The following is a 57,671-nucleotide window of genomic DNA, read 5'->3' as shown; positions in this document are numbered from 1 at the left end:
GTTCTTTGATTTTAGAAGTCTTTAAAAATTATACTCATAGTATAATCTTATGACTATCTTATATTCAAAGGTTGATTTTTTCAAGCGTTTTCGATGCCCCCTTTCTTTAATGTAATTATACTTTATAAAATGATAACGATTAATGCCGTCTTTTTCCTCTATAGAGAAAATGTTTGCACAATTGTATTCAATTAGTATTAAAAGTAACTTTTTTAATTAACTCTTATCTAATATGGACTATTTAAATTATCACTATAACCATATTTATATTAAATAAAAAAGGTGTTTAACAATGATTTTTCAATCATTTATAAACACCTTTTTTATATAACTACTTATTATATAATTTAGTTCTGCTTAACAGCATCTACAACATCTATTTCTTCTAATATAATCTAAGACCTCTTGTTTTGCTTTTTCATACCCAGCGCAATATCCTTGCTTGTATCCAGCTGTCTCTCCTGCTGTTTCTCCTGCTGTATTTCCATCCTCATACCCATCACGATATCCATCTTTATAGCCATCATTATATGCATCTTCCAACGCATCAGCTAAACAGTCATTATTTACGTTAGCTCCAAGAGTTCCATTGCCACAAGGATTACAATTTCTACTATCCATCTCTCCACGTTCTTCTTCACAATTACAACGTCTGCAATTTCTATTATTTCTGTTTTCCATTATTTCCTCTCCTTCGTAATCAGCATTAATTTTCGTTTAATCATTGCTAAAGCGCTTAGTTAAAGTATTACTAGTATCAAATTATTATTTATTTGACTATAAAATTTAATACCTATCTAATAATATATTATGCTGTTATGTTTTATTTGCTATCAGTTAGAGAAAATATGTATTTACTGCTTTAAAAAGATTATTCAGGAAATCTAACGTTAGTAGTATTGTCATTGTAAATTTCTTTCCTACCGTTTTTTACTCCTTTTCTCATTTATCACATCTTCAAAAAATCAACAAAAAAGTAGCTTAAATGTTACCTTTTTTAGATAATATCTAAGCCACTAAATTTTTTATTATATTTTCTTTAAGTGTCTATCCACCTTATTTAATAAGCCTCAATCCTATTCCCACTCAATTATTATGGCTTAAAACGTAAATTTTTAATGTGCTTTTAAGCCATTTAAACACATATAAATAAGTTTAAATAATATATTTTCTAGAAAAGTGGAGTCAAAGTGGAGTCAGTCATTCCTATCCAGTCTTGCACTTCCTATACTCTCGTAAATTAATTTAACTTTTGCAGACCGGATAGTACTTCCATTCTCATTGTATAGTATATGTATTCTCTTCGCTCTTTTCGTATATCCTTTTTCCCAAAAATAATTAATGCCGCAATCAAGCCTAACAGTACTATTGCAAATCCTATTTCTTTATATTCCTTTATTGCATCATTTACCATACTCGTTACATATACCGTCACGATTATGAAAAATACTTTCTCCCAATAATTAAATGTTTCACTGTAATTTTTATTTATTTTAGACTGCAAAAATGCTTTTTCATATTCAAAATTCAACTCATTCTTATTTAATTTTTCTTTATACACCTCCAGCATATTATCGTACGCCTGCTTAATATCATCCGCCTCTAGTTCTAATTGCTTCTCAAAACTATCATGTATATTTCTATAATTCCCAATTTTAAAAATATGTTTGTTCCTCAATAGTACACCTCCTCATTATATAACTAATTATACAAAAAATGAGAAAATCCTTTTAGATGGTGTAAAACACACCTGCTTATATAAGCATTTAATCTTTATTTTTTATAGGAACAATTTAATTTCCTTATCAGATTATTTCTGAATCTTGACATTAAAGTCATTTATATAAGTATTATTCTCCTTTAGTTTTTAAGTATAAAAAGGGCATCCAATTTCTTAGATACCTTATCTATTATTAATTTTATTTCAATTATTATAGCCTGAAATAAGTTTTTGCATAATTCTATTAGCAACATTTTGCTTTTCTAAACATGGACTCTTCCTCTTTGAGTATGTATTAGTTATTTATTGCAAAAGTATTCCATTAACTTTAATATTTCTTCTAGAGTTGCTTATTCATTTTTATATCTATCATTTTCATTATTCATTTTATAATTTTGATTCTTAACCGCATCCAAAATTTGTCTCCTCTTTTTTATATCAGTTATTAAGTCAACAACTGTATCATTCCAGCTTTTTACTTCTAGATCTGGATATAAATCTTTTCCTCTTCCTCCATCTTTAAACAGATGATCATCAGATTTCATTAATGGTATTCCATAATAATTTGCTATAATTGCCGACATATACTCACCCATATCTTTTCTTTTCCCAGCGGGTAAAATTCTACTTGTTCTATGATGTTTAGCAATATATCATCATATCTTACAAATCGTTTATAAATCAGCATTAATATACTTTTTAATATTTTATAATCATTTATTGTTTTTCACTTTTGAAAATAAAATAGTACAACGGTAGTACAACATTTAAGTTTTAATTCTTTAATTATCAATGCATTCTACTTCTTTTACTCCCAGCGGGAGCAATTATTTATATTTTAGCAAGTCTTATAATTTTCTATAATGTTATGTAAAGTATTGATTTAACTAAGTTATGCTTAATAGATATAGTTCATGAAATTATGTAAATTTAACTTTTAAATTGGAGAATGGTCATCTTATGGTCATCTCACACAGTACCTAATCATATATTATTTATTGATCCTTTTGGAATATCATTATTATCAAGCATTTCTTTATTTTTTTCCTCTAATTCAATTAACATCCTAACTCTATTTAATAATTTCTCTTTGAGTTTCTTACCTTCATTTTCAGTACATAACCACAAGTCACCATATTCCTTACAAAATGCTTTATATATTATATTTTCATCTTCTGTATATTGTATATCTAAGATCTTGCACATAATGTTATTACTAATGCATTCACTTAACTTAAAATATATCTTATTCATGCTTTTATTATATAACTCACCCATTTTGTTTATTGTATATTCCCTATTAGGTACTGTCATTGTTACCCTTATTCTTCGTTTATTTTTTCCCCTTCCCATATAAAACGGTTCTGATTTATCTTCTTTAATCACTATTTTAACATTATTATCTTTTAAATTATTTCCTTCAATTAAAGACTTGTAACACTCTATTCCATAATCTTTTAAAATACCTCTACATTGTTCTAATTGCATGCTTATCGCTTCATCTTTTTTATTTTGATTCTTAAATTTTATTTTAATATTATTATATATAGAATTATCAAAATTAAATTTATCCTCATACTTATCTAATACTACTTTAGCATTATAAATTATATTTAATTCATAACTCTTACCCGTGCTCAATTTATCTTTTTGTAATTTAATAAATTCTCTAAACTCAGTTTGTATCTTACGATCAAAAATGTGAGTATTTTTAATAGTTAACTGCATGAAATTTCTCAACTCCTAACAAATTTGACTTTATAATTTTCTTATTAATCATAATTTCCAAATTTGTTTATCTTTAACCCTAAAAATATTTCAAATTTATATCAACATTTCTTTTATAAATAAAAAAATAAGTCAGCATTAATACTGACTTTAATTTAATTCTATTTATTTTTCATTTCTAAATACATATCATAATAATGTTTAGAAACTTTACCGTCTAAATTTAATTCTGAAACATATTCAAATTCTATCTCCGTACTATCTTTATCTATTGTGAACCTCAATATTCTAACTACACCAATACAACCTATCTCTTTTACAATAAGCGGTATTTCGGAGTTTATCGGATAAATCCTATTTTCAGATTTTAATGTGCCATACCTGTTTTTACCAATTTCTTTTATAGCATCGTTACTCGCAACAACTAAATACCAATTAAATTCATATGGTGCTCCCATTGTCATTCTCCTTTTTATTAACAAAATATTCTTCTAATTTGCTCAAATATACAACAAAAGCAAATGTTATTCCTAATATTAAGAGCATAACAATTAGCCAATTTGTAGCCTGGTAATTACTGCTTCCTCCCTTCAAAAAGGAAATCATATCTGTTATTTGGTTTACTAATAACCCTGTAATTAACCCTAAAAATATACCTTCAATAAGAATAAATTTTAGTTGAACCCTTTTCTTTTGTTCCTCAAATTCTTTAATTCTACGTTTTCCACTTTCAATTATGCGATTTTCTTCCAATCTATATATATCCTCTTTTATTTTTTCAAATACTTCATTTTCAAGTTTTTCTTTCGCAGCATCTCTAAGCTTCTTATCAATCTCTGTAGTTCCTTCACCATATTGAGCATTAACCCTTAATACTGCATATTCTTTAGCTAATGATCTTGTTACTTTACCAGCCTCATCCATAATATACCCCATCTTATTTTAAATTATTTAGTATGCTTGCTACATATTCGTCAACTAAACTTTTTTCTGATGATCCAAGTTCATCATAAATTTTACTACCAATAAACTCTTTTTCATTTTGATATTTTGAGTCTTTGTTACAGTAAAGATTGTCCTCATCTGGCATTAAATCTAATTTTTCAAAAACTATTTGACCTATTTTTAAATTAGGTTTGATTTCTAAAATAGACTTTGTAGCATTATATAATCCTAAATGTACCATTCCACAATAAGATGGATTAAAATGTTGATCACTTAAAATTAATCCTAGCCTAGTAAATGTAGTTCTTGGTCTTATATGAGCTATCAAATCATTGGGCATATTTATACATTCATTCATCTGAACTAATATATATTCATTAGGCTTTAGTTCATATCCTAATGAAATATCACGTCCAATTGATACACTATCAACTTCTATATCACTTGATAGATTTATTTTCCTGTAATCATCCCTAAATATTCTTATTTTATTGGTTATAGTTATATCGTATGAAGCTGATTGTAAATTTTTATCTTGAAAGTTTTCTATAAGTGCCTTTGCTCCATTACAATAAACTTTTTCATATTTTTTAAAGTCTTTAACTCTATCTCTTATTTGATTATCAACAAGCACCATATACTTCTCCTCTTTCCAAAATATTTATCAACGCAATTATCCATTTTATCATATTAGCATGTAAAAATATACTATTATTTTAATACTTTTTTTACTTTTTATCAAAAGAAATATTTATATTTAACAAAAGCGTAATCCTAAATTATCATTATATAACTATATTTTTCTTTATTTCAAAATTTGAAATTTTTAAAATAAAAACTATAACTTAAATATGATTATATGTTTTCTTTTACTTTTTCTTCCCTTCTTCATAAATTAATAGAATTTTTAATATTTCATGCAACTCCTTTAACTTCACTTTCTTACTATTAGGAATTGCAAAACTAATTATGTATGCTGTAAATATAAATATAATCATTACTATTATAAAAATAGCTATATTTTTATAATCTCCTTTTAACTTATCTAGCCAGTTTCCAACTCCAAATGCTGCACCCAATGTTCCAACTATTGATGAGAATACCTTTATATAATTACTAATTACCCCATCTTTTATATTATATAATACTCCAGATGTATCTTTAATTAATCTCTCTATTACAGAGACTGTATTTATATTCTCTTCTTCTAAAACCTCCATTAATACTCTTGCATGTCGCTTATAAATTTCTATTTCAAATCTATCAAAATAAACAAGTATCATTGGTGGAAAAACCATAAGTAATGTTCCCCATATAAACATCCATGGATTATTTAATACAATACCAGCACCATAGAGTGTCGCTCCAATAATTACAGATATAAAATAAAATATAAGTACTAACTTTTCTTTAACTTCTAATTCTTTAAATTTCCTCTTATTATATATATTTTTATACTTTTCGTTATACTTTATTTTATATTTATCATGAATTGCCATTATCCAACCTTTATAATTCATGTGAATACCATCACTCCATTCTAACAAATTATTTCTATAGGTGTGCACTTATTAAATTGTAAACTTCTCAAATCACCACCAATTAAATCATCTATTTTGACTTTTGCTGTAAGTTCAGCAATATCAGTTCTATTACTAAAGTTTTCGCTTCTAGCTTGTTCAATAGTCTTACAAAAGAACATACCAACTTCTGTATAGCACTGTATTTCTTGTCCTATTCTATATTCAATTCTGTCCTTATTCCAAAAACTAAAATATCTATTGTCAATTTTTTCAACTATCTTATATACTATTAAATCCGTATTGTCATATGAAAGACGCCCTTCAGAAATCCTGCCTATTTCTACTTCCCAAAATACATCCATTATTATATCTTCATAGACGATCAAATAATAAATTTGATATTTCCCACCTTTTTTAGAGCAAAGTTTTTTCTTGTATATTCTAAATTTCTTATCATCTATATATTCTAAAACATTCATCCTCTTCCGCATCCCCTTTATATGAATTAATAAAAATTTGATAATAAAGAAACTATTAAATTTAACCTTATATATCTAAGAATGATTTCATTATTATGCCCCCCTTAATTCCAATAATTAATTAATTTCTACATATCTTTCAAAATACCTGTAAAATGTAAAAAATAAGGCATTGAATTAATTCCAATACCTTAAAAATATATTATTACATATTCTTTTTTTATCTGATTCTCTATCCCGTATAAGAAATATTATTTTTATCCTTTTCAAAATTTGAAAACATCCTTAAAAAAACTATAATCTAAATATAATAATATAAGGAGATGATTTTTATGCCTACTTTAACACATCTTAAATGTAGGACTACCCCTGTTCGAATAGATATAGTTTCTAATTATAATTTACAATTAATTGCTCACGCAAAATTATTGCCAGGACAAACAAAAGAGAGTGATGCTGTTGACATTATAACAGACCTCTACTATGAATTTTTATGCACTTCAAAATTTAATTCAATGGAACAATATTTAATTACATGTGGAAGCGGCGCTGGTAAAGAACTGATTAAATTAGCTAATATAGCAAATGTTCCTCCGGCTTTTAATCCATTCATGAATGAAAACAATGGCAGAAATGGCGGAGGCGGTGCTAACGATGATGCAACGTCAAGAACATTATGGAACCCTATCGCAAAAGAATTGCATAATGCTATAATGTGGCTTATTTGCTTATATAATATTGATCCACCAAATGGACCATTATTAGAAATTAAGGCAGATCTAGAAACTTGGCCAAACTCCAAACCATTTCCATCTAAAGTAAAATCTATTAATACAATAATAAAAAAGTACACTATAGACTCAACGTTAACGAACAAAATAAATGAACACAACTTTGAAAATCTTAGACAATTTACATTTTCTCATTTAAATTCTATCTTAGAAGAAGATGACGTAGAGTCTTATTTTTAAACTATAATCCGACTAAAATACTTAGTCGGATTTTTATATCATTGCCTTATATATCAAGCCAGTACTATATAAGAAAGCGTTTCAGAAATTGCTCTTTTAATATCTAGTTTGATTCTGATTTTTTAACTTTTAAATTCCGATTTTAGAGCGATATTGACGATATTGTCTTATAATTTACTATTTTATAAGATAAAGTGCCCATTTACTGCAATTCATGTGAATAGAGGTGAGAAATGCTCGAGTATAACCAGAGGCCATACCTATAAGGAAAGCGTTTTTTGAATCGCTTTTTCTTCACATCTTAACAGAATTGCCAATTAAAAAGTCGTAAGTCTAGCCATTTAAATAATTCAAATTGAATCAAGTTTATATACTTCCTAATCCTTCCCCGACTTCTTCCAAATCTAACTTTAATCCGTACTTGCTGGAACTTAAAATTTATCCCCTATAGAATACTATCTCAATGTATATTTCACCATGTACTGGAAATAATTAAAATATTATTATAAATTACGAGGTGTATTATGGACTTTATTTCAACTAGATCTCATTTCTATATAACAGTTAGTGCTATAGTTGCAATTTTAACTCTATGCGGATATGTAAGCCCCTTAGTTTTGTATGGCATACTAAATAGATAGGATAATCATATACTCAACAAAAAAGCTAGGAATTTAATCCTAGCTTTTTAAGTAATTATTTATTTGAATATAATTCTTCTATTGTATTGGCACCTTAATTTTAGCTATTTTTTGAGATCCATTTCTAATAAATGTAACATTTAGATTTTCGCTATTAGTTGTCAATGCATACGCAATTGCCCCTGATGATTTTCCGCCTACTGGTGCTTTTTTAGCAACCCTATTTTCATCACTAACTGGATATGTATCTAATACATTTCCTTCATCATCTAATACTTGAAATGCTGAACCATCAACAAGTAAATCTGTTCCAGTTGTTTTTCCAAAGCTTTCATTTACATAAGAATAATTTAACATAATAACCTTACTAACATCCTTTTTTGAAAATTGATTTCTTTTATCGGTAGTTTTAGCTCCTTCTATAGTAAGAGAATAATTTCCTGATTCTGTTTCTACAGTAAATGGTTGATTCAATGTCATTTCTTTAATTTCTTGTGTATTGTTTGAGTCTCTAGATGCATTTTTATTAAAAATTGATGTATCTATTCCCAATAATAGTTTTTTCAAAGAATCATCTGCATCAATTTTCCATTCCCCATTTGATTTTTTTAATGAAATATCTCCAGTTCTATCAGCATATGTTATATTATCTAAACAATCAGACAATATACTATTATACAATTTATTCTGATCATCATTACTCATTTTATCTCCTGAAAATGATTTTGCTAAAGCTGTTGTAAATGCTTTTTGCATAAATTCAGCAAATACTTTAGACATATCTGGTCCATTAATTTTTACATTTACTGTTGCTGAATCTCCATCTACTTTTTCAGAGTTTATTGTATAAGTTACTTTTGTCATAGAGTCAATTATTTTTTTTGTTGACTCATCTGAAAATTTATTTTCTTTGGTATCTGCACTATTTGTTTTTTCTGCTGACTTTAAAGAATCATTAAGCATTGTAGAAAAATCTGCATTCTGACCTTTCTTAAGCTCCTCAAAGTAATTTTTTACAACATTAGATGGTGATTTGCTTCCACATCCATAAACACCAGTAATAAGTACTGCCAGAAGCATAATTGATATTATCTTTTTTAAATTTTGCATTATTAATATCCCCTTTAAATTTTATCTCTCCATACTTTATTTCTACATTTTCTCCTAAATTCCTTTTATATACAGATTGATATCATCAAGTAAATTATGGTATTTTATTAAAACTAATGAATACAAGTATTACTGATTGTAATATACAGGTTTGTTTCTATATAAAAATTAAAGATATCAATAAATACTGCTATCTTTAAGATTTTAATACTTAATTTTACTATTATTATGAATTAAAATTGTTATTAAATATTTTTTAATATGGTTTCTTTATTATGCGTTTCCAATTCCACGGTAACTCATAGCTTTTTATGTGCTCAAAACTTTTTATCTCAACCGGGCCATCTGCTGCAGTCTCAATTATCATTCTATCATCACCAACAGTAACATGAAGACCAACGGATGTGCAATCACCTCAAATTTGATTCTTCAATGGCCAGTTTATAAAATAACAAGAAAATAAGCAGTAGTTAGATTGCATCTGGCTACTGCTTATCAATTGATCTATCTATATCGTTTATTTTGCTTACTCGACTTACACAGTACGAAATTTGTATTAGTAACATTGCCACTAAAGCTACTACTGCATACCATGGTATTCCTAATTCATAGCTATTATTAAAACACCAAATTGCCTTATCTACCAATTCACTTGCCATTGCTGTAACTACAATAGCTGCGCATATCAATGTTCCTACAAGATTTATTCTTCCTGATTCTGTGCTAGTTTCCGTCTCGAAACATTTTTTGCAACTTTCCTTAATAATTCCCCAAATTGTTTGTGAATCAGACATTAAACCATTTACCTCCTATGTTTATAAATCGAAGTTGCCGCAGTTGCTAACCAGCCTAATCCCATAAAGAATCCTAAAATATAAATTGATGGATGTATAATATAAAACCCATTCATTGAGAATATGAGCAATCCTATTAATGAAAAAATGATAGTTATAAATGAAACTACTAAAAATTCAATATGAATTTTATTTAATTCTTTTGTCTTGCTAAGTTTCATATCTGCTTCCTCCTTACCTATATCATATCTCTCTTTAAAGTCGCTAGTATAATTATATCCTGTTTGTGGTTTAATTATATCACAAACAGATGTCATTGCTAACTCATTTTTGATAGTATTTGTTAATATTTTACTATCAATTTTATGTACGTTGGATGGTGAATATTGATATTCTGTGTCTGTGCTAATTTCATCTTTCTTCTCTAAAATAACTTTTGCACTATACCCCTTAGGTACATATATTATTATCTTTTCATTTTCATCATCAATAATATTCCTATTATCTGTTATATTATTAGGAAATTGTATGACGTTACTTATAGTTTCATCTTCTTTAGGTAAATTAATTCTTTCTATTAAATTATTTTCCATTTTATTGTATGCTCACATTTCTAATAAATTCATTGATTTTACTGTTATTTATTTTTATAACGTCATTGATAAAGTTGTTAATAGCAAACTCCACATCTACGATTCCATCTTGAAATATGTCTGAATCAATTAATATTTCATCTACTGTCTGAGTTTTAGTCATTGAACTTAAGTTTACTTCGCTAACTACTGTTGGATTTAAATTTATTTCAAATGTCTGCATAGACGCTGATTTTATATTAAGCATTGTCTTATAGTTACCATCCGTAAACATAAACGATATTCCTAAATTACTAATGTTGTTACCTACTATATTGAATAATCTGTCATCAAATTTAAATAACTTTTCCTTAATATATTTGTTTGCTTCCCATAAGTTATTTTTAGGGATCCCTCTGAACGTCCTCATTCCAAGTCTACCGAAATTTTTTATATTTAGATTGTTTGTACAAATTCTTAATAGTTCCTCAGCTATTATTTTTACACTTTCAAAGTTTTGGGGCCTATCTACATCAACGATAAATCTATTTGCAGATATATTAGCTGTATAATGTTTCTCTAAATTATTAAGTATTAATATCTTCTGATTTGGCTCAAAATTACTATTAGGAAATATCCCTTGCGCTTCATCAATAATTGATTGAATTTTATTCAAATCATTAAAAAATAATGCATTGTTATATCTCGCTTCAATAAAAATTTTATTAAAAATATAGTTTGGCATTTATGAAATTACCCCCTCAAAATGAAATTTTTGCCTAAAGGTAATTATACGACATAAAACAATAAACTCCTTCTAAATAACCTAATTAATTATTTATTCATTATCATTCTTCTTAAATATATTATAAGCGATTATATCACTTATTTCTTATAATTTTCCAATATGATTTCTATATCTTTCCTAAAACTTATCTATATAAAAAAATTAAAGGCACAGAATCACTCCTATGCCCTTAAAAGTATTTTGTATCGTAAAACCGACTTTCTACTATATGCTTCAATTCATAACATTTTTCTATAGGTAACGTTTGGGTTTCAACCCAAATTATCTTACCCTCTAATTAGTATAAAACAGATGACCTTAATTTTTCTTTAACCTCTTCTACTGAATAATATTTTTTAGGATTGTTTACATTTCTTAAAACATATCCTACATGATATAAAAATTCTATTGTATGCAAAGATGCCTTGTCATAAATTGGACTTATTAGCTTACGTTTAGTCTTTGCATTCCACCCTCCTAGTTGATTAAATGTTATGCTCAGATTCTTTGTTTCACCTCTTTATATTAAATGTTTGTAATAACATTTCCTTAGTACTCTACTGTATAATAATATTTATCAATTTTACTTAAAAAACTCTTGAATTCTGTTTCTGATACAGGCTTTCCATTTAGAGTACAATTTTTAAATGCGTTATCGTCAACATATTGAGAAATATATTCTGCACTCCAATCATATACCTTTTCCCAACTTCCATCATTAAGCTTGTAACCACTTCCATAAAAATATCCCATATGACCACCGTACACACATAGCACATTTTCGTTCTTTATATATCCATAATATCCGCCTTGTCCTGAAGGTATATTATCTATCTTTATGTTACCATTATTATAAGAAACAATTGATACCTTTAACTGAGCCATATTAGGACCATTATTTAATAACATTTCATTTACTCCATCGTGATTTACATCCATTATAATGTTATGCGATATATCAACTATTCCATTTTGTTCTTGCCACCTTGTATCATTTAATAAATCAGCATATTTTTGTATTTCCTTTCCACCATTTGTCCAGCTTCCATCACTTTGAAGGAAATATCCATCTTTAATTGTGCTGTATAGCATATAACCATTCTTATCAAAATAATACCATTTCCCGCCAATCTCTTGCCAGCCTGTATAATAAGTATTTCCATTAGTATACCACCATCCTGTGGCGTCTTGCTTCCATTCTGCGTATGCTGGCATATTAAACCCTAAAGTAATACATAAAACCGTTACAACGCTTAATATTCGCTTTCTAATATTTATCATAATCAATCCCACCTTTTAAATTAATATCTATTTTTAAACATTTCTACAATTTATTTAAAATTCCTTTGGCTAATATATAATTTCTATGTTATTTTATAGAGCTGCTAAATACCTTTTAACTTTTTCAGTTATTTCATCTGAAGAATAATATTTTTTAGAATCTTGGCTATCCCTAAATACATAGCCCATTCTATAGAATATAAATACGCTTTTAAGAGTTATTTTATCCCATATAGGACATGTAACCTTTCTTTTGGTATCTGCCTTACAAATTATAAGTCCTAATTCTCTAAATGTTACTAAAACATTTTCTTTATTCATCAGCTAACAACCCTTTCAAATGTAAATTTAGATCAATTAGCTTTTCTACTGACCTATAGGAATGATTATGCGATGCTATATCATCTGCATAATACTTTATTCCGTACATTCTATACCATTTACTACATCTTAGTTTATTCAATGCTTTTGTTTTAATTAGGTTTAATTTATTCGGTTGTAAATTCAATATTTTTTCTATCTCCGCTCCAGCTAAAGGCTGAAAATTCCATCCATAGGAAAGCTTTAATACTTCTTGTTCTTGTAATGTGTTTGAATCTCTCATGGCCTCCTCTAATTCTTTTCTAAGCTTTTTATAGTACAATATATCCTCTAAATTTTCCAAGTCCTTAGAATTGCTATCCACAGTATCTATTAATTCAAAATCACTTTCTCCATCTTCTCCTATAGGAACATTAAGACTCATTACTGATTTATAGAATTTACTGTTATTAATATCTTTACTAGTTCTGCCATTTAAACATACCTGCATTTCTCGATCAATATGATAAAAAGCAAATGTCATAAAGTTGGCTTTATTCTCTAATTCAAAATTGTATCTATTAGCTGCATTAATTAATCCTATACACCCAGATTGTTTTAGATCCTCAACGTCAATTAACTTATTACACTTGCTATATTTAAAGGCTAGTTTATTAAGTATCCCTGTATTATTTTTAATTAAAGTTGTTAATGCTTCCTTATCTCCTTGTTGATATAACAAAGCTAATTCTTCATTACTCACGCTCTCAACTCCTCACATTCAATGCAAATGTTTTAATTTGTTTTTATAAAGTTATCCTAAGAAGTTAATTCTTTGGGATTATCTAAATTTGATAAATCTTTTCCTATACTCCAATTAATAAATCTATCTAATTCACTAGCTGCAACTTTAAGACTACCTAACTTGGTTGCCTTAAGTAATCCTTTATTAACAAGCGAATATGTATCTGTTTTATTAAGTCTTAATTTTTTTGATATCTCTGTAATAGTGAGCAATTCATCCATTTATAATCTATCCTTACTATATTTAAATAAAAAGGCTACGTTAATAAATAACTAAGTAAATAATATTTACCTTGTTAAATATTCCCGCAGCCATTAAGTTCTTAATGCTTTCCACTATTAAAAAGTGGGGTACTTTAATATTTATTTTTTAATTAATAATTTTTCGCTTATTATTTTCTCTTATTAATGTGCTTTTCGATATTCCTGTAATCTCTACAACTTCATTATAACTATTATCTCCGCCATTTATTGATAGTAGGCTCAATGCATGATCTAATTGCTTATCAGTATATGCCTTTGGTCTGCCCTCTTTAAATCCTTCCTTAGTTTTAGCGATAGCCTTCCCACTTTGGGTTCGTTCTATTATCATTGCTCTTTCAAACTCTGCAAAGGCTAACAAATTAGTTACTATTAATCTTCCCATTGGGGTATCCTCAATAAGTCCCATATTAAGTATGTGTATCTTAACTCCTTTGCTCATTAGCATATCAATATACTGCAATCCCTCTTTAGTTGTTCTACAGAATCTATCCAACTTAGTTACTACCAATAAATCATCCTGCTGTAATTCATTCAGCATCTTATTAAATATTTCTCTTTCTTTTGCTCCTGAATAACTTTCTTCAAAAATTTTAGCATTAGAATATCTTTCTAATATTTTAGATGATTGTTCCTCAATACTATTACCATCTAATTGTCCTCTAGTTGATACCCTAGCATACCCATAAATCATATATCATAACCTCACATCTTACGAATCATTTTGATACTAAGTTTTAACACCACTACACACCTCTATTTTACGTCATTAAAATCTTGGTGTCAATACTGTTAAGTTATGGAGCCAAAAGTTTTAAAAAACTGGAAATTAAAAATTTTTTTTATTTTTTTAAAATTTAGATGTATGTTTTTTTTATTCAATAGGTATTAACTATAAAAAAAGTATGTCTAAATTTTTAAAAAACGCCTCACGTTTTTTACATTTTCAGGAATTTCCAATTCACTTTACTACACTCTTAATACCTGTTATTATAGGTTTTAATAAAAGGATTGGAGGAAATATTATGAAAAAAAATCAAAAAGAAAAACTGTTTAAGTGCTACCATATACCTAAACAGCTTAAAGATTTAATTACCATACTTGTTGCTATTACTGGAATAATAAGCAACATACACTCTATGTTTAAGTAATATCAGCTTAAACATACAATCAGATAAGGCTCTACTGTTGTCGCAGTAGGGTTTTATCTTTTCTTTACATTGTAGAATTAAATCATACACTTGTAAATACCTTTTGATATTATTTATTATTAGTATTCTATGTTAATTTTTAAATTCTCTTTGTGGAACTGGAGCTATTTAAGAATACATTAATAACTCCACTTACTAGATTATTACCTGTGGTATTGAGTTCTAAACTATTAAATTACGATATCCATTAAATTTTAAAAAATCTTAGTTTTTCTTAGAGTGTGTTTATTAAAAATAATAATATTTCACTTTTATAAACCTGAAAAAATCCAAACAATTCCTAGCATTTAAATTTACTTTATATTTAACTTAAAAAACTTTTAATATTGAGTTTTAACGTCACACTTTTTTATTCTGTGTGAATGTTAAGAGAACGGAAATTGTGGTTTTCGCTAATACCTATATTATGTAATTTTATGTTAGCATTTGTTAGCAATCTGCTTCTTGAATAAATTTGAATTAATTGCCTTACTTTTTTATGGTGTTCAAAAAGTTTATAATATCCAATAGAACAAAAGATTTATTCTTTTTTTAAGGACTCGGAAAACTCGGCATATATTAAATAAATCTCAGCAATTCCTAGCATATAGATGTACACATTTTAAAGGTTCTCATTTAATGTTCCCTTTTTAGGGCCACCGAAATCTCCGGATACATTAATTATATCTTAGGTTTTCTTAGGGTAACGTTCCATTAAAAGTGTGCAAAAAACCTTAACAATTCTTAACATATTAATGAAACGTTTTAAGGTTATCCGATTAAATCTAATGATCTATATATTCTCTTATGTCTAGTTTTGACAAGTTGCATTTTCCATTAGTCATTAAGGACGAATGAGAATCTTATATACAAATAGTTATATCAGTTTAATGGTTATATACTTTAAATTAGATCTAATAAAATAAGACAGCGCCACTTTTGGCTCTATCTCTTAAAGTAATATATGTTTCCTACTTTCAGCTGGTAAGCAACCAAATAATATTAGGTATCATCAAAATGATGAATCCTTATATTTTTTATTGTAGGTTTTTGTAGGTTGTTTTTTAAGATTCCGTTGATTCTAAATATTCATTCCTTATATATTTTTAAATGTTATCATTTGCTATCATTTTATTTGTGCCGACCTTTTTAGTCGGTTCATTCTATATATGCTTTTAAGTTAACATTGGTTAACAATCGGCTTATGCATATAACGGAAAAATCCGTTGTATTATTTTTTATAGGTAAGTTTAAATTTGAACTTACTTTTAGGTATTCTGAAAAGCCTGAATACATTTTATAAATGTTCTTTTAGGACATCACAAAATTCGCAAATTATCTTTTTTATAGTGTTACTAAAGTCCTATTTTGAGAATTAATTGCCCCTGCTTGGAATTTCAAGCGCCCTTTTTTATAGTAGGGAAAAACTCATAGTATAATTCTATATATGTTTTAATGCTAAGTTTTTCTAAGTTTTTCAGTTTGATTTATATAATTAATTTGTTTATGCGGTATAGCGTTTCATATATATTTTTTTAGTGAGGTTTTGTGAGGTAGTTTATAACAACATCTCTACTTATTGCTATTAAATTTTCCTCTTTCTTTTGTTTAATAATTTGTAATAACATAAAATCGCTCTTACCTATTACTTCATTTTTAAGTAAAATAAAAAGCCATCTAAGGCTTCTTAACTTTAATATTTAATTTGATACTATTGGAATGGTGCCTCCAAGCTGGTCAATTGAAGTAAAATTTATGAACCAATCGTTGCCTCTAGTATCTCCTACGAAATTCAAAGATATAATTCTATAAATTCCGTCTTTGTCCAATCCTCTAAACGTTCCTTGAGCACTATTATCTGTTGTACTCTGGCCACTTGCACTAGGCAATTCTCCACCATCAGCTCTTATTAAACTTTCTGGTCTACCTATCTTATACTCTCCATAAATAGGTCCATATGAAACTTGTTCATCTGCAGGCTTATTCTTTGACCTTGCTGCATAAACATCATTGTTGCCTCCATAAATTGCAACATGATAACATACATCTCCATCAAACCAAAATACTAAATCTCCAGCCATTGCTGCTTGGATATCTATATTATATAATCCTTTTGCTTTTACTTGTTGCCATTGATTTGTTGTTATATCCAATAAATCTAAACCTGCAGTTTCATAACAATGTTTTACAAATATAGAGCAATCATAATAAGTTATTCCGTCAACTGTTTTGCCTCTTAGATTTTCCTCTTCACTATACCTAACATTAGGATCATCACATAGCTTTTTTGCCTCTGCTATTATTGCCTTTCTAACCAAGCTATTTGTTTGTTTAATATCATCACTATTTGTAGATGTAGCTCCAGGAACAGTATTATTGCCATTAACATTTATCTGCTTAGCTCTGACTAAACTATTATCTATATGAATTAACGTATTAAGTTTAATCTGAGGATTTAATAAGCATTGTCCACTTATGCCAAAATCGGTTTGTTGTGGTGTTCCTATTAATCCACTTTCTGGGTTTAATTCAAATGCTTCACCTTCTGGCAAATCATCCATATGGATTAAGTTCAATTTCCCATCATCCATATAATATTGAAGACCATATGTCTTGGCTATTTGTCTTATATAATCACTTGCCTTCCCGAATAGGACTTTTCCTCTTGTGAGTGTTTGCCCCTCTAATTTATCTGAAATACTTCCTAAAAAAACTGGGTTCTCAGATGCACTAACAATATGGTCCAGTATGCTTCTTGCTGTCTGACCTTTTACTATAGAGTAATTTGCTATTTCAAAGTTAAGAGCTCTATCAGAATCTAGAGCCAATATAGTAAGCTTATATGTTGTACTATCCTCTTTTTCCCTTATTGTCTGGAGAATATCGCCATCAAATATTAAACCGAATTGGGAACCTTCATATCCAGCTTCTACAGTCACTCTAGCACCACTCATCATTATTGCATTTTCCGTTTTTGCATTTAAGTTATAAATAACAATCTCACCTGTATTTGGTTGCATCTGTATAGTTTTCACTATATTAAAAGTACATCTTAATTGCGAAACATCAATTCCATTCCCTTGCGCATCACTTACAGTTACTCTATATCTTCTACCAAAAAGAACATCTCCATATTTTTGGCTATTTGCTATAACTTGATAATTAGTAGCCTCTATTGTTATATTCTCTGATTGACTATTAGCGCTATCTGGCTTAGTACCTGAAAATTGACTATAGTACTTATTTGCAGCTTTTATTCTGTTTTGCATCATTGGGGTTCCAGCTCTTTCCCAAGACACACAAAATGTTTCTGTTAATTGGTCTACACTTCCTTTTCTAGACATAAAATCATCATACGATAAATATGTAGGCGTGCTATCTTTCCAAGTATATTCTCCTCCTGTGGAACTAGAGTCTTTTCCAGTCAGTTCAGACCAGAAAAAATTCAATTGGTGCTGCAAGTCGGTTCCGTATGCCTCTAATTGTCTACGTCTATCATAACTCCATTGGAATAGCCCGAAACCATCTCCACCCGTTTCATATTCATTCGGATCAAAACTACTTTCTTGCTCAACATTTCCCATTATAGCAGCCGAACTTGTCTCTGGAAGTCCATTTGCTCTTAAGAACTTCCACATAGTTTCTTGTACACTCATATTTTACTTATCCTTTCTTTTAGATAATTGATTTGCCTTCTTATTCCAATACCTATCTTGTGCCGCTTTTACTTTGTCCTTATTCATTTTTCTCCATTCTCGAGCATATTCTCTCTTGGCTTGTTTCGCTTCTTCATTCATTCTTATCTCTCACTCCTTTTTTCATCAACTCATTTCAAAATATGGTAAAATTATGTTATGGGAAGGGGGTGTTTTTATGAAAAGACAATATGTTACTTCAAGTGATATACATTCAGTTGGTTATGATCTATATGTTGGAACATTAGAAATTCAATTTAATTCTGGCGGAATATATCAGTACTTCAATGTTCCAATTGAAACATATAATAACTTTATGAATGCATCGTCTCTTGGCAAGTTTTTTCATGCTTTTATAAAAAATACTTATAAATGGAACAAAATTGCTTAATCTGTAATCACAAGTACTATTGCAAGACCATTTACTTTTACTGTTTCATCCTTATAAGGCTCTGCAATGGTTACCTCAACCCCCTCTCTTTTTGATAGCCCATCCAGTAAATCTTTAGTTGATACCTTTGATAAATCCATTCTCCCATCCTCCTTCTTTTATTCAGAGTAACCTAACATATTCATTGGTTAATTCTACATACTATATTGTTGTGGCCTATCAAGCTTTACTACTCTAATTGATTCATCAATTATATTTAATGAATCCTTTAATGTTTCTATAGGCACATCTTCCCACTTATTAGCACCAAGTTTTAATAGAACTCTCTGTTTTACACTTTCGTATTCCTCATCAGCTTTCAGAATTCCAAGCCTTTGTTTTATGTATCTAGAAATGTTGCTTTTTTCTAAGCTTGAAGGCCTGTAATAATTTGAGCATTTGCTTTCGATTTCATTAATTTTAACTTGTACCATTTCATTAAACTGTGTTTCAAGCTGCACCTTAATTTCATTAATAGATTTCTGAACATTAACGAAATTCTTTATTCTGAAATAGTTATTAACTAATTCTCTTTGGACTTTCCATGCCAAATCATCTTGTAACGACTTGACTAACATTAAATAGCCGCTTTCAGTCAGAACTGTTATTCCTCTGTTTGGAACTTTTAAAGTAGGAATTTCACACTTTAGAGATTTTGGAATTATAAAGTAATCTTCATTTTCTATAAAATGCTTCTTGTTTTCATAAAAATTACTTTTTGCGGTTCCTTCTATTCTGTCATGTAATAAATCAATATCTTTGAAAGTCACTACTCTTTGATTGTTAAATTCTTTTATTTGTAGAACATGATTATTTATTTTAATTAAATTCTTCATCTTCTCACCTTCTTTCTTTATAAAATAAAAAGGCCACGGTGATAAATCAGAAAATGCAAACTTTGCTTTCTCTAAAATATTTCCCGCAGCCATTAAGTCCTTAATGCTTTCCATCATATGATGGGGTACTTATTATTATTGTTTTTCTTATCTTTATTATATCACATAATAGTCTTTAATGCTAGTGTTTTCAATAGTTTCGTTCTATTTATTGTATATAATAAATATTATTTTATACACTTTTGTACAATAGATAATAGACTAACACTTTCAGTATTTATCATAGTATATTTTGTCAGCTGTTCTTGTAATAAATCAACCATTCTTTTTAAGTCTCTTACTTTATTTTCTAAACTTCTTCTTTCCATTGGTGATAATGGATTAGGCTCACTTAATGATTCGATTTTTATTATTTCTTCCATATAATACATTGGGCTTTCAAAATTTGGATTTCTTGTCAAAGTTCCGTTTGATTCGTAATTACAAATTGTGTTATAGCTTAACCCCCACCTTTCACACAATCCCTTTCGTGTTATTAAAGTTTTTTCCATATTCCACTCTCTTTTTTGAATATTTTTAGATCTTTACATATAATAAAGGATGTATCGTACCCGATATAGGTATCAATTACCCCTGCCTCAAATTTGAGGCACCCCTTAGTTAAATTATGTCTAGTGGTTTTATAAGGTTTTTTAGTCTAGTTATCTTTATTGTTGTTCTTTTTCCATCATCTCAACTCTTCCTTCAATCTTCATAATGTGAAAAATTTGTTTCCGAAGCTTCTTCGTCAATATCAATTTTTGATAATTTTAAGATTAATTTTGCTAAATTCTTTTTAAAAATCGGAATAGCTTCTGGGTTTAAACATTTCATTGTTACACCGTCATATACAAAATCTTCTTCCATATTTAATTCTTCCCTTCTATTAAATAATATGTTCTTGCTCTTTTATCCATACTTTAGCTCTTTCGATTGAATCTTCAATCATATAGCTGATAATTTATAATCCTGTGATGGTCTGCCACCTTGTGGGTTTTCGCACTCAATGGCTAAAACCTCATAATCCTCGTTTTCTATTGCAAAGTCGTTTTCTAAAATATTTCTTTTAATCCATTTAGAATAATGAGTTGGATTCAATTCTAAAAAATCATATAATTTCTTAGCTGTTGTTCTCCTTTTTCGTTGTGGGCCCCCATTGCTAACTTTTTTGCGAATGATGCTGAAAGTTTATAGTCTGTTGTAGGTTTTGGGTTTCGTTCGTCATTAAGTACGAACGGGGATAAAATCATCTTTCTCCACTTGTGGAGAAAATCCCAACTCCGAGATAAAACTATTCACTCTTTCCCATTTGGGGTATTTAATATCGTTCTTTGTTTGATACCATCCAAAACCTATTGCAGTATCTTCAGCATTTACAGAAATACTCCCGTCTTCATTTTGCAGTGTTCTAACTTCTAAATTTAATTTTTCATTATTAAATACTTTAATTTCTTTTATCGGCTTGTCCTCCTTTATTTACGGCTAATTGAAATTCTTCCATCCCCAAACTTTTCAATCATATATTCATAGTATTTAGCAAGCCCTTCCCTAACTTTATGTGGATTTCTTATATACACCTTTTTAAAAGGCAAATCCGGGTATTCTTCTCTAGTTAACGTAATAGGTTCTTCTTGATCTGGAAAATATATCACGAATTCCCACTCCTTACTTATATATTTTTAATTTGATGAATAAGTTTGTTTTCGATATTATTTAACACTATTTCCACATTATCCAGTTCTAAGTTTTCTATTTGCTTTTGCAATCTTTCTTTCATTGTTAACTCCTTTCGCAAATTCATATTTGTAATCATTAAAGCATAGTATTCACCTTTTTTTGATTATCTATTCATTTTTCAAATATAATTACTGGATTTTTGAAGTTTTCTTCTTTATCGACATATAATACTTCCTCAATATGAGCATTGGCTATAGCTCCATTATCAAAAATTCTTTTGTAGTTTTCTAATAATTTAGGCGGTGTTACTAGAAAACCTATACCTAATGTCATTGTTTGTGTTACTCCTTTCTTGAATTCCCCATCTTCCTTATATTTTACATATGCCTTTATATAACTTAGTTTTTTAAATCCTGCGCCTTTATCATTAAAGGAAATTTTCAATCCCATTACATTATGCTCATTTTGATTTCTGTTTATATTTCCCACTATCCTCTCAAATTCAAACATGTAGTTCAATAATATTGTCCGAACATGGTCATATTTAAAACATTTTTCTATCTTTGAATATAATTCACTTTCTAAGAACTTATACGCATAATTATGCCCCGTACTTCCGCCACCCCAATAAAGACAACTTAAGAATATTGGTGAATAATCACTATTAATGTTTTTTATATCACTCCAATACCAACTGTCAAATTCTTCATAGACAAAAGCATGCATTAATTCATGTCTTATTACCCTTCTCAATTCATCTATTGCACATCTTTTATAGAATTGCTTATGCTTTTTGTATTGAGATGCCTTGAAATAATTTTCCACTGATGCACCAGTTATAAATATCTTATGAATATATCTATGTTGCATTTTATCTTTTTGAGTGTTTATATAATATCCTAATGCGTTGTTACTCTTGTATTTACAATCTAATGCTATAATTACTTTACAATCTAAAAACGGTCTTCTTTTGTATGGCATAAACCTTTTTCTTAATCCCTCTAATTCCATCTTTAAAAGTTTGTCCAACAATTTATTGATTTCTTTTCTTTTACCTCTTTCCATACGTGAACCTCTATTAATTAAAGGGATTCCCCAACAGAAGTATCCCTTTAAACTTTTACTCTATATCTAAATAAACTCTATAATATTGACCACTTTTACGTGGTCTGCTTATCTTTTTAACTATTGCTGCTGCAGATAATATTTCTATTATTTTAGTTTTTTCCTCGTCAGTCTTGTAACTAATTTGTAATTTTACCATTAGCAACACCATCCTTATTTATTAATCTTCTTCTATTTATTATCAAAACATTCCTTCTTATAGCCTTTACCCCAGTACTTCAACACAGTATGTCCAAAGAAATTAATACTTTCATCATCTTAATTTCTTTATATTTATATAATTCACAATATGCCTTCTTAAACAAGGTGCATTATCTTCGTTTCTTCTAAAAACTTAAGATTAGTTGTTCCTGCGGCAACCCCCTCTCTGAAATAATATTTGCAAGCATTTGTGCAATAATTTGAATATAAATCATCTAATTCTCCGATTAAATCTTGTTGATCAGGTAATAATTCATTTAACTTATCCAATACATCATTTACTTTTTCGCTCAATTCCTTTATCGTATCATTAGAATCAAAATCCTCTTTTTCTTTAAATTCTGAAATATGATCAAACTCATTACCTATAATATTATTTATTAATTTCCTTAATTCTTCCATTCTCATATACATATCCTCCTTAAATTTTCTTGACTTTTAGGAGATATTGTTATAATCTGTAATTGCGAGTTAGAGAATATAACAATATCATTAGTGATACCTTATTCATGGTTATCACTTTTTTTATTTTTACTCTGACCTAATTTAATCTTACTAATCAATATTTCGCCTATAGTAATTCTTAATTCTTTAGGCGTTGAAGAGTTTGAATATTCCTTTTCTATATTTTTTATAATTGCTATTACTTTATATTCACACATATTTCACCTCCTACTCATTTAATGGTAATAGCTTTTGAGTTTCTAAATCGTAATGGAATTTAACAGTTCCTAAACGCCCGTTTCTGACTTTCTGAAAGCTAACCTCTAATGTATCACTTCTTATTCTTTCGCCCTTTTCTCGAGCCGTATAATAACCCTCACGATAAAGCATTCCAATTGTATCTGCATCTTCTTCTATACTTCCACTGTCTCTTAAGTCTGCCAATATAGGATGTTTGTCTGGTCTTTGCTCTACTGCTCTCGATAATTGGCTTAATGCCACAAATGCAACTTCTAATTCTCTTGCCACTTGTTTTATTTTGTTTGAATTATCACTAGCCTGTTCATATTTACTGCCTTTAATTTCTGGTTTTAACTTCCCTATGTGATCTAATATAATTACATCTAATCCGTGTTTAATTTTTAGTTGTTTTGCTTTAGTTCTTATTTTTCCTATAGTTGCACTTGATGGTGAGTAGAAAAATAAGTTATCTTTTTGTGCTAATCTATTCAATGACTTTGTGAATTCAATCCATTCGTCATCATCAAGTCTGCCCCTGCTTATTCTTCCGTTTTCCATATTTGTATCCGTAGCTAACATTCTGCAACCTATAGCTTTTAATCCCATATCTAATTGAACAAGTAATGCATTGCCCTGTATATTCTCTAGAATTTTTAATACAATAGCTGTTTTCCCTATCGAAGGCCTTGCAGCAAGAACAATCATATCCTGCCTTTCTAATCCGTTTGTTGCATTGTCTAATATATTAATTCCTGTTGGGACTCCTGTAATACCGCCTTTAGTTTCATATGCTTCCTGGACCTTATCAGCTGCCATTCTCATTAAATCCTTAGTTGTTAGAATCTTATCTTCTTCAGTTTCTACATTCATTTTTATAAGTTCATCTTGAATATAATTTATTTTGTCTTCTGAGCTCTTTTCTGAGTTAGCTACATTTTGCATTAACTTGCTTATTTTTCTTTGCCTGCTGGACTCAATAACTGCTTCTAGGTGTGATTTAAATGTAGATTTGATTCCGCATAATGAAATGTTTGATATTTCTGTAACTGTTATTAAGTTCTCTTTTATCTTATCTTTAAGCTTATTTAAAAGTATTACTGCATCAAAATTGTTATCTTGTTTGTACAGCTCTTTCATGGTTTTATATAAAAGCTGATGTGGTCCACTGTAAAAATCATCTTCTTTTAGAGCATCTATAGCTTTTAAAAGAAGTGAATTATCTTTTATTATATTGCCTAATACTTCTCTTTCACTTTCTATAACCTTGTCCAGTTCTTGCATTTAATCACCTCTATTCGTATTTTCTAACTATTACGAATTAATAATCAAAGTCATCACCAGTACTTTTAAATACCTTAGTAGCTTCTTTATTATTTCCATTACACCATGTATTTAAAGCCTTATAATGGTCTTTATATTTACTACCTTTCCCATTAGCTATATAATTGTCTAATGCTAATATTTGTTTGTCCACTAACGAGTTACTGTATTTACTACAAAGTTTCTCATACTGTTCTTTAGTGATTTTAACTTTATCAATTACATCATCAATAAAAGTCAGTTCCATATATATTTTTTCTTTTGTTTTCTTTTTATTTTCTTTTTGTGGTGTAATTTCTCCACCTACTATAGGTGTAATTTCTCCACCTACTGATGGAGTGATTTCTCCACTAGGTGCATTTTTTACACTAGGTGTAATTTCTCCACCTACTTTTACAAAATATTTACTACGTCTTCCCTTCCCTTTTTCTCTAATCAAAAATCCTTTTTCAATGATAGAATCTAATATCTTATCTAAAGTTCTATTGTCACTTATTCCAGTTAATTTTTTGAGTAATGTTCTGCTTGGATTTGCATATCCATTTTTATAATTCACATATCTAAAAATTATCAGTAACAATCCTTTCTCTTTAATGTCTAAATTCAAAGTATCTATTACAAGGTTAAAATCTTTCCATCGATTGTTATCTTCACTCACATAAGCACCTACTTAAAAGCCTTCTTAAAGTATCTTAATCCATTCCATGTAATAGACTTATTCAATTCTTTGCATATGGCTATATACTTGTCCATTAAATTTAGATTCATTTTAACTCCCTCCTAAATTCCATATATGAAATAAAATTGATCTCTTGGTATCCTTAAGTTTTTTACTACGTCTACTGGTGGTATTTTACCCTGTTCTTTTAATTTTGCACTTGCAATTTTTATATATTGAGCTGCAGTGGTGCTGCTACATCCCATAATTTCCATAACATCTTTTGTTTGCAATACAATTGGATAATCTGCTTTTTCTTTATTCATGTTTTCCCCTCCATTTTTTCTTATATTTAAGGTAAAGTAGGATACCTTTGCATGCTTTCATTTAGAATCTCGTACAAGGAATTGAATCTAGACATGATAAACTGTACTAAAAACTTTTGATTGAATTACTTAATTGTCTTTTTCATTAAGTAATAATTCTGAAACATCAACGCCTAAGGCTTTTGCTAATAAACCTATACTTTTAGGTGTTGCGTTTCTTTTTCTGTGTACAATATTGGTAATAGTTGTCCTCGGCATGGAAGCCCTTTTTGCCAATTCATTTGTATTAAGACATGCTTTTGCTTGCAATAATAGTAGTTTTTTTACATCTAATTTTAACATTTATGTCCTCCTTTTGTTTCATTTGGTATCTTTTTTATTAAGTATACTTTTCATTTGTTCTCTTGTCAATATTTTTGCAAAAAAACTTTTCATTTGTTCTCTTTTGGTTTATTATATTAATAAGAGGTGATAACATGCCATTAAGCGATAAATTAAAAAGAATTAGAAAATATAGAAATTTAACACAAAAAGAACTTGCTGAAATAAGTGAAGTTACACGAGAATCTATAGGTAATTACGAGAGAGGAGATAGGACTCCACCAGCTGATATATTAAAAAAAATAGCATTAGCACTTAATGTAAGTGTAGATGCTTTAACTAGTGATGACTCATTTTCGTCTGAGGTTTACTCCAGAGCTATGCAGATAGCATTCAAGCTAGCTAGTAATAGTGACGAAATACTTAGACTATTAGGCAACTATGCTGATTATAATACGTTAGTTGCATTTAACGGTGAAAGTATTAGTCGATTACCAATAAGCTCCATAAAAGGACTATTACGTTTCATCGCTGCTAATTCATTAGTGGAGTTTAATAAAATATATGAAGATCTAATTAAAACTGATATATATAATTTAGATTCTGAATTTGAAGATTATTGTCAACAGATGTATACAAAACTAAACAACCCTTTGAATTATATAAATTCAGATAATAAAAAATTTCTAGAATCTCAAGGATATATAAAAGACGGACACTTATCAGTAGATGCAATTAAACTAGATAAGAGTAATCAAAAAATAAAAGGTGTGCAAATTGGTAATCAAATAACATTTTTACCTGAATCATTTGACGAAATTAAAAATTCAGTCGATAAAGCATTTCCAATCCTTAATGCCGAAGTAAATTTTTTATCTAATCCAAAATTAGAAATGGTATTTGGCTATTCATACAATGATTTGGCCGTTGCTGGTTATGATAATTTGTTAATCATGGCTATAGAAAAAGTAATCGAAACAACCTTATCTGATATTAAGGAACATGAAAAAAACGGGGACTTATTCGATGGAGTAAGCTCTTGGATTTCCAAAGAATCTCCAGTTTATGAAATTCTAAAAGAGACACGAAAAAAGAATAGTGATGCCATCAATACCTTGAAAAAAGACTCGGAAGATAATAATTAAATATTTACTTATATTATCCTTTAACCCATTTGCTGAAAGGAGAAACAAACATTGGCTAATGAAAACATAAAAACAGATAAGAAAACAGGTCTGTATTATTTTGATGTATCTCTTGGTTTTGATCCTGCAACTGGTAAAAGGCGAAGAACTACTAGGCGAGGATTTAAAAAGAAGAAAGATGCCGAGCAAGCATATAATGATTTAAAAAATCAATACTACGACGGTGTTTTGACCTATAATCAATCAACTAAATTCAAAAACTTTATTGACGAATACTTAAAGTGGTATAAGACTCAAGTTAGGAAAACAACTTTTGATAACAGGGCTTCTAGTATAAAGAAAAATATAATAGAGATATTTGGAGAGTATAAACTTGAACAGATAACACCTATAATAGTTCAGAAATGGCAACAGCAACTATTAGATAATGGTAAAGATCAAAATTATGTTAGAAGCTTACATATTGCATTAAGTCAGATATTAGAAAGAGCAGTTAATCTTGATGTAATAAAAACTAATCCTGCTAAAAAAGCTGGTAATGTTAAGAGAAAACGAAAAGAAGTTGAATTTTGGACTGAAGATGAGTTAAATAAGGTTTTAGATACAATGAAATTAGATGATACGCTACAATACTTCGGCTATGTAATGATCAAATTCCTATTCTATACAGGATTAAGATTCTCTGAAATGCAAGCTCTACAATGGAGCGATTTCGATGATATAAATAAATCAATCTCTATTACTAAAGATTTAGATTACAGAAACCAGAACGACTGGGATTTTGATGATACAAAGAATAGTACATCTAACAGACTAGTTGTACTAGATGATGATACTTTTGACATGCTTCTTAAATGGCAAGAATATCAAAAAACCTTATTTGAAGTAAAAAAAGATACTTTTATATTCAGCTATGATAATGGTATTCCAACAAATAAGCACTTTCCCGGTCATGTACTAACAAGACATTCAAAACTTGCTGATATAAAAAGAATAAAACCACATGCATTGCGTCATAGTCATGCATCTTTTTTAATTTCATTAGATGTTAATATAATTGCTATAGCAAAAAGACTTGGTCATAAAGATGTGCAAGAAGTATTAAAAACATATGGCCATTTATATCCTAAGCATCAATTTGATGTAGCAGAAAATATAAATACTCATATACAAAACAAGAAAAGTGGAGTCAAACTGGAGTCAAACTCCAACTAGATTCCACTTAACGTAAGGTTTTAAGCCATTTATTTCTAAATAACTACTATTCCCACTCTATAGTAGCTGGTGGTTTTGAAGTTATGTCATAAACAATTCTGTTTACTCCCTTAACTTCATTTACAATTCTTCTGCTTACTAAATCTAAAATTTCGTATGGAATCCTTGCCCATTCAGAAGTCATTGCATCACTTGATGTAACTGCTCTTAAAGCTATTGTATGAGAATATGTTCTTTCATCTCCCATAACTCCAACAGAACGGATATTAGGTAAACATGCAAAGTATTGCCAAATAGATTCATCAAGATTTGCATTTGCAATTTCTTCTCTGAATATTGCATCCGCTTCTCTAACTATTTCAAGTTTTTCTTCTGTAATCTCACCTAAAACTCTAATAGCAAGACCTGGTCCTGGGAAAGGCTGTCTCCAAACTAATTTGTGAGGAATTCCAAGCTCTTCTCCTACTGCTCTAACTTCATCTTTAAATAATTCTCTTAATGGTTCTATAAGTTCAAATTGCATATCTTCTGGAAGTCCACCAACATTATGATGAGATTTTATAGTTGCTGATGTCTTAGTTCCACTTTCTACGATATCTGGATAAATTGTTCCTTGAACAAGATAATCAATTTGACCAAGTTTTTTAGCTTCTTCTTCAAAAACTCTTATAAATTCTTCGCCGATTATCTTTCTCTTAGTTTCTGGATCTGATACTCCTGCAAGTTTTCCAAGGAATCTATCTGAAACATTAACTCTCTTAATGTTCATATCAAATTCCTTCTTAAATACTCTTTCAACAGTATCGCCTTCATCTTTTCTTAGTAAACCATGGTCAACAAATATACAAGTTAGGTTGTGACCAATAGCCTTATGTACAATCATTGCTGCTACTGAAGAGTCAACTCCACCAGATAAAGCACATAACACTTTCTTATCTCCAACTAATTCTTTTATTTCTTTTATTTTTTCTTCTGCAAAAGATCCCATAGACCAGCTGTTTTCTAACCCACAAATATTGTGTATAAAGTTTTCTAGCATTTTTTGCCCAAATTGAGTGTGTTCAACTTCTGCATGGAATTGAACTCCATAAAGTCTTTTTTCTTCATTTTCCATAGCTGCAACAGGACAAACTTCTGTAGTTGCTATTACCTTAAATCCTTTTGGAGCTTCTTCAATATAATCAGTATGACTCATCCAAGCTATACCATCAGTTTCAATTCCTTCAAATAATTTAGATGATTTATCTAATTTTACATTTGTTTTTCCATATTCTCTTACTGGTGCTGTCGCAACTTTTCCACCTAGCAAATGTGCCATTAGTTGATCACCATAGCATATTCCAAGTACTGGCACGCCTAATTCAAATACTTCTTTTTCTACAGTTGGAGTATCTTCTCCATAAACACTGTTAGGACCGCCTGTAAATATTATACCTTTTGGATTTTTAGCTTTTATCTTTTCTATAGTATAGTCATATGGAATAATCTCGCAATAAACGCCACATTCTCTTACTCTTCTTGCTATTAGTTGGTTATACTGTCCACCAAAATCAACAACTAAAACTAAATCTCTTTTCATGTTCTCCTCCTAAACTCTTCTTATAAATTCTATTATCAACTAAATAAATCTTTTTATCAATAAATTGAGACAATTTTCACCGAAAATTATAAATACTAATTTAAATAATCTCTATAATTATAAATTAATCAAATAATGCACAGTTCACATAAGTGGTATATTTTATGATTGTGAACTGTGCATTTTACTATTGTCCTACACTATAATTAGGTGCTTCCTTAGTAATGTTAATATCATGTGGATGGCTTTCTCTTTGACCTGAAGCTGTCTGAACCACAAAATTAGCTGTTTCATATAAAATTTCAAAATTCTTTGCTCCTAAATATCCCATTCCTGATTTAATTCCACCCAATAATTGGAATATAGTGTCTGAGACAAAGCCTTTATAAGCTACTCTACCTTCAACACCTTCTGGTACTAATTTCTTATTTCCTTCTTGGAAATATCTATCTTTAGATCCACATTCCATAGCAGCTAAAGATCCCATTCCTCTATAAACTTTATAGCTTCTTCCTTGATATATTTCCATTTCTCCTGGTGCTTCTTCACATCCTGCAAATAATGATCCCATCATTGCTGCAGAAGCTCCTGCTGCTAGTGCTTTCACTATATCCCCTGAATACTTAAGTCCACCATCAGCAATTATAGGAACTCCATACTTCTTACCTACTTCTGCACAATCCATAACTGCAGTTAATTGAGGGACTCCAACCCCAGCTACTACTCTCGTAGTACAGATTGATCCCGGTCCAATACCAACCTTAACACAATCTGCTCCAGCCTTTATTAGATCCTCTGTTGCTTCCGCTGTAGCAACATTCCCAGCTATAACTTGAAGATCAGGATATACTTTCTTTATTTGTGAAACAGCATCTAAAACTCCTTTTGAATGTCCATGTGCTGTATCAAGAGTTATAACATCAACTTGTGCTTTAACTAATGCATCAACTCTTTCCATCATGTTTCCAGTTACACCTACTGCTGCTCCACATAATAATCTACCCTTCTTATCCTTTGCAGCATTTGGAAACTTTCTAACTTTTTCAATATCTTTCATTGTAATTAATCCCTTCAGACGGCCTTCACTATCAACTAAAGGTAACTTTTCTACTTTATGCTTTTTTAATATTTCTTTTGCTTCCTCTACAGTAGTATTTTCTGAAGCAGTTATTAAATTATCTTTTGTCATCACTTCTGAAATTTTTCTTTGGTAATTTGTTTCAAATATTATATCTCTGTTTGTAATTATTCCAATTAATTTTCCATCTTGAGTTGTTATTGGAACTCCTGATATTCTGTATTGTGCCATTAAGTTCTCTGCATCCTGAATAAGATGATCTTGAGATAAAAATATAGGATCTGTAATTACTCCATTTTCTTGTCTCTTAACTCTATCTACTTCTTTTGCTTGCTCTTCAATAGTCATATTTTTATGTATTATTCCGATTCCGCCTTCTCTTGCAACAGCAATTGCCATCTTCGACTCAGTTACAGTATCCATTCCTGCACTCATTAAAGGAATATTTAATTCTATAGTCTTTGTTATTTTTGTTTTTGTGCTCACTTCTCTTGGTAATATATCCGATTTATTAGGTACCAATAATACATCATCAAAAGTATATGCAGTCTTAATTATTTTTCCCATTATAGTTCCTCCTATTTTTTGAATTATTTATTTCATTTTTAGTATTTTATAATTTTTTGCTTGCATTGCTTGTACTATTTTTTTGTACAAAAAAAGCACATTAACCTCAAAAGTGATGTTAATATGCTAATAAATCTATAGATTTAGCCTATACTAATATCACTTATAGTCGGAAATTTACGGCTCCCGGTAGATACTCCTTGCCATATTCAAGGTATATATAAGTTTTCAAATGTGCTATATTTTAAATTAAAATTATTATAATGTATGTACAATCTAAAGTCAATAAATTTGAAGCTAAAATTGCAAATTTACTTCAATAATGTAAGTTAAATTTTTTGTTATCGATATCTTTTCTATTTTTTTACATCATCTTTGGTAGATCCATTATCAATCGTCGTCGGATTTAAAATATCTGTATTTTCTGTGAAATCAAATTCTGCACCATTTACTACATCATAACAATTTTTTAAACTTGTGCTACTAGTATTTAAATTACCAAATTCAACTCCATCTAAATACTTACTAATCCCTTTGTTGCTTATAGCCGAACTTACACTAGTGCTTTCACTTAGAGGCGAATCATTTTTCAAATTATATGATTCAACGGCCATTATTACTTTTCTGCACTGATCTACAACTTTAACTTTTTTCGCTTCATTTATATAGCCATTTACTTTAGGTAAAATAGCAACAGCTAAAATACCAATAATTGCAATTACTGCAATCATTTCAATTAAAGTAAAAGCTTCTCTCTTTCTCTTCTTACAGAATCTTTTCTTTGACATACTATCTTTGAATCTAAATTTACATTTAATGTATAAAGAAATCATTATTCATTATCCATCTCCTATTAATGTTTTTATTTAAATTATGTCTAATAGGAAATCTTTTATACAATAAATGGAAAATATTCTCTAATAATTTATACTATTGACTTCTAGTATATAAATTTTGTATAAAGTTGCATTGCTATGATTTTCATAAGCTTAAACGTTAAACATATAATATAAAATGCTTTTTAAAATTGCATAGATATGTTAATGGCTATTAAGCACTTTATTTTTTTAATACTAAAAAGCAAAATAGAGAAAGTACTTATAAGCACTTTCTCTATTTATTAAATTAAATATTTATAATTCTTTAATTTATATATTTTAGTACATTCCGTCCATTCCCATTCCTGGAGCACCTGGCATTGGTGTTTCCTTTGCTGGAATATCAGCAACTGCTGCTTCTGTTGTTAAGAATGTTGAAGCAACTGAAGCTGCGTTTTGAAGCGCAGATCTAGTAACCTTAGTTGGGTCTACTATTCCACCTTTTATCATATTGATATATTCTCCATGTAATGCATCATATCCTATTCCTGGTTCACTATTCTTAACTTTTTCAATTATTACTGAACCTTCTACACCTGCATTAGTAGCTATTTGTCTTACTGGTTCTTCTAATGATTTAACTATTATATTGATACCAATTTGTGTATCAGCAACATCTGAAGTTAATTTTGCAACTTCGTTTATTACATTAACATAAGCAGTTCCACCACCTGCTACTATTCCTTCTTCAACAGCAGCCTTAGTTGCAGCTAATGCGTCTTCTATTCTAAGTTTCTTTTCTTTTAATTCTGTTTCAGTTGCTGCACCAACTTTAATTACTGCAACACCTCCAGCTAATTTAGCCAATCTTTCTTGTAATTTTTCTTTATCAAATTCTGAAGAAGTTTCTTCTATTTGAGCTTTAATTTGGTTAATTCTTTCTTTTATTGCATTAGAATCACCTTTACCATTAACTATAACAGTGTTTTCTTTACTTACTTTAACACTATCAGCTGTACCTAGCATATCGATAGTAACATCCTTTAATTCTCTGCCTAATTCTTCAGCTATTACTGTTCCACCAGTTAATGTTGCAATATCTTGTAACATTTCTTTTCTTCTATCTCCAAATCCTGGTGCCTTAACAGCTACGCAAGTAAATGTTCCTCTTAATTTATTAACTACTAATGTAGCCATTGCTTCTCCTTCAATGTCTTCAGCAATAATTAATAACTTTTTACCAGATTGAACTATTTGTTCAAGCACTGGTAATATTTCTTGTATGTTAGAAATTTTCTTATCAGTTATTAATATATATGGATTTTCTAAAACAGCTTCCATTTTTTCAGTATCTGTAGCCATGTAAGGTGATACGTATCCTCTATCGAATTGCATACCTTCTACAACATCTAATTCTGTTCCCATTGATTTAGATTCTTCTATAGTAATAACACCTTCGTTACCAACCTTCTCCATAGCATCTGCTATTAACTTACCAACTTCTTCATCAGCAGCTGAGATTGCAGCAACTCTAGCTATATCTTCTTTTCCATCTACTTGCTTAGAAATCTTTTGGATTTCTTCAACAGCTTTATCTACAGCCATTTTAATACCTGTTCTAATTAGAATTGGATTAGCTCCAGCTGTAACATTCTTTAGACCTTCTCTAATTATTGCTTGAGCAAGTAATGTCGCAGTTGTAGTTCCATCTCCTGCTACATCATTAGTCTTTGTTGCAACTTCTTTAACTAATTGAGCACCCATGTTTTCATATGGATCTTCTAATTCTATTTCTCTTGCAATTGAAACACCGTCATTTGTAATTAATGGTGCACCAAATTTTTTATCTAAAACAACATTTCTTCCCTTAGGTCCTAAAGTCACTTTAACTGTATCTGCTAATTTATCTACACCTATTTGCATAGATCTTCTTGCATCTTCTCCGAATTTTAACATCTTAGCCATTTATATTACACGCTCCTTATATATGTTATTTATTATCGTTTCTAATTAAATTTCTTTTTTATATTTAAATATCGAGTTATGAACACTTTAACTATTCAACTATTGCTAGAATATCATCTTGCTTTAATATAGTATATTCTTCGCCATCAACCTTTACTTCTGTTCCAGCATATTTTGAATATAATACTTTATCTCCAACTTTTACTTCCATAGCCACTCTATTTCCGTCTACAACAGCTCCAGGTCCTACTGCAACCACTTCTGCTTCTTGTGGTCTTTCCTTTGCAGTACCAGTTAAGACTATTCCACTCTTAGTCTTTTCTTCTGCCTCTAATTTTTTAATTACTACTCTTTCACCAAGTGGTTTAATGTTCATGAAAAAACCCTCCTTAAAATATATATTATCATTTCATTTATTTTCTGTTAGCACTCATCATTGTCGAGTGCTAACATAATTATAATATCCTTTATATCCATATAATTCAAACATTGCTTCTAATATTATATCCCATTTTTCAGCGAATATTACTCCTTATCTCAAAATATATCGCATTTACTTAAATTTTCTCCATATTATTATTAATATTATGAATTTTTAAAATAATAAAAAAACTCTAACCAAATAAACATATTACTGATTAGAGTTTTTATGACATTATATAGAGAATAAAGCTCTTAAATTTCATAAATAATTTTAAATTCTAAATACCTCATCGCCTAGAGCACCTATATAATAATAGAATTTTTAATTACTTAATTATATTTCAAAATCAAGATTCATATTATCTTTCTAAGTTTATTTCATTGTATTCGTCTAATGTCGTATTAGCTAATACACTCTTAGTACTTGTTTGCTGATTTAATTTTGTAAATGGCGCTTTAGCCTTCATTACTGATACAATTTTAGCTGCCCCATTTATACAGCCACCTTCGCACATCATTCCTTCAATAAAGTTTCCTTGTAACTTTCCAACCTTAGCCATTGTCATAGTCTTTTTAATTTCTACTCCGCCTGAGATCTTTACTGGCTTAAAGTCAATATTAACACCTTTTTCTTGCACATAGTTCTCTATAGCAGCAGTTAATCCACCACCTACAGCAAAATTTCTACCAAATATTGAAGCTCCATCAACTACTATATCTTCACAAGTTGTAGGATCAACTCCAAACGCATCAAATAAGGCTACTAATTCTTCAAACGTTAATGCATAATCTATAGCATCTTTTATTGATTCTATCAGAACCTCGCTTTTTTTAGCTGTGCAAGGCCCTATAAATATCACTTTTGCATCTTTATCTTTAGATTTTATATATCTACCCGTTGCTACCATCGGTGAAACTGTCCCTGAAATTTTATTAGCTTGATCTGGCATCATTTTTTCAATATAGCTTAGGAATCCTGGACAACATGAATTTGTCATGTAGCTATCCCCATTTTCCATTCTCTCAACAAACTCATTACTTTCATGTACAGTAACTGCATCTGCTCCACATGCAGCTTCTACCATATCTTCAAAGCCTAATGCCTTAATTGCATTCTTAACTTGTCCATAAGTTGTTTTAGGCCCAAATTGCCCTGTTATTGCTGGTGCAACTACAGCATAAATTTTTTCTTCTTTATCCATCAATCTATTAATAACTTTAACTAATGAGCTTTTGTCTTCTATAGCTCCAAATGGACATGCTGACATGCATGCACCACAGTTTACACATTTACTTTCTGTAATTTCAGCACTCAAATCTTCTGCATTATAGCTTAATGCACCTGTTGGACATGACTTCTTACAAGGTCTCATGTCTTCTGCAACCGCATCATACGGACATGCCTTTTTACACATTCCACATTCCTTACATTTATCTGGATCTATATAAGCTCTTCCATCAACATATGTAATTGCTCCAAAATTACACGCACTTTGACACTTATGAGCTATACAATTTCTACATGCATCAGTAACTTGAAACTTCTTTGTTGGGCATCTATCACATGCTTCTTTTATAACATATAATATTTGTTTTTCTTCTTCTATATCAACTAAATCTTGTCCATGTTTGCCTGTTGGTTTAAATCCTGCTGCAAGTTTTGCTCTCTCTAATACTACATTTCTTTCTCGTTCAACTGAATCTCTATACTTAGGTTCTTCTCCTACAATCATAGCATAAGGAATTTTTTCTATTTCCTCTTTACTAATATTATTTTCTTTTGCTAATACAGCAACTCTAGTAAGAACCTCGTGCTTTAAAGCTAGAAGTTGATTCTCAAACTGAAACATTACACACACTCTCCCATGAATAATTTTTATCTTACATTTATAATACAAAATAATTATAGCATACTCTTGTTAAAATTATAACAAATATTATATAATTTAAATTTTCTAAATTTTCTTAATATACGTTCTATTTTCATATGTATATAGTGGTATTTCTCAACTACTTTAGTTAAATCTTTTTCTTGTATTTCCACTTCTTTTCGCATATGTTTATTTACCTTATATTAGTTATATCAAGGGATTTATATGATATTCATATTATTACATCAATGATAAATTATTAACATTATTAAACATATTAATCTAACATTTTTGAGGAAACAAAAAGTCTAGGAAATAAAATCCTAAACTTTTCATTTTATATCAACCTTTTTAACCTACACTTATTTTATTTTCCCTCGCATAATAGAATAAATATTGCTGTGCAAAACCTGCTAATTTACCAAACTTATTCCTTCCAAAAATTCTAATCTTATTTAGAGATGCATCCTCTGCCCCATAAAAATGAATCATCGCACGTTTAACCCATACATCTACTGGAAATGCTGAAGTCTTTTCCATTGAAAATAACATTATACAGTCAGCTACCTTTGAACCAACACCTTTAAATTCTTGAAGTGCATTATGACATTCATCATCATCTAAATTTTTAATATAATCCAGATCATACTTTATATATTCATTTGCATCATTTGTTTTTAAGTTCCCTTTTCCACTCTTAGAATTATACACATTTTTTATTGTATCAAATATGTATTTACTTCTGAAAGATGCTCCTGTCTCCTGTATTTCTTCTAATGTAGCATCTTTTATTTCATCTATATTGGGAAACGCATAGTAAGTTTTATCCTTATAAATAATTTCTTTTCCCCATTTATTAGATATTTTATTTACAGTCTTCTTTATTGATGGTATATTATTTCGAGCTGAAATAATAAAGCTAAGCAACATTTCAAATGGGTCTTGATTCAAGACTCTAACACCATATCCAAATTCAATACTTTGTTTAAGCAAAACATCTTTTGAAAGTTCATCTTTTATAACTGAGTAATCTCTATCTAAATCAAAATACTTAAGCCAAATATTTTGAAAATCTTCCTTTGTAGAATTATAAATTATTACGTCATTTCCCTCTTCTTTAACTTCAATTAATCTTCCAAACGCAATTACAATAAAATCATTTTCTGCTACCTCTTCAAACCTAAAAATTTGTCCGCACTCAAATATATGTTTTAATTTAAAATTTCTTAATTCTTTTATTATTAAATAATTATCATAAAATTCTACAGATTTATAATCCATTTTATTATCCGTCTCCCTTACAGTATAAAATTATTTAGTTTGCATCATCTCATAATCTAATATGCATATTGATGAACCCTACTCTTTGATTATGAATATTCAAAATATATTTTTATCTTTTTAGTAAAATCATTGATAAACATAATATCATATCAACCTTAGTTTTAACTTATTTCATTCATATATTCTTCTTTAAATAATATATTCTACACTAAAGTTTTTTTCTAAAGATTATGTCACAGTTTATATTGCCCATTTTCTGATGTGTACCACCTATATCATATTTTTTAACTATTTATTTTTTTAATATCCAATATTCAATTAAATTATACAATTAATCTTAAGAAAATAGTTATTATTTAATATATTATATCACTTACTTAACAGTAATAAAATGTTTTGTTGAATTTTACAATATTCTTTAGTTTAAACTTATTTATGTAATCTAGTAGTTATTTATATATTTCCCTAAAAATAAAAAAACCCAAGCATAAACTTGAGTTTTTCCATATATTCATGATATTATTTAGAATAATCATAGAATCCTTTTCCTGATTTTCTTCCAAGCCATCCAGCTCTAACATATTTTCTTAATATGCTACTAGCTCTGTACTTGTTATCACCTGTTTCAGTGAATAAAACATCCATGATAGCTAAGCAAACGTCTAATCCAATAAGATCTCCTAAAGCTAAAGGTCCCATTGGATGGTTAGCACCATATTTCATAGCTGTATCAATATCTTCAACTGAAGCTATTCCTTCTTGTAGGATAAATGAAGCTTCGTTAATCATTGGGATTAATATTCTGTTTACAACGAATCCTGGAGCTTCTGCAACTTCTACTGGTTCTTTTCCAATAGCAACTGATAATTCCTTAACAGCATCAAAAGTTTCTTGAGAAGTAGCTATTCCTTTAATAATTTCAACAAGCTTCATTACTGGAGCTGGATTAAAGAAATGCATTCCGATAACTTTATCAGGTCTCTTTGTAGCTGAAGCAACTTCAGTAATTGATAAAGATGAAGTGTTTGAAGCTAAAATCGCTTCTGGCTTACAAATTCCATCTAATTCAGCGAAGATTTCCTTCTTAATTTTCATGTTTTCGATTGCAGCTTCAACTACTAAATCACAGTCAGCAGCTAATTTCATATCAGTTGTTCCTGAAATTCTTGAAAGTATAGCTTCTTTATCTTCTTCAGACATTTTTCCTTTAGCAACTTGCTTTTCTAATCCTTTAGTGATTCCAGCTATTCCTCTGTCAACAAATTCTTCCTTTATGTCTCTTACAATTACTTCACAACCTTTTTGAGCGAATGCTTGAACGATACCAGCACCCATTGTTCCTGCTCCAAGTACAAAAATCTTTTTCATAAATTATTCCTCCTCTAAATCTTTTCATTATAGATATCCTTAGCTAAAATATATATTTTAACTAAGGATTAACTTCATAATTATCTAATTGTTACTTATTGAATAATATTGTTAATTAATTATCTTTAATGTTACATTATAATTATTCAGCGCTCTTTATTTCTTTAACTTGAGCTATTAATTCTGGTACTACCTTAGTAAGATCACCAACTATTGCATAGTCAGCAATTTTCATTATTGGAGCTGAATCATCTTTATTTACAGCAATGATTAAATCTGAATCTTGCATACCAGCAACGTGTTGGATAGCTCCAGAAATACCACAAGCTATATATATTTGAGGTCTAACAGTCTTACCAGTTTGACCTACTTGATATGCTCCATCAATCCATCCTTTTTCTACAGCTGCTCTTGATCCAGCGACAGTTCCGCCTAGAGCTTCTGCTAATTCTTTAAGTAATTGGAAGTTTTCTTTGTTTCCAACTCCTCTACCACCTGATACGATGAAATCTGCTTCAGCTATATCAACGATATCCTTCTTAGCTTTTATAGTTTCTAAAACTTTAGTTCTTACATCGCTATCTGCTAATTTAACATCAACTTTTTCAATTTTACATTTAGATGGATCAGTTGTAATCTTTGCAAATACTCCTGGTCTTACTGTTGCCATTTGTGGTCTATGTTCTGGACAAGCAATTGTAGCCATTAGGTTACCACCAAATGCTGGTCTTGTAGCTAAAAGATCGCCATTTGTAACATCAACATCAATTGATGTACAGTCTGCTGTTAATCCTGTTGATAATCTAGCAGCTATTCTTGGACCTAAATCTCTTCCGATGAAAGTAGCTCCTACGAATAATATTCCTGGTTTTCTTTCATTTGCTAAATCACAAATAACTTTTGTATAAGCATCAGTTGTATAGTGTTCTAAGTTTTTATCATCAGCAACTAAAACTTCATCTGCACCGTGCTCTGCTAAAGTTTTTGCTAATCCTTCTATGTTGCTACCTAATAATAAAGCTGTAAGATTTACTCCTAATTCATCAGCAATTCTTCTACCTTCACCAAGTAGTTCTAAAGATACTTTTTGTAATTCGCCTTCTCTTTGTTCAGCAAAGACCCAAACGCCTTTGTAATCTGCTATATTCATAATAAATTACCCTCCTATTATCTTAGATGTAGTGTTTTTCTTTTAATTTTCCTACAACATAGTATGCTGCATTTTTAGGTGCTTCTCTTACGATTTCTCCTGCACCTTTAACTTCCTTAGTCATTGACTTCTTAACCTTTGTAGGTGAGCCTTTAAGCCCTAATTCAGCTACATCTACATCTATATCAGCTGCGCTCATAACTTTGATTTCATCATCTGAAGTTTCGAATATATCTACAACATTCATATATCTAGTTTCATTTAATTCTTCGATTGCAGTTAATAGACATGGAGTTTTAACTTCTACTACTTGATGTCCATCTTCTAGTGCTCTATTTACTATTAATGTATTTCCTTCAACTTTAACGTCTTGAACGTAAGTTACTTGAGGAATGTTTAAATGTTCTGCTATTTCTGGTCCTACTTGTGCAGTATCTCCATCAATTGCTTGTCTTCCAGCAAATACCAAATCATAATCTAATTTAGCTATTACTCCTGCAAGTGCCTTTGAAGTAGCTAAAGTATCTGCTCCTCCAAGTGCTCTATCTGTTAATAGGACAGCTTCATCAGCTCCCATACATAATGCTTCTCTTAATACTGCTTTAGCCATTGGAAGTCCCATACTTATTACAGTAACTTTTCCTCCAACTTTTTCTTTTAATTGTAATGCACCTTCTAAAGCGTGTTTATCCTCTGGATTCATTATTGATGGAACACCATCTCTTATTAATGTACCAGTTTTAGGATCAATTTTTACTGCTGTAGTATCTGGAACTTGTTTTACACAAACTACTATATTCATTCTAAAAGTCCTCCTATCTTAAAATGCTTCCTGCGATAACCATCTTTTGAACTTCTGAAGTTCCTTCGTAGATTTCGCATATTTTAGCATCTCTCATCATTCTTTCTACTGGGTATTCTTTAGTGTAACCATATCCACCAAAGATTTGAACTGCTTTAGTTGTAACTTCCATTGCAACATCTGCAGCAAATAATTTAGCTCTTGCAGCATCCACTGAGTAAGGCTCACCAGCTTGCTTCTTTGTTGCAGCTAGGTATACTAAGTATTTAGCAGCTTGGATTTTAACATCCATTTCAGCTATATACCATTGTAATCCTTGGAATGCTGATAATGGTTTATTAAACTGTTTTCTTTCTTTCATATAGTTAACAGCTTCTTCAAAAGCTCCTTCTGCAATACCTAAAGCTTGAGCAGCTATACCAATTCTTCCTCCATCAAGAGTTTTCATTGCTATACCAAATCCCTTACCTTCTTTGCTAAGTAGGTTTTCTTTTGGTACTATGCAGTTTTCCATAACTAACTCAGTAGTTGAAGATGCTCTGATCCCCATCTTGTTTTCTAATTTTCCTATTGAGAATCCTGGGAATGACTTTTCTACTATGAATGCAGAAATTCCTTTTGTTCCTTGACTCTTATCTGTCATAGCAAATATTATGAAAGTTTCAGCAACTCCACCATTTGTTATGAAGATTTTTGAACCATTTAATACATAATGGTCTCCTTCTAATACAGCAGTTGTTTGTTGTCCTGCAGCATCTGTACCAGCGCCTGGTTCTGTTAATCCGAAAGCACCGATTTTCTTACCACTACAAAGATCTGGCAAATATTTTGCTCTTTGTTCGTTAGTTCCATTTTCATTAATTACTGATGCACATAATGATGTATGCGCTGAAAGAATAACTCCTGTAGTACCACAAACTTTTGATAATTCTTCCACAGATATTATATATGAAAGAACATCTCCGCCTGCTCCACCAAATTCTTTAGAAAATGGGATACCCATCATTTTAAGCTTAGCCATTTTTTCAACGTTTTCCATAGGGAATCTTTCTGATTCGTCGATTTCAGCAGCTATTGGCTTAACTTCATTTACTGCGAATTCTCTAACCATTTGTTGTACTAATTGTTGTTCTCTAGTTAATTGGAAATTCATTAAATTACCCTCCTTGTTAATTAAACCTATTTGATACAAACTATATATAAATCTCTAATAGATTTTTAACTAATTATTAAAAAATTATTTATTTTGAAAATTCTTTTCTGCTCTTCTTTCTAAGAACGCAGTCATTCCTTCTGTTTGATCTTCTGTTGCAAAGCACTTTCCAAAGTCTTCTGCTTCTATTAATATAGCTGCATCTATATCAACTTGCATTCCTCTGTCTATAGCATCTTTACAATATGCAACTGCTTTTGGAGCATTAGCTGCAATCTTGTTAGCCATTGCTTTTGCTTCTTCCATCAATTTTTCTAATTCAACTACTTTATTAACTAAACCTATTCTATAAGCTTCTTCTGCATTTATAAGGTCACAAGTATAAATTAATTCTTTAGCTTTTCCTGGCCCTACAATTCTAGCTAATCTTTGAGTTCCACCAAATCCTGGAGTTATTCCAAGTCCTGCTTCTGGTTGACCAAATTTAGCTTTAACTGAAGCTATTCTTATGTCACATGACATAGCAAGTTCACATCCACCACCAAGAGCAAATCCTGATATAGCTGCGATAACTGGCTTATCCAATTTTTCTAATCTTCTGAAGACATTGTTTCCTAAAATACCAAATTCTTTACCTTGTTCTTCATTAAGATCTTTCATTTCTGAAATATCTGCTCCAGCAACAAAAGATTTCTCACCAGCACCTGTAACTATAACTGCATACACATTGTTGTCTGCTTCTAAATCATCTAAAACAACATTTAAATCTTTTAGTGTTTCTGAATTCAATGCATTTAATGCCTTTGGTCTATTGATTGTAACAATAGCTAAATGCCCTTCTTTTTCAAGAATAACATTTTTTAATTCCATTCTAAGGACCTCCTTCAAACTTGCTTATTTTTTTAATTTTCACACTATTTTTGATATTTTTTATCCTAATTGTTAATAATATAACAAATAAGTCTAAAAAAATATCAAGACTTCACGCCTCAATTAAAATTATAATACGTTCCTAGATTATTTGCAATAAAATATTGCGTTATTAATATAAGTTTTTAAGTATATGAAAAAAATAACTGATCAAAGGTATATATCTATTTTCATGCCAAACAGAGAAGAAAACTTTATTCATGTAAAGCTTTTGCATAAATTTTTCTTAAATCTATTTCTAAAAACAAATATATATATTTAATCTGTTATTTTTTGAACAAGCTTTAAATAATATATTGCATATATTTATTATATTTTTAACCTTCACTCTCATTTAATAAATAAATTAAAGTCAATAAACTTTCACTTAGATGTACATTTTCTACTTTCACATGATCTGGAACTACTAAATCTACAGGAGCAAAATTCCAAATTGCTCTTACTCCACCCCTTATTAATTCATCAGCAACAACTTGGGCATTTTTTCTAGGAACACAAATTATGCCAATATCTATTTTATGTTCTTCTAGTACGGATTCCATTTCGTCTATATCCATTATTTCTACATCTCTGATTTTCATCCCTATCAATTTAGGATTTGCATCAAATATTGCTGTTATTTTAAATCCTAAATTTTCAAATCTAGAATAATTCGAAACTGCTTGCCCTATATTTCCAGCACCAACCAGTGCAGCTTCATAACCTCTGTCTAATCCCAATATAGCGCTAATTTGGGTATATAGTTCCTTAACATTATATCCATAACCTTGTTGTCCAAAATCTCCAAAACAATTTAAATCTTGTCTAATTTGTGATGCAGTAAATCCAATCTTTTCTCCTAATTCTTTTGAAGAAATTCTATCCACCTCATTTTTCATAAGTTCTTCAAGATATCTATGATACTTAGGCAACCTTTTGATAACTGCCATCGATATATTTTTATGCTTTTCCATATCTACTTTCTCCTATTTCAATACTTTTATATTTTTCGACCCTATAATATTTATATCAAATTAAATTATATAACTACTATTTAGACTTTTAGTAATTATGATTAGTCTATTTATTAACAATCAATTTTAAAATTATATTCACATTGTTAAATTTTAATTAATTGCTATAATTTATAATTCTACCATATTTCTATATTTTTATGTCAAGCTTAATTAAATTATTTATTCAAAAGTGCCTATAAATTTAAAATTTCTCTTGATAAGCAACAGAAGTCTCTAGAAAACTCACTGCTATGAAATTTTACTTTTTTATATTTTGACCACTTTTTTTAATTTAAACCGCTTTATTTTTAACCTTTTCTATATAATAACAATATCAATACTTAAACATGTGTTCAAGAATTTTATTTTAACATTGCGATTTTTGTTTATATTAAATAATATCTTTATAAAATTTTATACCTTTTAACAAAATCAAAAAAATATTTCAAAATAATTTTTCAACCATTTTGAAATATTTCTTATCTTAAGAAATTAAATTACTTTAATTACCTTATTTTCATTGATAAACACATTGTTCAATATCATATTTAATACGCTATCGCAAACATAATACGAAAAGGTTAAATCATTATAATAATTTATAGTTCCATCATATTGCTTCTGTAGCTGCATTATAAACTCTTCTATATTACTTGAATCTACATGTGTATTTATAATTCCTGTCGGATCAAACGACTTAGCTACCTTAGCTAAATTTTTCTCATACATCATATGATGTTTTACAGCGCTCGTACTCTTAAATTCCCATCTATAATAGTGTGGTGCACAGAAAAAATCACATAAAAAGTGACATATTACTCCAAGCTCTTCACTAAACTTACCAATTGTCATATCATAGTATATTTCTTCCAATGATAATGATGATAAATGTATAATCTTTTCAATAATCATATTTATACTTTCATTAAAATAATGCTTCTTAAATTTATATTTAGGCGCACAATCAGGTTTCACGTTCCCCCATATAAATCTTTTATTATTAATTAAATAAATACTCTTTGTATTAGCATATTTTATAATATTTTCTGCCATAATCTTGTGAGTATTGATCATCAATGCTTGATCACATCCTCTGCATATTAAATTTTATATTTTATGAAACCCTCATTTAGGCGTTTCGTTATTTTTTTATAAATTAAATTTGTTTTGTATATTTATAATAATACTCTAGATTCAAATTTACAACACTTTATTAATCGATTTCTTCAAGTATTATATGTACTAATACCCAAGAATATCAAAGCTCATAACGTATTAAACTATATTAGTAAAAATATTAGTTTAATATAGTTTAAGCATACATTTTATATGGTTTCCTTATATACTAACTCTAACTTGCACATGCTTTCTAAGTGCATCTCCAAAGATAAATAAGCTGCTTCAGTATCATTAAGATATATTGAAACAGCTTACTTACTATAGAAATTTATTATATTCTTTATTTTCGTTGAGCCTATTTAATAAATGTTTTATTTCCTGATCCTTATTTTTATCCATTACAAGAATAACATCTCCAGCATCTACTACAACCAAGTCTTTTATTCCAAACCCAATTATCAGGTTTTTGTCCCCAAATATGGAGCAATTCTCGCAATCGTCAATATAAACATTCTTAGATATACTATTATTTCTATAAGTGCTCAGTAGCCTACTTAAAGCGCCAAAACTCCCCATGTCATCCCAACTAAAATCACATTTAATAACATAGGCTTTTCTAGTTCTCTGCATAACTCCAAAGTCTATAGAAATTCCGTCTATAAGTTCATATTGGTCTTTTATAACACTCTCTTCATTTTCCTCTCCTAAATTTTTATATATCTCCATCAGTGATTTATGCAATTTAGGCAAGTATTTTTCTATTTCTCTTAGTATAACGTCGGCCCTAAATATAAACATCCCAGAATTCCATAAATAAGTTCCTTTTAATATGAAATCTTTAGCTACCTCTGAATTTGGTTTTTCTGTAAACCTTGCAATTCTATAAGTTGGTATGCTTCCAGCAGTTCTTTCCCCCATTTCTATATATCCATATCCTGTTTCAGGTCTACTAGGTTCAATCCCAAGTGTAACGATACACCTTCTCCTATTTGCCATTTCTATTGCTTGTGATAAAGTATCTATATAATTCTTCTCACCCTGAATATAGTGATCTGATGGTAATACAACCATTACTGCATTAGCATCTTGTTTTAATAATTTTACTGCAGACAAACCTATACAAGTTGCAGTTTCTTTATTAGCAGGCTCTACAAAAATATTTTCCTCTCTAATTCCTATTAGTTCATCCTTAACTTTTTCTTTGTAGTCCATATTGGTTACAATATAAATATTATCCCTGTCTATTAATGGCATTATCCTATCAACAGTATTAACTAAGAAACTTTTATCGTTAATTAGCTTTAAAAATTGTTTTGGTTGATCGGCTCTTGATAGAGGATATAGTCTACTGCCCTTACCTCCAGCTAAAATCAGCCCGTATATCACGCATTTTCAACTCCATGTAATGATACTAGTTCATTATATGTCAAAATATTTGTATGTGTGAGTCTATAGTAAAAAGAACAATAAATTATTTCCCTTAAATGTTCTTCTTCCTGAATTATAGCCCCTCCATTGTGTTCCCTTCACCAACCAAGCTATAGAAATCTTTTGTAAATACATCTACTGCATTTTTAGTTGCATCATGTTTTATTAATCCTTCTATTACATCTGGTGCTGCTGTAACTGATCCAATTCCATACTTGCATAAATTCAAAACTTGTTGTGAATTTTTGAAGCTTGCAGCTAATACATCCGAATTTAATCCATGCATTTTAAACATGTCATGAATATCTTTTGCAACTTGAACTCCATCAGCTCCCATATTATCAATCCTATTTACATAAGGTGCTGTATATCTTGCCCCTGCTTTTGCTGCCATGAAGGCTTGCATCGAAGTATAAATAGCTGTTGCTGTAATATTTACATTTTCCTTACTTAATAATTTCATAGCTTTTATTCCTTCAGGTGTTACAGGAATTTTAATATAAGTGTCCTTTCCAAGTACTTCAATCATATGTTGTGCTTCATCAACCATTTTTTCAGCAGTTAATGATACAACTTGAGCATGTAATTGTGCCCCTTCTGGTAAGAATTCTCTAATTGCTTTTAATACCTCCATAGGATTTCCACCTTGTTTTTTTAGAATAGATGGATTAGTTGTCACCCCATCACATGGGTAAAATTCATAAATCCTTTTAATTTCATCTAAGTTTGCATCATCAATTAACATTAACATTTTTTCTTCTCCCTCTCTCTTTTTAATTTCTATACTTAAATTAAGTAAATGCGTTATAAATACTATAAAACAATACTCTATTCCAAGAATATATATTCTTATATTGTAATATTCTAAACAATATATATTCTTAAGAATTTTAGAATATTAAAATAAAAACATTTTTATTTATACCTTTTTATTCAGCAATCAATGAATATCCGAAACAACTATTTAACTAAATTTCTTATTCCTGCTGAATAAGCTATATCATAAAATTCCTCCATTTGAGTCTCAGTATACATTTTAGGATTCTCTTCAAAACAATAATCTAAATTATTGATTAAGTTGTATTTTGATTTTGCAAGTGGATTATAATTTAATAGTTCATACCTTACTTTTGAGTAAATGCTTGAAATATATCCACTTATATCATGAATATTAATTTTATTTGCTGTAAATTGAGGTATTAATGGAGTTCTGATAATCACATTATCTTTCTTATTGCTTTCTAAAATAAACTTGATGTTCTTTTTGATTAGTTCATTACCTACGCCAGTAAAAATCTTATGCTTATCATTATCAAATACCTTTAAATCTGCAAAAATTGTATCTAGATACGGTAGCGCTTCTATTATATATTCAGTAGGGACGAATAAAGATGTTTCAATCGCTGTATTTATTCCAGCTTCTTTTAACATTTTAAGTAATACAACTACAAATTCTTTCTGGTACAATGGTTCTCCACCAGATAAAGTTACCCCACCACCATATTTAAAAAACGCTTTATCCTTCAGTGCTATTTCTATAACTTCATCTAAAGTATAATTTTTAGAATCCATAGTTAACGCACCAGTCGGACAAATATCTGTAACAATTTCATTTTGTTCATCTATACATTTATCTTGAACAACACATATTTTATTATTTTCTCGTATAACTGATTGATTAGAGCATTTTTTAATACATAGATCACAATTAATACATTTATTTTCAAAATGAATTAATTGTTCCTTTGGAGAAATACCTTCAGGATTTTGACACCAAACACATTTAAGCGGACATCCTTTTAAAAAAATCGTTGTTCTTATTCCCTCTCCATCATGTGTTGAAAATCTTCTTATATCAAAAATCTTTCCTGTTAAAGACGAATAATCTTTTTCCATAGGCTATATATCCCCATAACTTGTTCTTGCTATAATTTCATTTTGCAATTCTCCTGCAAGTTCAGTGAAATATGCTGTATATCCCGCTACACGTACAGTTAAACTACGATAATTTTCAGGATACTTTTGCGCTGCTAATAAATCTTCTTTACGTAAAACATTAAATTGAATATGTGGTATTTCTAAATCTACAAAGGTTCTTAAGAATCTTGCAAACTTATCCCGTCCAATCTCATGCTTAAAAAATTCAGGTAAGAACTTCATATTTAATAAACCACCATTAGTAGTTAATACATTATCTAATTTTGATACAGACTTTAAAACAGCAGTAGGTCCTGCAATATCTCTTCCATATACAGGTGACATACCACCGTCAGCTAAAGGTGCCTTTGCATATCTTCCATCTGCAGATGCTCCTACATTTTCACCCATTGGAACATGGGCAGATACTGTATACATTCCTGTATGATATTTACCTCCACGATAGTTTGTATAAGATTTAAGCTTTCCATTGAAATATCTTGCCCACTTAGCACCAATTTCATCTACCCATTGAATATCATTCCCGTATTTAGGTGCACGATTTAATAGCATAGCCCTTATCACTTCATATCCTTCAAAGTTATTTTGAAGAGCTTTTAACAATTCTTCTTTAGAAATTCTCTTTTCATCATATACTAAAAGTTTTATTGCTGCCAAGCTATCCGCTAAATTTGCAACTTGTATCATTTGAATTCCTGACAGATTATATACTGCTCCACCTGCAGTAACATCTACACCTTTCTCAATGCAGTCGTCAATAACTGACGATAAGAATGGCGAAGGTAAAACATCTATGTGGGCTTTTTCAACTTGTTCACAAGCTAAAATCATTCTATCAATGAAATAATCTATTTGCTTAGCAAATGCTTCCTCTAAATCTTCATACTTTTCGTAAGTGGTTAGATTACCTAAGTCTTGAGACAATGAATCTCCTGAAATTAAGCATTTTCCACCATTTAGAGTGATCTCTAAAACCTTATTTAAATTGAACATTGCTGCATCACTCCAACCAAGATTATTACCTTGAGTTGTAAGCTCTACGCATCCAACAATTGCATAGTCTCTTGCATCTTTTTCTTTAATTCCTAAGTCTATCATAGACGGCACTACTGATTCATCATTAAAGAACTGCGGCATTCCACTGCCTTTTGCCACAACTTTTATGCTCTCTTTCAATAGTTTTTCTGATGTGTTCTTATGAAGTCTCACAGATAAGTTAGGTTGTGGCAGACCTAAATGTTCTTGAGCTTTTAGGAATAAGAAAGATAATTCATTTGAAAAATCATTACTCTTTTCATCTTGGCCACCAATTGCAATATTAAATCCTATAGGAAATCCTGCAAAAAATTTAGCACTATGAGAATTTCTTAAATAAACTATTTCATTAAACTTAAGCCAAAGACATTCAATTATTTCTAAAGCCTTTTTATCATCTATATTTCCAAGATGTATATCTCTTTTATAATATGGATATAAAAATTCATCCATTCTTCCTGGTGAGAATGATGATGCATTTGATTCCATATGAAGTATAACAAATAAAAACCAAATTGCTTGCACCGCCTCATGGAAAGTTTGTGCCGGCCTTCTAGAGATATTCTTACAAATCTCTGCAACTTGAAGCATATCTGCTACTAATTCTTCCTCGCAGATTGACTCAGCTTTTTCTTTCATTAAGTCATGGTATCTCATCATAAATTCTTGAGCACCTTCCATAACAATAATTACACTTTCATAAAATTCCTTACTTTCTTTTGTAGAATTCTTCATTTTTTCAATGGCTCTTTGCTTAATTCCTTCTGGGCCTAAAGCAAGCCACTCTCTGCAATTTGGACAAATATGCCCTTGAGCATGGTCTTTTTGATTTATTTTTACCACTTTTGCAATTTCATCAATTTCTTTTCCATATCTCTGTCTAATGACATCCTCTAATGAGTGTCCATCCCAATATGGTTTAATCACTTTTCGAAATGTTTCTATATCATTTAAATTCACATTAAATTTGTCTTGAGGTCTAGTTGGTAGAGATTCAAATTCTTTATCGATCCATGAGCTACCGCTCTCTGGAAAAACAACACCATATCTAACCCCTTTAGTACGGTTACCTACTATTAACTCTTCATCATCAATACCGATTTCTAATTTTGAAAGAGAATTCTTTAATGCTAATGCTCTTTTTATAATAACTGGCTTATCTTCATTCTCTTTATAAGTTTCAGTTATTATAAGTGCTTGTTCAATAGATGCATATCTTTTTTCGGATAACATCTTCTTCTTTAAATTTTCAATTCTTCGAGACATTATTAATTCATCCATTTCTCTTTCTCCTTTCTGCTTATTTATTATCATTTATTATTACTATATTCTTATTTTATATTATTTCAAATTATTTTTCAATGTATTTTTTATTATTTCATACAGTTTTATTAAAATAATATTGATTTATTTAAAGAAGATTATTTAATCTTAAACATCTAAAGGTTCAATTTCCTAACTTATTCTATAAATCATAGATTTTATATTATATTTTTTATTAAAGTTCATATATCCCTTTCAAAACAAAGGGTAAGAGATCACTCCCTTACCCTTTGTTTTTTCTATTCTTGTTTTAGAATCTTTATATAATCTTTTGCAAACTGTGTTGCTACATCAATATCTGCAGAATTTTCTCCAATGTATATCCTGTAGCTTACTCCATTATAATCCCAAACCATATAATATATTTTGTTAACACTAATAGGCTTCTTTGTAACATCATCGCCATTTTCACTTCTTTCATATTTAGCCCTATTTTCTTCTAAAACTCTACATTTTATATTATCAATAGTTGTTTCTTTAACACTATTCATTTCTGAATCCTCACTAAATTTTGATAAGTATATAAAAAATTTATGTTTCTCACTATCTTCATATGATTCACAAATGTTTCTTATAATCTTATAATCTTTACTAAGCTCATTAAATATTTGATCATCTCCTACCGCTTTTCTAAACTTATCTAATGAGTTTTCTTCATCTTTATATTTCAAATCTTTAACAGTCATCATCGCTACTGGAGACACAGGATATCCTGCAATTTCTGTAATGGAGAAATTCCCAACTTTTTTAGGAAAATTAAATTCAAATCCGAATTTCCCCTCTATCTCATTCTTGTTTTTATCCGTTATCTCAAAACCTCCAACGGTAACATCATCAACTGCCTCATCTTCTGATTTCTCAATAATATTACCTGATTTATCAAGTAAAAATATTGTCTTCAATGCTTCCTGCGCAGCAGCCCTTGCTACTGGCGAAAATGTAAAAACACCAACAATAGCAAATAATACACAGCATATAGGAACTAATACCTCCTTTCTTATATTTTTTATACTAAAATACTTTTTCTTTCCCATTTCTTTCTCCTTATTATTCCAAGCCTCATTAAAAATATCTCTTGAAGCTTTAATATTAAAAATACTATCATCTATAGCACTCTTTATTACCTTATCCAAATAACCCTTATCTTTCATTTTTAATTAGACTCCTTTCTATTTAACTATGCTCATCCCACTTTCCACCTCAAAGCAATTGGCTAACTGCTTCTTCAAAGCAGCTCTGGCATAAAACAACCGTGATTTTACCGTGGCCTTAAAACAACCTGTAACCTTTGAAATTTCTTCCATTGTCATGTCATTGTAATAATAAAGAATAACAACTGTTTTTAAATTAGGACTTAATTTGTTGATTGCACTCCGCATTACATGTTTTATCTCATATCTATCAATTATGTTTTCTTTTTCTTGATTCTCATCAAAAAATAAACCTTCATTTTCTGATGTTATTTCTAACGGAACTAACTCTGACTGCTTTTTTGTCATTTTCCAGCCTGTTCGCATAAGAATTTTAAAAAACCATACTTTAAACGCTTGTGGCTCTTGAAGTTTATTTATTTCCATGAAGCATTTCATATATGTCTCTTGAAGTATGTCTTCAGCAATTCCTCTATTTCCTGATAAAAAATATGCAGTAGCCAACGCCTTTTTTTCTACAATTTGAAAAAGTTCGCGAAATGCTTCCTTCTCTCCGAGCTTGCAACGCGTTACTATTTCTTCTATATCCATCTTTGCACCTCTCTTCCTTTTGGAGCTCCTATAATATAAGAGGATTAATTTAGTAAAAAGGTTTTATTCATTTTAATTTTTTCTTTTAATGAGAACTATAATTTATAAATCTCAATGACATTTTATAATTCTTCTGTATTAATTTATTCTTTAGCTATAAATAAATTATACATAAAAAGGTATATTGTTATGAGTTTGCTTTTTTATGTATAAAAATAAGCTGTCCCAAAATAGAAATTAAATTTCTATTTTAAGACAGCTTTGATTTGTAAATAAAGCTCAGTTAAATTACTTATATTTATAATTTGCTAGTATTCAAATTAAATACTTTTTTATTCTATTCACATACCTTTCCTGGATTTAATATGTTCTTAGGATCAAAAGCTAATTTAATTCCTTGCATTATTCCAATACATTCACTTGGAAGTGATTCTTTTAAATATCCCTTCTTTGCAAATCCTATTCCATGTTCTCCTGACACCTGGCCATCTAATTCTTTAGCTTTATTATACATTATTTGCATAACTTCTTTTAATTTAGATTCCCATGCTTCTTGGTCAAGGTCATCTCTTAATATATATATGTGAAGATTTCCATCACCTGCATGCCCAAAGCTTTTTATTCTTATATTAGCAGTACGTTCAAGTTCATGAGTGAAGGTTACAAACTTTCCTATTTGATTTCTTGGAACAACAACATCAACTTCATCCATTTCAGTAGTTAATGCTTTAATTGCTTCAAGGAAACAACCTCTAGCTGACCATATTGATTCTTGTCTTTCTTCAGTATCTGAGATTAATACATCTAAAGCTCCAGCTTCTAAACAAATATTAGCTACATTTTCATAATCCTTTTCAATTTCTTCTGTGGAATTTCCATCGAAAGTTAATAATAGGTATGCATCAGATGATTTATCTGGAAAACTTTTTCCTAAAAATTCTTCTGCAGCAAGTATCGCTTCTCTCTGCATAAATTCGATTGCTGTTGGTATTGACTTAGATTTAATTATTTTAGGCACAGTCTCTATCGCTCTTTCGAGACTTTCAAAAGGAATAAGCAAACTTAAAGCCTTTTTAGGAAGTGGTAATAACTTTAAAATAGCCTTTGTTACTATTCCTAAAGTTCCTTCTGAACCAACAATTAAATCTTTTAGTGCATATCCAGAGCTGTTTTTAACTACTTTTCCTCCTAAATTCACTATATCACCATTTGGTAATACAACCTCAAGTCCTCTTACATAGTCTCTAGTCACTCCATATTTTACAGCTCTCATACCTCCTGCATTAGTACTTATATTTCCTCCAATTGTTGCTGATTTTTCACCTGGATCTGGTGGATAAAATAAGTCAAATTCTTGAACATATTTACCTATCTCCATAAGTAATACACCTGGTTCTAATGTAAGAGTCAAATTTTCTTCATCTAATTCTAAAATTTTATTCATCCTGCTAAGGTCTATAACTATTCCGCCTTTAAGTGGAACCGCTGCTCCAACAAGTCCTGTTCCTGATCCCCTTGGAGTAACAGGAATATTATTCTCATAGGCATATTTCATTACTTTTGAAACTTCATCAGCACTTATAGTTTGAATAACTATATCAGGCATTTTCTTAATTCCGCCTAATTCATCATGGCTATAGTCTTCATTTATTTCTTCTCTAAAGAAAACTCTCTCCAAATCATTCTCTGCTATAGATAATATATATTCATAATCTTTTAATTCAACTTCTTTGTAACTCATCACCTATGCCTCCTTAGCCATTTTTATTTTTTCTATTAATTCTGGAATTATTTCATACAAGTTTCCAACAACTCCATAGTGAGCAACCTTAAATATTGGTGCTTTATCATCAGCATTTATAGCAAATATATAATCTGAATTATTCATTCCAGCTGTAAATTGAACTGCTCCAGATATTCCACAAGCTATGATAAGCCTTGGCCTTACAGTTCTACCGCTTAATCCAATTTGTCTCTTTGCATCAACCCAGCCTGCCTCTATTAGAGGTCTAGTACATGCAAATTCTGCTCCTAAAAGTTTAGCTAATTCTTTTACTAATTCTAAATCCTTTTCTGATTTAATTCCTCTTCCTGCTGCAACTATTACTTCAGCATCACTTATTCCTACTTCAGCATCTTTTTTCTTTATACTAAGGGCTGTAATTTTAGATAAAAGTTTTTCCTTATCTATAGAACATTCTACTATTTCTCCTGAAATATCATCGTTTCTTTTTGGAGCTGTCATAACTTTATATCTAACAGTTGCTAATTGAGGTCTAGAATTTGGAGTAACTATCTGAGCCATTATATTACCACCAAATGCCGGTCTAATTTGAACTAAATCTGTATTTTCCTTCATATCTAATATTGTACAATCTGCTGTAAGTCCAGTTTTAAATCTGGCAGCTATTCTTGGCGCTAAAGATCTACCTATAGTTGTAGCACCAACTAAAATCGCTGTTGGTTTTACATTATTTATAAAATCTCCGAAAGCAGCTGTATATGGTTCTATTCTAAAATACTTTAATTCCTCGTCATCATATACAAATACCTTATCTACACCATAGTGTAATAATTCTTCAGCTTTATGAGAAATATTATTTCCGATAAATACAGCATATACTGGATGATTTATCTTTCCTGCTAATTCTCTCGCCTTTCCTATTAGCTCATAAGTAACAGGATGTATTTCTCCATCTACATGATCAACATAAACGCCTATTCCATTCCAAAGACTTTTATCTATCTCTTTGACTTCTTCCTCTATATATTCAACAGCTCCCTTAGGCCCCTTTTTAACGCAAAGCTTGCACATTTTACATGCTCCACTTATTTCAACAACTCCATTATTATTTTCAAGGGCACCAAAAGGACATATTTTAATTAACTCATCAATATCTAATATTTTCTCTTGATTTACTACTAACTTTGCCATAACGCATTCTCCCCTTTAATTATCTTTGTGAGATATCTTTACTAATATTTAATACCTAAATAAATTTCAATTCTTTTAATTTATCTCCCATTTTTCCACTTAATTCACCAGAACTACCTGTCCACATTTCTCTATCATTATTAACCTCTGGTGGAAATATTCTCTCTACTTGAGTTGGTGATCCATTAAGTCCATAATTCTTCTCATCTTTATCATCAAAATCTTTTAGGCTTAATATTTTTATTTCTCTGTCCTTAGTTGAAAGTTTTTTTCTATAAGAAGGTAACCTTGGTTCAAAAATTCCTTTATCTACAGTGATTAGACATGGGTACGCTATCTTTACTGTTTCAATACTTTCTGGCATATCCATTTCAACTGTGATTGTTGAGTCTTCTACTTTAACTATGTCCTTAACGTTAGCTACATGTGGTATGTTTAACCATTCAGCCATTTCAGATCCTACCTGCGCTGTATCTCCATCTGTTGTTTGCTTACCGCAAATAATAAGTTCGAAATCCCCCATCTTTTTCACGCCTTGAGCTATTGTATACGATGTAGCTAAAACATCAGCTCCTCCAAATTTCCTGTCTGATAATAATGTGCCTTCATCAGCTCCCATTGTGTAGGCTTCCTTAATTACGCTTAAAGCTTGATTAGGTCCCATACTTAGGACTTTAACAGTTCCTCCTTCACTCTCCCTAATCTTAAGAGCTGTTTCAAGAGCATACAAATCATATGGATTCATTTTGGAGTCTATGCCATCTCTTTTCAAAACTCCTGTAACTGGATCAACCTCAACTTTAGATGTTCCTGGCACCTGCTTAATGCAAACTAAAATATTCATGATAACTTCCTCCTAAAACTGTATTTTAAATTCCAAACACTGATTGGCAAAGTGATAGTAGTAGTTTTGTCAAAACAATGTGGAATAAACAAACTTTTAAAAATTACTTCAATTTATTTCTTGATAAAATCCAATATCAGTTTAATTATTCCGCTATATATAATAGTTTTTGCTATAGTCACAATAAAACTAATTTATTCCTCCTCTTTTCCAACATGTCATACCAATATCAAATTGGTATGACCAATTTCAATTTAATTATACTTTCCAAAATATAGTTTGTAAAGTATTGTTATTTATTTAACAGAAAATGTTTACATTGACTCTATTCCAATATACTCCTTAGTGCCTTATATTCTATATCTTTTTGCCCATATAAAATTTAATAAAAATTTAATTTATATTTTTAATTAATCGTATTTAAGCATTTTTTGTTTAAAATATAACAAAAATAAAATGGATAAAAAAAATAACCTCACTGACGATTATCTTTTATCCATCTTATTTTTAAAACAATATATTTTTATTTTTTATACCCATAGGATC

At 29.7% G+C, this 57,671-nt stretch carries 64 protein-coding genes and 1 riboswitch (1 of these 65 cut by a window edge); of the genes, 5 read left to right on the top strand and 59 right to left on the bottom strand.

Annotated features, from left to right (window positions below):
- Positions 1 to 357: 357 nt before the first annotated feature.
- From F3K33_RS01855 to F3K33_RS01815, 9 genes are all read right to left on the bottom strand, one after another.
- Positions 358 to 681, bottom strand: coding sequence for a FliH/SctL family protein (locus F3K33_RS01855; protein WP_023976021.1), 324 nt, complete (start codon positions 679 to 681; stop codon positions 358 to 360).
- Between the two features lie 559 nt (positions 682 to 1,240).
- Entirely contained in the window at positions 1,241 to 1,678 is a 438-nt protein-coding gene (locus F3K33_RS01850) for a hypothetical protein (RefSeq protein ID WP_039771156.1), read from the bottom strand.
- A 392-nt stretch (positions 1,679 to 2,070) separates the two neighbouring features.
- Positions 2,071 to 2,316, bottom strand: a complete 246-nt coding sequence (locus F3K33_RS01845; RefSeq protein WP_039771158.1) for a hypothetical protein — start codon at positions 2,314 to 2,316, stop codon at positions 2,071 to 2,073.
- Positions 2,317 to 2,704: 388 nt separating this feature from the next.
- Positions 2,705 to 3,448: a hypothetical protein gene (locus tag F3K33_RS01840; RefSeq protein WP_051144805.1), complete on the bottom strand. Its 744-nt coding sequence runs from the start codon at positions 3,446 to 3,448 to the stop codon at positions 2,705 to 2,707.
- 161 nt (positions 3,449 to 3,609) lie between these two features.
- Positions 3,610 to 3,906 (bottom strand): DUF2584 family protein, encoded by a 297-nt coding sequence (locus F3K33_RS01835; RefSeq protein ID WP_039771161.1) that lies wholly within the window; start codon positions 3,904 to 3,906, stop codon positions 3,610 to 3,612.
- Positions 3,890 to 4,372 carry a hypothetical protein gene (locus tag F3K33_RS01830; RefSeq protein ID WP_039771163.1) on the bottom strand — a complete coding sequence of 161 codons (483 nt, stop codon included), beginning with the start codon at positions 4,370 to 4,372 and terminating at the stop codon, positions 3,890 to 3,892. Before F3K33_RS01830 ends, F3K33_RS01835 begins: the two co-directional genes overlap by 17 nt.
- A 13-nt stretch (positions 4,373 to 4,385) precedes the next feature.
- Positions 4,386 to 5,030 carry a dCTP deaminase gene (gene dcd / locus F3K33_RS01825; protein ID WP_051144806.1) on the bottom strand — a complete coding sequence of 215 codons (645 nt, stop codon included), beginning with the start codon at positions 5,028 to 5,030 and terminating at the stop codon, positions 4,386 to 4,388.
- A 232-nt stretch (positions 5,031 to 5,262) separates the two neighbouring features.
- The gene (locus F3K33_RS01820) at positions 5,263 to 5,913 is read right to left on the bottom strand and encodes a hypothetical protein (protein WP_039771164.1); all 651 of its coding nucleotides are present in this window, start codon (positions 5,911 to 5,913) and stop codon (positions 5,263 to 5,265) included.
- Positions 5,914 to 5,933: 20 nt separating this feature from the next.
- Complete coding sequence (locus tag F3K33_RS01815; protein ID WP_039771166.1) at positions 5,934 to 6,395, bottom strand: hypothetical protein; 462 nt, start codon at positions 6,393 to 6,395, stop codon at positions 5,934 to 5,936.
- Positions 6,396 to 6,727: 332 nt separating this feature from the next.
- Here F3K33_RS01815 and F3K33_RS01810 point away from each other — a divergent pair, with 332 nt between their 5' ends.
- Positions 6,728 to 7,366, top strand: a complete 639-nt coding sequence (locus tag F3K33_RS01810) for a UCP028583 family protein (RefSeq protein ID WP_051144807.1) — start codon at positions 6,728 to 6,730, stop codon at positions 7,364 to 7,366.
- Between the two features lie 719 nt (positions 7,367 to 8,085).
- Here the strand turns inward: F3K33_RS01810 and F3K33_RS01805 are convergent.
- From F3K33_RS01805 to F3K33_RS01760, 9 genes are all read right to left on the bottom strand, one after another.
- A complete protein-coding gene (locus tag F3K33_RS01805) occupies positions 8,086 to 9,117 on the bottom strand; it encodes a nuclear transport factor 2 family protein (RefSeq protein ID WP_039771168.1) in 1,032 nt (343 codons plus the stop codon).
- A gap of 485 nt (positions 9,118 to 9,602) precedes the next feature.
- Positions 9,603 to 9,911 (bottom strand): hypothetical protein, encoded by a 309-nt coding sequence (locus tag F3K33_RS01800; RefSeq protein ID WP_039771170.1) that lies wholly within the window; start codon positions 9,909 to 9,911, stop codon positions 9,603 to 9,605.
- 8 nt (positions 9,912 to 9,919) lie between these two features.
- The gene (locus F3K33_RS01795; protein WP_051144808.1) at positions 9,920 to 10,504 is read right to left on the bottom strand and encodes a hypothetical protein; all 585 of its coding nucleotides are present in this window, start codon (positions 10,502 to 10,504) and stop codon (positions 9,920 to 9,922) included.
- Between the two features lies 1 nt (position 10,505).
- Positions 10,506 to 11,228, bottom strand: coding sequence for a hypothetical protein (locus tag F3K33_RS01790; RefSeq protein ID WP_039771172.1), 723 nt, complete (start codon positions 11,226 to 11,228; stop codon positions 10,506 to 10,508).
- A 591-nt stretch (positions 11,229 to 11,819) separates the two neighbouring features.
- Entirely contained in the window at positions 11,820 to 12,551 is a 732-nt protein-coding gene (locus F3K33_RS01780; RefSeq protein WP_051144809.1) for a hypothetical protein, read from the bottom strand.
- Between the two features lie 93 nt (positions 12,552 to 12,644).
- Positions 12,645 to 12,872: a hypothetical protein gene (locus tag F3K33_RS01775; RefSeq protein WP_039771173.1), complete on the bottom strand. Its 228-nt coding sequence runs from the start codon at positions 12,870 to 12,872 to the stop codon at positions 12,645 to 12,647.
- Positions 12,865 to 13,614 (bottom strand): sigma-70 family RNA polymerase sigma factor, encoded by a 750-nt coding sequence (locus tag F3K33_RS01770; protein ID WP_039771175.1) that lies wholly within the window; start codon positions 13,612 to 13,614, stop codon positions 12,865 to 12,867. The genes F3K33_RS01775 and F3K33_RS01770 overlap by 8 nt, the downstream gene beginning before the upstream one ends.
- 56 nt (positions 13,615 to 13,670) lie before the next feature.
- Entirely contained in the window at positions 13,671 to 13,877 is a 207-nt protein-coding gene (locus F3K33_RS01765) for a helix-turn-helix domain-containing protein (RefSeq protein ID WP_039771177.1), read from the bottom strand.
- Between the two features lie 148 nt (positions 13,878 to 14,025).
- Positions 14,026 to 14,610, bottom strand: coding sequence for a recombinase family protein (locus F3K33_RS01760; protein ID WP_039771179.1), 585 nt, complete (start codon positions 14,608 to 14,610; stop codon positions 14,026 to 14,028).
- Between the two features lie 331 nt (positions 14,611 to 14,941).
- Between F3K33_RS01760 and F3K33_RS26925 the strand changes: the two genes are divergently transcribed.
- Complete coding sequence (locus tag F3K33_RS26925; protein WP_274596492.1) at positions 14,942 to 15,067, top strand: hypothetical protein; 126 nt, start codon at positions 14,942 to 14,944, stop codon at positions 15,065 to 15,067.
- Positions 15,068 to 16,806: 1,739 nt separating this feature from the next.
- On the opposite strand, the gene F3K33_RS01755 is transcribed toward F3K33_RS26925, so the two are convergent.
- A complete protein-coding gene (locus tag F3K33_RS01755; RefSeq protein WP_167514404.1) occupies positions 16,807 to 18,762 on the bottom strand; it encodes a phage protein in 1,956 nt (651 codons plus the stop codon).
- 3 nt (positions 18,763 to 18,765) lie between these two features.
- Positions 18,766 to 18,903 (bottom strand): hypothetical protein, encoded by a 138-nt coding sequence (locus F3K33_RS26240; protein WP_167514403.1) that lies wholly within the window; start codon positions 18,901 to 18,903, stop codon positions 18,766 to 18,768.
- 76 nt (positions 18,904 to 18,979) lie between these two features.
- Between F3K33_RS26240 and F3K33_RS01750 the strand changes: the two genes are divergently transcribed.
- Positions 18,980 to 19,192, top strand: a complete 213-nt coding sequence (locus F3K33_RS01750; protein WP_039771181.1) for a KTSC domain-containing protein — start codon at positions 18,980 to 18,982, stop codon at positions 19,190 to 19,192.
- On the opposite strand, the gene F3K33_RS01745 is transcribed toward F3K33_RS01750, so the two are convergent.
- From F3K33_RS01745 to F3K33_RS01690, 15 genes are all read right to left on the bottom strand, one after another.
- On the bottom strand, positions 19,189 to 19,332 hold the full coding sequence (locus tag F3K33_RS01745; protein ID WP_154861723.1) for a BC1881 family protein: 144 nt from the start codon (positions 19,330 to 19,332) through the stop codon (positions 19,189 to 19,191). The two genes, F3K33_RS01750 and F3K33_RS01745, sit on opposite strands and share 4 nt — an antisense overlap.
- 54 nt (positions 19,333 to 19,386) lie before the next feature.
- Entirely contained in the window at positions 19,387 to 20,067 is a 681-nt protein-coding gene (locus F3K33_RS01740) for an ORF6N domain-containing protein (RefSeq protein ID WP_084670533.1), read from the bottom strand.
- Positions 20,068 to 20,294: 227 nt separating this feature from the next.
- Positions 20,295 to 20,618, bottom strand: a complete 324-nt coding sequence (locus F3K33_RS01735) for a hypothetical protein (protein WP_069187759.1) — start codon at positions 20,616 to 20,618, stop codon at positions 20,295 to 20,297.
- Between the two features lie 193 nt (positions 20,619 to 20,811).
- On the bottom strand, positions 20,812 to 20,973 hold the full coding sequence (locus tag F3K33_RS26235; protein ID WP_167514402.1) for a hypothetical protein: 162 nt from the start codon (positions 20,971 to 20,973) through the stop codon (positions 20,812 to 20,814).
- Positions 20,974 to 21,051: 78 nt separating this feature from the next.
- Entirely contained in the window at positions 21,052 to 21,204 is a 153-nt protein-coding gene (locus F3K33_RS01730; RefSeq protein WP_243141343.1) for an antA/AntB antirepressor family protein, read from the bottom strand.
- A gap of 2 nt (positions 21,205 to 21,206) precedes the next feature.
- On the bottom strand, positions 21,207 to 21,356 hold the full coding sequence (locus F3K33_RS26670; RefSeq protein ID WP_243141342.1) for an antA/AntB antirepressor family protein: 150 nt from the start codon (positions 21,354 to 21,356) through the stop codon (positions 21,207 to 21,209).
- A gap of 222 nt (positions 21,357 to 21,578) precedes the next feature.
- On the bottom strand, positions 21,579 to 21,758 hold the full coding sequence (locus F3K33_RS01720) for a hypothetical protein (protein WP_039771183.1): 180 nt from the start codon (positions 21,756 to 21,758) through the stop codon (positions 21,579 to 21,581).
- A 196-nt stretch (positions 21,759 to 21,954) separates the two neighbouring features.
- Complete coding sequence (locus tag F3K33_RS01715) at positions 21,955 to 22,848, bottom strand: hypothetical protein (protein ID WP_039771185.1); 894 nt, start codon at positions 22,846 to 22,848, stop codon at positions 21,955 to 21,957.
- A 55-nt stretch (positions 22,849 to 22,903) separates the two neighbouring features.
- On the bottom strand, positions 22,904 to 23,047 hold the full coding sequence (locus F3K33_RS26230; protein WP_167514401.1) for a hypothetical protein: 144 nt from the start codon (positions 23,045 to 23,047) through the stop codon (positions 22,904 to 22,906).
- 158 nt (positions 23,048 to 23,205) lie between these two features.
- Complete coding sequence (locus F3K33_RS01710) at positions 23,206 to 23,517, bottom strand: hypothetical protein (RefSeq protein WP_039771187.1); 312 nt, start codon at positions 23,515 to 23,517, stop codon at positions 23,206 to 23,208.
- Between the two features lie 95 nt (positions 23,518 to 23,612).
- Complete coding sequence (locus tag F3K33_RS26225) at positions 23,613 to 23,771, bottom strand: hypothetical protein (protein WP_167514400.1); 159 nt, start codon at positions 23,769 to 23,771, stop codon at positions 23,613 to 23,615.
- 10 nt (positions 23,772 to 23,781) lie between these two features.
- On the bottom strand, positions 23,782 to 25,074 hold the full coding sequence (locus tag F3K33_RS01705) for a replicative DNA helicase (protein ID WP_039771189.1): 1,293 nt from the start codon (positions 25,072 to 25,074) through the stop codon (positions 23,782 to 23,784).
- A 37-nt stretch (positions 25,075 to 25,111) separates the two neighbouring features.
- Positions 25,112 to 25,771 carry a helix-turn-helix domain-containing protein gene (locus F3K33_RS01700; RefSeq protein ID WP_051144812.1) on the bottom strand — a complete coding sequence of 220 codons (660 nt, stop codon included), beginning with the start codon at positions 25,769 to 25,771 and terminating at the stop codon, positions 25,112 to 25,114.
- Between the two features lie 122 nt (positions 25,772 to 25,893).
- Entirely contained in the window at positions 25,894 to 26,097 is a 204-nt protein-coding gene (locus F3K33_RS01695; RefSeq protein WP_039771192.1) for a helix-turn-helix domain-containing protein, read from the bottom strand.
- 129 nt (positions 26,098 to 26,226) lie between these two features.
- Positions 26,227 to 26,439 carry a helix-turn-helix domain-containing protein gene (locus tag F3K33_RS01690; RefSeq protein ID WP_039771194.1) on the bottom strand — a complete coding sequence of 71 codons (213 nt, stop codon included), beginning with the start codon at positions 26,437 to 26,439 and terminating at the stop codon, positions 26,227 to 26,229.
- A 134-nt stretch (positions 26,440 to 26,573) separates the two neighbouring features.
- On the opposite strand from F3K33_RS01690, the gene F3K33_RS01685 reads away from it, so the two are divergent.
- Positions 26,574 to 27,563 (top strand): helix-turn-helix domain-containing protein, encoded by a 990-nt coding sequence (locus tag F3K33_RS01685; RefSeq protein ID WP_051144814.1) that lies wholly within the window; start codon positions 26,574 to 26,576, stop codon positions 27,561 to 27,563.
- A gap of 51 nt (positions 27,564 to 27,614) precedes the next feature.
- On the top strand, positions 27,615 to 28,778 hold the full coding sequence (locus F3K33_RS01680; RefSeq protein ID WP_039771196.1) for a tyrosine-type recombinase/integrase: 1,164 nt from the start codon (positions 27,615 to 27,617) through the stop codon (positions 28,776 to 28,778).
- A 46-nt stretch (positions 28,779 to 28,824) separates the two neighbouring features.
- Here F3K33_RS01680 and guaA read toward each other — a convergent pair whose 3' ends face one another.
- The 24 genes from guaA to F3K33_RS01560 all read right to left on the bottom strand — a co-directional run.
- Positions 28,825 to 30,357, bottom strand: coding sequence for a glutamine-hydrolyzing GMP synthase (gene guaA / locus F3K33_RS01675; protein WP_023976022.1), 1,533 nt, complete (start codon positions 30,355 to 30,357; stop codon positions 28,825 to 28,827).
- Between the two features lie 187 nt (positions 30,358 to 30,544).
- The gene (guaB, locus tag F3K33_RS01670) at positions 30,545 to 32,002 is read right to left on the bottom strand and encodes an IMP dehydrogenase (protein ID WP_011967680.1); all 1,458 of its coding nucleotides are present in this window, start codon (positions 32,000 to 32,002) and stop codon (positions 30,545 to 30,547) included.
- A gap of 146 nt (positions 32,003 to 32,148) precedes the next feature.
- Positions 32,149 to 32,246, bottom strand: a riboswitch (purine riboswitch).
- A gap of 112 nt (positions 32,247 to 32,358) precedes the next feature.
- Entirely contained in the window at positions 32,359 to 32,835 is a 477-nt protein-coding gene (locus F3K33_RS01665) for a type II secretion system protein (RefSeq protein ID WP_011967679.1), read from the bottom strand.
- 324 nt (positions 32,836 to 33,159) lie between these two features.
- Positions 33,160 to 34,785, bottom strand: coding sequence for a chaperonin GroEL (groL, locus tag F3K33_RS01660; RefSeq protein ID WP_011967678.1), 1,626 nt, complete (start codon positions 34,783 to 34,785; stop codon positions 33,160 to 33,162).
- A 91-nt stretch (positions 34,786 to 34,876) separates the two neighbouring features.
- Positions 34,877 to 35,161 carry a co-chaperone GroES gene (groES, locus tag F3K33_RS01655; RefSeq protein ID WP_008427174.1) on the bottom strand — a complete coding sequence of 95 codons (285 nt, stop codon included), beginning with the start codon at positions 35,159 to 35,161 and terminating at the stop codon, positions 34,877 to 34,879.
- Between the two features lie 406 nt (positions 35,162 to 35,567).
- Positions 35,568 to 37,058 carry a 4Fe-4S dicluster domain-containing protein gene (locus F3K33_RS01650; protein ID WP_017209826.1) on the bottom strand — a complete coding sequence of 497 codons (1,491 nt, stop codon included), beginning with the start codon at positions 37,056 to 37,058 and terminating at the stop codon, positions 35,568 to 35,570.
- Positions 37,059 to 37,430: 372 nt separating this feature from the next.
- On the bottom strand, positions 37,431 to 38,360 hold the full coding sequence (locus tag F3K33_RS01645) for a DNA-3-methyladenine glycosylase family protein (RefSeq protein WP_039771200.1): 930 nt from the start codon (positions 38,358 to 38,360) through the stop codon (positions 37,431 to 37,433).
- A 522-nt stretch (positions 38,361 to 38,882) separates the two neighbouring features.
- Positions 38,883 to 39,731, bottom strand: a complete 849-nt coding sequence (locus F3K33_RS01640) for a 3-hydroxybutyryl-CoA dehydrogenase (protein ID WP_011967675.1) — start codon at positions 39,729 to 39,731, stop codon at positions 38,883 to 38,885.
- Positions 39,732 to 39,873: 142 nt separating this feature from the next.
- Positions 39,874 to 40,881, bottom strand: coding sequence for an electron transfer flavoprotein subunit alpha/FixB family protein (locus tag F3K33_RS01635; protein WP_039773941.1), 1,008 nt, complete (start codon positions 40,879 to 40,881; stop codon positions 39,874 to 39,876).
- Positions 40,882 to 40,903: 22 nt separating this feature from the next.
- Complete coding sequence (locus tag F3K33_RS01630) at positions 40,904 to 41,683, bottom strand: electron transfer flavoprotein subunit beta/FixA family protein (RefSeq protein ID WP_011967673.1); 780 nt, start codon at positions 41,681 to 41,683, stop codon at positions 40,904 to 40,906.
- 13 nt (positions 41,684 to 41,696) lie between these two features.
- The gene (locus tag F3K33_RS01625) at positions 41,697 to 42,836 is read right to left on the bottom strand and encodes an acyl-CoA dehydrogenase (protein ID WP_023976413.1); all 1,140 of its coding nucleotides are present in this window, start codon (positions 42,834 to 42,836) and stop codon (positions 41,697 to 41,699) included.
- 84 nt (positions 42,837 to 42,920) lie between these two features.
- Positions 42,921 to 43,706, bottom strand: coding sequence for a short-chain-enoyl-CoA hydratase (locus F3K33_RS01620; protein WP_011967671.1), 786 nt, complete (start codon positions 43,704 to 43,706; stop codon positions 42,921 to 42,923).
- 377 nt (positions 43,707 to 44,083) lie between these two features.
- Positions 44,084 to 44,719, bottom strand: a complete 636-nt coding sequence (locus F3K33_RS01615) for a redox-sensing transcriptional repressor Rex (protein WP_017209928.1) — start codon at positions 44,717 to 44,719, stop codon at positions 44,084 to 44,086.
- A gap of 534 nt (positions 44,720 to 45,253) precedes the next feature.
- Positions 45,254 to 45,835, bottom strand: a complete 582-nt coding sequence (locus tag F3K33_RS01610; RefSeq protein ID WP_011967669.1) for a zinc dependent phospholipase C family protein — start codon at positions 45,833 to 45,835, stop codon at positions 45,254 to 45,256.
- A 363-nt stretch (positions 45,836 to 46,198) separates the two neighbouring features.
- A complete protein-coding gene (locus tag F3K33_RS01605) occupies positions 46,199 to 47,266 on the bottom strand; it encodes a mannose-1-phosphate guanylyltransferase (RefSeq protein WP_011967668.1) in 1,068 nt (355 codons plus the stop codon).
- Between the two features lie 115 nt (positions 47,267 to 47,381).
- Positions 47,382 to 48,059, bottom strand: coding sequence for a transaldolase family protein (locus F3K33_RS01600; RefSeq protein WP_011967667.1), 678 nt, complete (start codon positions 48,057 to 48,059; stop codon positions 47,382 to 47,384).
- 209 nt (positions 48,060 to 48,268) lie between these two features.
- Positions 48,269 to 49,204, bottom strand: a complete 936-nt coding sequence (locus F3K33_RS01595; protein ID WP_039772610.1) for a glycyl-radical enzyme activating protein — start codon at positions 49,202 to 49,204, stop codon at positions 48,269 to 48,271.
- Between the two features lie 3 nt (positions 49,205 to 49,207).
- Positions 49,208 to 51,562: a glycyl radical protein gene (locus F3K33_RS01590; protein WP_039772611.1), complete on the bottom strand. Its 2,355-nt coding sequence runs from the start codon at positions 51,560 to 51,562 to the stop codon at positions 49,208 to 49,210.
- 281 nt (positions 51,563 to 51,843) lie between these two features.
- Positions 51,844 to 52,755 carry a hypothetical protein gene (locus F3K33_RS01585; RefSeq protein WP_039772613.1) on the bottom strand — a complete coding sequence of 304 codons (912 nt, stop codon included), beginning with the start codon at positions 52,753 to 52,755 and terminating at the stop codon, positions 51,844 to 51,846.
- A gap of 18 nt (positions 52,756 to 52,773) precedes the next feature.
- Positions 52,774 to 53,346: an RNA polymerase sigma factor gene (locus tag F3K33_RS01580; protein ID WP_039772615.1), complete on the bottom strand. Its 573-nt coding sequence runs from the start codon at positions 53,344 to 53,346 to the stop codon at positions 52,774 to 52,776.
- A 337-nt stretch (positions 53,347 to 53,683) separates the two neighbouring features.
- Positions 53,684 to 55,087, bottom strand: coding sequence for an FAD-binding oxidoreductase (locus F3K33_RS01575; protein ID WP_011967662.1), 1,404 nt, complete (start codon positions 55,085 to 55,087; stop codon positions 53,684 to 53,686).
- A 3-nt stretch (positions 55,088 to 55,090) separates the two neighbouring features.
- Complete coding sequence (locus F3K33_RS01570) at positions 55,091 to 56,281, bottom strand: electron transfer flavoprotein subunit alpha (RefSeq protein ID WP_023976420.1); 1,191 nt, start codon at positions 56,279 to 56,281, stop codon at positions 55,091 to 55,093.
- A gap of 55 nt (positions 56,282 to 56,336) precedes the next feature.
- Entirely contained in the window at positions 56,337 to 57,125 is a 789-nt protein-coding gene (locus F3K33_RS01565) for an electron transfer flavoprotein subunit beta/FixA family protein (protein ID WP_039772617.1), read from the bottom strand.
- Positions 57,126 to 57,648: 523 nt separating this feature from the next.
- A protein-coding gene (locus F3K33_RS01560) for a FadR/GntR family transcriptional regulator (protein WP_011967659.1) crosses the window boundary here: on the bottom strand, positions 57,649 to 57,671 show its final stretch. 679 nt of this gene lie beyond the right edge of the window; only the last 23 of its 702 coding nucleotides appear in the window; its start codon lies off the right edge, out of view; it ends in the stop codon at positions 57,649 to 57,651.

It is taken from the genome of Clostridium beijerinckii (assembly GCF_008705175.1).
Classification (GTDB): Bacteria; Bacillota; Clostridia; order Clostridiales; family Clostridiaceae; genus Clostridium; species Clostridium beijerinckii.
Note: the sequence above shows the minus strand (reverse complement) of the source record. Positions and strands in the feature narration are given on the sequence as shown.

Coding starts and splice junctions, on each gene's coding strand:
- F3K33_RS01855 (WP_023976021.1), bottom strand. CDS start 681: ATGGAAAACAGAAATAATAGAAATTGCAGACGTTGTAATTGTGAAGAA.
- F3K33_RS01845 (WP_039771158.1), bottom strand. CDS start 2,316: ATGGGTGAGTATATGTCGGCAATTATAGCAAATTATTATGGAATACCA.
- F3K33_RS01840 (WP_051144805.1), bottom strand. CDS start 3,448: ATGCAGTTAACTATTAAAAATACTCACATTTTTGATCGTAAGATACAA.
- F3K33_RS01835 (WP_039771161.1), bottom strand. CDS start 3,906: ATGGGAGCACCATATGAATTTAATTGGTATTTAGTTGTTGCGAGTAAC.
- F3K33_RS01830 (WP_039771163.1), bottom strand. CDS start 4,372: ATGGATGAGGCTGGTAAAGTAACAAGATCATTAGCTAAAGAATATGCA.
- dcd (WP_051144806.1), bottom strand. CDS start 5,030: ATGGTGCTTGTTGATAATCAAATAAGAGATAGAGTTAAAGACTTTAAA.
- F3K33_RS01820 (WP_039771164.1), bottom strand. CDS start 5,913: ATGAATTATAAAGGTTGGATAATGGCAATTCATGATAAATATAAAATA.
- F3K33_RS01815 (WP_039771166.1), bottom strand. CDS start 6,395: ATGAATGTTTTAGAATATATAGATGATAAGAAATTTAGAATATACAAG.
- F3K33_RS01810 (WP_051144807.1), top strand. CDS start 6,728: ATGCCTACTTTAACACATCTTAAATGTAGGACTACCCCTGTTCGAATA.
- F3K33_RS01805 (WP_039771168.1), bottom strand. CDS start 9,117: ATGCAAAATTTAAAAAAGATAATATCAATTATGCTTCTGGCAGTACTT.
- F3K33_RS01800 (WP_039771170.1), bottom strand. CDS start 9,911: ATGTCTGATTCACAAACAATTTGGGGAATTATTAAGGAAAGTTGCAAA.
- F3K33_RS01795 (WP_051144808.1), bottom strand. CDS start 10,504: ATGGAAAATAATTTAATAGAAAGAATTAATTTACCTAAAGAAGATGAA.
- F3K33_RS01790 (WP_039771172.1), bottom strand. CDS start 11,228: ATGCCAAACTATATTTTTAATAAAATTTTTATTGAAGCGAGATATAAC.
- F3K33_RS01780 (WP_051144809.1), bottom strand. CDS start 12,551: ATGATAAATATTAGAAAGCGAATATTAAGCGTTGTAACGGTTTTATGT.
- F3K33_RS01775 (WP_039771173.1), bottom strand. CDS start 12,872: ATGAATAAAGAAAATGTTTTAGTAACATTTAGAGAATTAGGACTTATA.
- F3K33_RS01765 (WP_039771177.1), bottom strand. CDS start 13,877: ATGGATGAATTGCTCACTATTACAGAGATATCAAAAAAATTAAGACTT.
- F3K33_RS01760 (WP_039771179.1), bottom strand. CDS start 14,610: ATGATTTATGGGTATGCTAGGGTATCAACTAGAGGACAATTAGATGGT.
- F3K33_RS26925 (WP_274596492.1), top strand. CDS start 14,942: ATGAAAAAAAATCAAAAAGAAAAACTGTTTAAGTGCTACCATATACCT.
- F3K33_RS01755 (WP_167514404.1), bottom strand. CDS start 18,762: ATGAGTGTACAAGAAACTATGTGGAAGTTCTTAAGAGCAAATGGACTT.
- F3K33_RS26240 (WP_167514403.1), bottom strand. CDS start 18,903: ATGAATGAAGAAGCGAAACAAGCCAAGAGAGAATATGCTCGAGAATGG.
- F3K33_RS01750 (WP_039771181.1), top strand. CDS start 18,980: ATGAAAAGACAATATGTTACTTCAAGTGATATACATTCAGTTGGTTAT.
- F3K33_RS01745 (WP_154861723.1), bottom strand. CDS start 19,332: ATGGATTTATCAAAGGTATCAACTAAAGATTTACTGGATGGGCTATCA.
- F3K33_RS01740 (WP_084670533.1), bottom strand. CDS start 20,067: ATGAAGAATTTAATTAAAATAAATAATCATGTTCTACAAATAAAAGAA.
- F3K33_RS01735 (WP_069187759.1), bottom strand. CDS start 20,618: ATGGAAAAAACTTTAATAACACGAAAGGGATTGTGTGAAAGGTGGGGG.
- F3K33_RS26235 (WP_167514402.1), bottom strand. CDS start 20,973: ATGGAAGAAGATTTTGTATATGACGGTGTAACAATGAAATGTTTAAAC.
- F3K33_RS26670 (WP_243141342.1), bottom strand. CDS start 21,356: ATGATTTTATCCCCGTTCGTACTTAATGACGAACGAAACCCAAAACCT.
- F3K33_RS01715 (WP_039771185.1), bottom strand. CDS start 22,848: ATGGAAAGAGGTAAAAGAAAAGAAATCAATAAATTGTTGGACAAACTT.
- F3K33_RS26230 (WP_167514401.1), bottom strand. CDS start 23,047: ATGGTAAAATTACAAATTAGTTACAAGACTGACGAGGAAAAAACTAAA.
- F3K33_RS01710 (WP_039771187.1), bottom strand. CDS start 23,517: ATGAGAATGGAAGAATTAAGGAAATTAATAAATAATATTATAGGTAAT.
- F3K33_RS26225 (WP_167514400.1), bottom strand. CDS start 23,771: ATGTGTGAATATAAAGTAATAGCAATTATAAAAAATATAGAAAAGGAA.
- F3K33_RS01705 (WP_039771189.1), bottom strand. CDS start 25,074: ATGCAAGAACTGGACAAGGTTATAGAAAGTGAAAGAGAAGTATTAGGC.
- F3K33_RS01695 (WP_039771192.1), bottom strand. CDS start 26,097: ATGAATAAAGAAAAAGCAGATTATCCAATTGTATTGCAAACAAAAGAT.
- F3K33_RS01690 (WP_039771194.1), bottom strand. CDS start 26,439: ATGTTAAAATTAGATGTAAAAAAACTACTATTATTGCAAGCAAAAGCA.
- F3K33_RS01685 (WP_051144814.1), top strand. CDS start 26,574: ATGCCATTAAGCGATAAATTAAAAAGAATTAGAAAATATAGAAATTTA.
- guaA (WP_023976022.1), bottom strand. CDS start 30,357: ATGAAAAGAGATTTAGTTTTAGTTGTTGATTTTGGTGGACAGTATAAC.
- guaB (WP_011967680.1), bottom strand. CDS start 32,002: ATGGGAAAAATAATTAAGACTGCATATACTTTTGATGATGTATTATTG.
- F3K33_RS01665 (WP_011967679.1), bottom strand. CDS start 32,835: ATGATTTCTTTATACATTAAATGTAAATTTAGATTCAAAGATAGTATG.
- groL (WP_011967678.1), bottom strand. CDS start 34,785: ATGGCTAAGATGTTAAAATTCGGAGAAGATGCAAGAAGATCTATGCAA.
- groES (WP_008427174.1), bottom strand. CDS start 35,161: ATGAACATTAAACCACTTGGTGAAAGAGTAGTAATTAAAAAATTAGAG.
- F3K33_RS01650 (WP_017209826.1), bottom strand. CDS start 37,058: ATGTTTCAGTTTGAGAATCAACTTCTAGCTTTAAAGCACGAGGTTCTT.
- F3K33_RS01645 (WP_039771200.1), bottom strand. CDS start 38,360: ATGGATTATAAATCTGTAGAATTTTATGATAATTATTTAATAATAAAA.
- F3K33_RS01640 (WP_011967675.1), bottom strand. CDS start 39,731: ATGAAAAAGATTTTTGTACTTGGAGCAGGAACAATGGGTGCTGGTATC.
- F3K33_RS01635 (WP_039773941.1), bottom strand. CDS start 40,881: ATGAATATAGCAGATTACAAAGGCGTTTGGGTCTTTGCTGAACAAAGA.
- F3K33_RS01630 (WP_011967673.1), bottom strand. CDS start 41,683: ATGAATATAGTAGTTTGTGTAAAACAAGTTCCAGATACTACAGCAGTA.
- F3K33_RS01625 (WP_023976413.1), bottom strand. CDS start 42,836: ATGAATTTCCAATTAACTAGAGAACAACAATTAGTACAACAAATGGTT.
- F3K33_RS01620 (WP_011967671.1), bottom strand. CDS start 43,706: ATGGAATTAAAAAATGTTATTCTTGAAAAAGAAGGGCATTTAGCTATT.
- F3K33_RS01615 (WP_017209928.1), bottom strand. CDS start 44,719: ATGGAAAAGCATAAAAATATATCGATGGCAGTTATCAAAAGGTTGCCT.
- F3K33_RS01610 (WP_011967669.1), bottom strand. CDS start 45,835: ATGATCAATACTCACAAGATTATGGCAGAAAATATTATAAAATATGCT.
- F3K33_RS01600 (WP_011967667.1), bottom strand. CDS start 48,059: ATGTTAATGTTAATTGATGATGCAAACTTAGATGAAATTAAAAGGATT.
- F3K33_RS01595 (WP_039772610.1), bottom strand. CDS start 49,204: ATGGAAAAAGATTATTCGTCTTTAACAGGAAAGATTTTTGATATAAGA.
- F3K33_RS01590 (WP_039772611.1), bottom strand. CDS start 51,562: ATGGATGAATTAATAATGTCTCGAAGAATTGAAAATTTAAAGAAGAAG.
- F3K33_RS01585 (WP_039772613.1), bottom strand. CDS start 52,755: ATGAAAGATAAGGGTTATTTGGATAAGGTAATAAAGAGTGCTATAGAT.
- F3K33_RS01580 (WP_039772615.1), bottom strand. CDS start 53,346: ATGGATATAGAAGAAATAGTAACGCGTTGCAAGCTCGGAGAGAAGGAA.
- F3K33_RS01575 (WP_011967662.1), bottom strand. CDS start 55,087: ATGAGTTACAAAGAAGTTGAATTAAAAGATTATGAATATATATTATCT.
- F3K33_RS01570 (WP_023976420.1), bottom strand. CDS start 56,281: ATGGCAAAGTTAGTAGTAAATCAAGAGAAAATATTAGATATTGATGAG.
- F3K33_RS01565 (WP_039772617.1), bottom strand. CDS start 57,125: ATGAATATTTTAGTTTGCATTAAGCAGGTGCCAGGAACATCTAAAGTT.